Raw genomic sequence first — 57671 nt, forward strand, 5'->3', positions numbered from 1 at the left:
CTTTGTCCGTCTAATATTGCTGCTTCTTGTGTGCTTAAATCAAAAGTTGCTTGACCATCGTTACTCACATCATCACAGACCTCCATGTTTTCTGGCGCTGTAGCAATCGCTCTAGTATTTACTACTAAATTAAATAATGGTGTAGCACTCGCATTATAACAGCCACTATCTACTGAGCTTTCTACTCTTACATATATTGGTTGTGGGTTTTCTGTATTGGTATACGTTAATGGTAATACATTGTCCCCTGAATCTGCGTCATTGAAATTTAAATGGTACGTTACCATAAAATCTGTTGCGGATTGAGTACCCAAAATAATCGCTGTTTGTAAGCTTAAATCAAATTCTGAAAAACCATCATTACTATCATCATCACATAACTCTAAATCTGATACTGGATTAATTGTGGGTTGACCTGAAACATTTAAAGTAAAAGAAAGTACCTCGTAACAACCAGTTTCTAAATATTCAACTCTAACATATATAATTTCACCATCGGTTCCTGAATAATTAGAAGTATCCACTATTGCAGCCGTATCTGCATCTGCATCTGCTAATGAATTATGATATGTCACTACTAAATCAGCTGCATTTGTAGCACTTGCTGAAACCACAGGAGTATTCGACTCTAAATCAAATATATAAGGTGGAATTCCCGTATCACATAGATATAGATTATTTGGAGCTTCCGTAACTAATTCTGGATAAACTTCTACACAAACTACCTCTGTGTATTCACAACCAAAATCATCTGTGACTCTATAAGTATAACAATGCTGACCTGCAGTATCTGGAAGTACAGTTATATCATTACCAGTAGTACTTGTAATAGTTGGATCTGCATCCCAAGCCTCAGAAGTAATTACAGGTGTAAACGATAATTCTGGTGGCTGTAAATTTGGGTCAAAATTAATAACCCAAGAAAAAATTGTACCATCATCAACCGATAAATTATCAATAACTCTAATCGTCCAATCACCATTTAAAGGACTCCCTAATAAACTTGTAAAATCATCAACAGGAAGATATGTCCCTGGAGTCCATGATGGACCAGGAGGATTAGAACCTGCTGTTATTGTAGGTCCTTGATTAAGTAAAACTGAACCTGATAAAGAGAAACAATAATCAGCACCAATTCCAGGTACTTGATTATCTAAATTGTTTGCACCACCAAAGTAAGTACCTCCACCACCTCGATCATATAGACTAGCTATTTGACCATTAGGACTAATAATATCAATATCTAAATCATTAGACCAAGAATGCTCCATGTTAATACAAATTTCAACAATTTGATTTACATCAGTTAAAGTTTGACTAGCCTCATAACAATCTACTGTAATTGAAGTTTCGTAAGTTGCTCCTGATTGATCAGGAAGTACAGTCGTTCCACTAGTAGGAGGTGTACAATCATTAATAAATTCTACTGCATTAACTACTCCTGAAATTGTAGTACTTTCACCAAAACACAAACTTGTATCTGCTGCCGTTGTACCTGTAAAATCAGGTTCTGTAGCCACTTGAACAACCTGATTGATTAAATTGGTATTTGAACAACCCTCTGGAATAACAGTCGTATTTGTATCATTAATATTTAAATTAACGATATATACACCTGGTGTATCATAAGAAAATGTGGCTGTTTGACCTGCTACTGTATTTCCATCACCAAGATCCCATTCATAGTTAGCACCTGTTCCATCTAAAGAAAAGTTACCACTACCTGTTAATGTAATCTCTTCATTAGGACATACTCTAATATAACCATCACCATTCGGTGTTGGAGAAAACGTATCAATTTGCGAAGTAATTGTTTGACAAGGTGTTAGACACGATAAATTAGCTGCCCAACCTGTAGTATTTCCACTATCATCAGACACAAACTGAATGGTAATACATCCACTTGTATTGTCTGGTGTAGCAGTAATTAAACCTGGACTATCAACACCAGAAAACGTACCAAATGCAGTAGTATCATCTACAACATCACCATTATAGATGGTCATTACATCTAAATTTAATTGTGTATTAAATTCCGTAAAATCTATCTGAACTTTTTGTTCCGCATTTTCAGGGCAAATAGTTAAAACAAAACTTTCGTCATTACCATAAGGTCCAAATTCTCCTCCAGAGTCATAAAATATACCACCACATTGACTTACAGTTGCTGTTTGCATTACTACATCTTGCCCAATCAATAAAGAAGAGAACAACAATGCTAAAATTGTAATTAAATTTTTCATATTAAATTGCTTTCTTATTGATATTGTGACTTAACTAAAATGTAATAATTTGTATTATCCACACGATACATTGCTGCAGAACGCGAATGAAATCGAAAATTATATTTTAATGGGTTAAAATTTTCAGGATTAAAAACTTCATCTCTTTCTAAATCCTTTACATAACTATTAAAAAGAGTCACCTCAGAAAGTTTAGTACAATCTTTAGTTTTAGTGTCTTCTGAAACCAATTCTATAACAACTCTATTTCTAAGAATGTTCTTAACACTCTTTAAACGAAATGGATTGCTGTAAATATATTTTTCCGCGTATTCACCATAAACTTCTTCAATTTGAGCGCGTTCATTTGCTGTTAATGGCAGTTTTACATTGTCTTTAAATTCTATAACAGGAAGAGGCTGTTGACCTTGAGACTTTTGACTAAACACTAATAAGGGAAGTAGTGAAAAGGCCATAATAGCTAATAGTTTTTTCATTATTCTAATGGATTTTTTAAAGTTTCGAAAATTAAGAAAATTTTAATAAAACACTTGTTAATTTATCAAGGATATTGACACTTTAACGGTTTTATCTATATAACAGTTATATAAATATTTTCCCTACCCAATGGTTAATATTTTTATTGTTTATCTTTGCTACTTGCTTTTAAAAACTGAAAAACAATTATTTTAAAAATGAAAATCGATAGTGATTTTAACGATATAGACGCTCTAGGAGATGACCACATTGGTACATCTAGCGATACACCTTTAAGAACTGATGCCTTCAAACTTTCAAATAATGAAAAAATTGAACTCATTAAAAGTGATGTAAAACACATTTTAGAGACCTTAGGCTTAGATCTTAATGACGATAGTTTAAAAGGAACACCAAACCGAGTTGCAAAAATGTTTGTAAACGAAATATTTGGTGGTTTAGACCCTAATAAAAAACCAAGCGCTTCAACATTTGACAATAAGTACAAATATGGCGAAATGCTCGTTGAAAAAAACATAACTGTTTATTCTACTTGCGAACACCACTTACTACCTATAGTTGGCAGAGCGCATATTGCTTACATATCTAATGGTACTGTAGTTGGGTTATCTAAAATGAATAGAATTGTAGATTATTATTCTAAAAGACCTCAAGTACAAGAGCGCCTAACCATTCAAATTGTAAAAGAACTTCAACGTGTTTTAAATACTGATGATGTGGCGTGTGTAATAGATGCTAAACACTTGTGCGTAAACTCAAGAGGAATTAGAGATATTGAAAGTAGTACTGTGACTTCAGAATTTGGAGGAAAGTTTAAAGAGAGCGAAACTAGAAGAGAACTACTAGATTACATAAAATTGGAGACACAATTTTAATTCAATTTATCGATTCATTTTTCAAAATAGCATCATGTCATTATACGATACTCAAAAATTAAAAATATATAATACGCTTTCTGGCGAAAAAGATGTTTTTCAACCTATAACAGAAGGTTATGTTGGCATGTACGTTTGTGGACCAACGGTTTATAGCAATGTACATTTAGGCAATGTGAGAACTTTTATGTCTTTCGATATGATTTTTCGCTATCTTAAACATTTAGGCTATAAAGTGCGTTATGTACGCAACATTACTGATGCTGGCCATTTAGAAAACGATGCTGATGTAGGTGAGGATAAAATCACAAAAAAAGCACGTTTAGAAGCTATTGAACCTATGGAAATTGTACAGCGTTATACTGTAGATTTTCATAATGTATTAAACACCTTCAACTTTCTACCACCAAGTATAGAACCAACAGCTACGGGACATATTATTGAACAAATAGATTTAATTCAATCTATTATAGATAATGGTTTTGCATATATCGTTAATGGCTCTGTATATTTTGACGTCCATAAATACAACGAAACTAATGAGTATGGTATTTTAAGCAAGCGAAAGCTAGAAGACTTAATTCATAACACGCGTGCACTAGATGGACAAAGTGATAAGAAAAATCCACAAGATTTTGCACTATGGAAAAAAGCAGAACCTACACATATTATGCGTTGGCCTTCACCGTGGAGTGATGGTTTTCCTGGTTGGCATTTAGAGTGTACAGCAATGAGCACTAAATATCTTGGTGAGTTTTTTGATATTCATGGTGGAGGAATGGATTTAAAATTTCCGCATCACGAATGTGAAATTGCACAAAACCAAGCCGCAAAAGGACAAGCACCTGTAAAATATTGGATGCATGCCAATATGCTAGAACTTAATGGTGCGCGCATGAGTAAATCTACTGGGAATTATATTAATCCAGCTGAATTACTTTCTGGTGATAATGACATTATGTCTAAAGCATACAACCCAAGTGTCATCAGGTTTTTTATGATGCAAGCATCTTATAGAAGCGTTTTAGATTTAACAGATGCTGGCTTAGCTGCTGCTGAAAAAGGATTCCATAGACTTATGGATGCTATTGGTTTAATTGATAATTTAAAAACCGATACAACATCTTCATTTAATGTAACAGACTGGAAACAGAAATGTTACAATGCCATGAATGATGACTTTAATACACCTATTTTAATTGCTACACTTTTTGAAGCAGTAAAATTCATCAATTTAGTAAAGGACGGAAGCGCAACTGTAACACCAGAAGATTTAGCGAGCTTAAAAGAAACTATAGACACCTTTATTTTTGATGTACTAGGTTTAATTAATATCTCTAAAGAAAATTCTGGTAGCGATAAATTAGCTAGTGCTGTTGAAATCTTAATTAATCTTAGAAAAGAAGCTCGTATAAACAAGGACTTCGCTTTATCTGACAAAATTAGAGATGAATTAGCTGAAGCAGGCATTCAATTAAATGACAGCAGAGAAGGCACAACATTTACGACTAACTAAATATAAGATGCACTTAAATGTTTACTGAGAAAGAGAAAATACCGTTATTATGAAAAAGATTCTAATTGCACCTTTCTTGTTTCTCATTAAAATCTATCAAACATTTATTTCACCTTTAACACCTGCCACGTGCAGATATCAACCAACGTGTTCTCATTACGCCAAAGAAGCACTAGAAGTACATGGTTTTTTTAAAGGTGGATGGTTAGCCATAAAAAGAATTTTTAGCTGTCATCCATTTGGAGGAAAAGGATACGACCCAGTTCCTCCAAAAGAAGATTAATATTACGTTAATCTCATTTTCTATCACCATCAAAATATTATCTTTACCACATAAATAGAATATCTATGTTTTTATTACAGATTGATTGGGATCCTATAAAGTATATTGATTTAGGATTTTTTAAACTTCATTTCTACAGCTTAATGTGGATTACTGCCTTTATTATAGGTTTTACTATTATGAAGCGTATTTATAAAAATGAAGGTGAATCCGAAGAATCTTTAGACTCATTATTTATTTATTCTGTATTAGGAATTATGCTTGGTGCGAGATTAGGACATGTTATTTTCTACCAACCGGAATTAATTACTGAAGATTTTTTCAGCATCTTCTTACCTTTTAAATTTAAAGGTGGATTTGAGTTTACCGGATTTCAGGGTTTAGCGAGTCATGGTGCAGCAATAGCAATGATTATCTCAATGTATCTTTATAACAAGAAAGTATTACACAAATCTGTACTTTGGATATTGGATCGTGTTGTAATACCTGTTGCTTCAGGTGCTGTATTTGTTAGAATCGGAAACTTTATTAATTCTGAAATTATCGGAAAATATACAGGAAGTGATTTTGGAGTTGTTTTTAAGCAATTAGGAGAAACCGAACCAAGACATCCAGCTCAATTATACGAAGCATTTTGTTACATTTTTGTGTTCTTAATTTTATTTTATTTCTATTGGAAAACAAAAAAATCTGAACAACAAGGCTTTTTATTTGGTCTGTTTTTAGTACTACTTTGGACTGTAAGATTCTTTGTAGAGTTTGTAAAAGAAGCACAAAATATAGAACGTGCTGATTGGGCTTTAAATACTGGTCAATGGTTAAGTATTCCTTTTATAATTATAGGACTTTACTTTATGTTTATCTATAAACCCAAAACAAAATTGAATTAATGCGATTTCCATCTTTTTTTAGAGTTTCATTTGTTGTCTTAACGTTAATCTTTTTTTCATCTTGTAAAAAAGAGAAAACTACAAAAACGGAAGACAAAGTTGTTGTTAGTTTTAAAAAAGAAGGGACACTTACATTAAAAAAAGCAGACACCGATTCCATAATAAGAACTATAGATATTGAAATCGCAGATAACGACTACGAAACTCAAACGGGTTTAATGTATAGAAACAAGCTTGAAGAAAATCATGGTATGCTTTTTATACTCGAGGAAGAAAAACTTCAGAACTTCTACATGAAAAACACTAGAATCCCATTAGATATCATTTACATAAATGAAACCAGAACAATAGTTAGCTTTCAGAAAAATGCTAAGCCAATGGATGAAACATCACTTCCGTCTGAAGCTCCTGCAAAATATGTATTAGAAATTAATGGTGGACTTTCTGATCAATGGCAACTTAAGGTTGGAGATAAGATAAGTTTCACTTCAATAACAAATGATTAAGGCGTTAGATTTATATATCAAGACACCATTAGGACATCAATTAGGTCTTACCATATTTAAACCTAAAATTTCAAATCATAAAAGCATTATTATTTCTTCTGCTACAGGAGTTCTTCAACATTACTACTTTAAATTTTCAACATACTTTTCAGAATTAGGCTATACGGTTTATACTTTTGACTATTCTGGTATTGGAAAATCTAACCTAAGCACAGCACACTTAAAACAAAACAAAATTGATTTAAAAGCTTGGGGAGAAAATGACCAAGCATCGGTTATTGCTTATGTAAAATCTGAAAACCCTAAACATAAAACAATTTTAATTACGCATAGTATTGGTGGCCAATTATTAGCTTTTAATAAAAGTAATGCTCAAATAGACGCCATAATTACCGTTGCTTCTCAAAGTGGTTATTGGAAACACTGGAAAGGTTTTGATCGCTTTAAAATGTACATCTTTTGGCATGTTTTAATTCCTACATTAACACCAATATTTGGATACTTTCCTGCTAAAAAAATAGGTCTTTTTGAAAATCTACCTAAAGAAATGGCTCATCAATGGCAACGTTGGGGAAAACAAAAGGATTACATGTTAAGCGAATTCGATTTTGAAAATCTTCAGTTTAAAAATTATAAAAACAGCTTGTTAGCATTGAGTTTCCCAAATGATGAATTTGCTTCGAAATCTTCAGTAGATTGGTTAGCTAGCCAGTTTGTAACTGCACGTGTTGACCGAAGACATATTATTCCTGAAAAACTAGGCTTACCTCATATTGGTCATTTCGGATTCTTTAGAAGTCAATTTAAAGATTCACTATGGCAAATGATGCATGAATGGATTGAGAGCAATTCTTAAAAAATCTAATTCCCCATTTAAAGATTTAAACATAAAAAAAGCCTTTCAATTAAGAAAGGCTTTTTAAATTCTAAAAATAGAATTATAATTATTTATAAAACTTAAGCTTCTTCTTCAACTTCTTTCACTTTATTTTTAAGTGCTTCAGTTGCATTACCTTTCTTAGCTGTATCATACATAATTGGTGTTGCAATAAATACTGAAGAGTACGTACCTACAATTACACCTAAGATTAATGCAAATAATAAATCTTTAAGTGAATCTGCACCAAATAAGAACATTGCTAATAACACCACTAAAGTCGTTAACGATGTATTTAATGTTCTTGAGATTGTACTGTTGATAGACTTATTAATAGTTGTATCAAAATTCCAACCTAAATTTTCATTAAAATACTCTCTAATTCTATCAAATACAACAACAGTATCATTCAGTGAGTAACCAATTACGGTTAATATTGCTGCGATGAACGTTTGATCAATTTCCATACTAAATGGCATAAATCTCCAAGTCAATGAATAAATACCCATTACAATTAATACATCATGGAAAACTGCAGCTACAGCACCAAGAGAGAATTGCCATTTCTTAAATCTTAATAAGATATATAAGAATACAACCACTAATGATCCTAATATAGCCCAAACTGATGATTTTTGAATATCATCTGCAATCGTTGGACTCACTTTACTTGATAACATTTTACCTATTTTCTTATCTCCTGATCCATCTAAGAATTCAGAATAAGTCATTCCTGCTGGAAGATACTTTTGCAATGCTTTAAATAGCATTGACTGTACTTCTTCATCAGCTTCAATAGAACTATCTTCTACTTTATATTTTGTGGAAATTTTTAATTGATTTGGTCCACCAATAGTTTTAACCTCTGCACTTTCAAAAACAGCATGAAGATCAGTTTTAACTTCTTCAACACTCATATCTTGATCAAAACGCACTTGGTAAGTTCTTCCTCCAACAAAGTCAATACCTTGATCCAATCCTGTTGTAAATAATGAACCTAAACTCGCTAAAATTAAAATTCCAGAAAAGATATAAGCAATCTTACGTTTTCTTAAGAAATCGATATTTACATTCTTAAACAAGTTCTTAGTTAAGCCTGTAGAAAATTCTAAATTACCACCTCTATTTACATACCAATCTACTAATAAACGTGTAATAAAAATCGCAGTAAATAATGATGTTAAAATACCAATGATTAATGTTGTTGCGAAACCTTTAATTGGTCCTGTACCAAATACAAATAAGATTAAAGCAGTTAAACCTGTAGTAATGTTTGCATCTAAAATAGAAGATAATGCATTAGAAAAACCATCTTTTATAGACTCTTTTTGAGTTTTGCCTTTTGCCAGTTCCTCCCTAATACGTTCAAATATAAGTACGTTTGCATCGACCGAAATACCAATCGTTAATACAATACCTGCTATACCAGGTAATGTTAATACAGCTCCTAAACTTGCTAATACACCAAAGATTAATAAGATGTTTAAGAGTAATGCGATATCTGCAAATCCACCTGCTTTACCATAGTAGAAAATCATCCATAATAATACAAATGCTAATGCAATAATAAATGATAACATACCACTATCAATTGCTTCTTGACCTAAAGATGGCCCAACCTCATCTGCTTGCACAATTTGAGCAGAAGCAGGTAATTTACCAGCTCTTAATACGTTTGCTAAATCCACAGCTTCAGCCAATGTAAATGACCCAGAAATCTGAGATCTACCACCTGAAATTCCACCAGGCTGTGTAACACCTGGAGCAGAATAAACTATATTATCTAAAACAATAGCAATATTTCCGTCAGTTTGATTTGCTTCTTTGGTCATTTCTTCCCAAATTTTAGCACCTCTTGCATCCATTTGCATACTCACAGCTGGTCTACTTATTTGATCGTAATCTTGATCAGCACCAGTAATAACCGAACCACTTAATCTAGGCTCATCATCTCTGTTACCTTTAATAGCATATAACTCAGAATATTCTGAATCCTCAGATTGAATGCCCCAAGCAAACTTTATGTAACGCATTTCTGCTGGTAAAGATGCTCTGTTTTTAGATGCATTTAAGTGCTCTAAAACTTTTTCTCTATCCTTCTTTAAGAAAATTCCAATAACAGAACCACCTCTTCCGAATTCCTGAATACCAATTGGATAAATATCAGCTAAACTAGTAGTAGCTGTAGAATCAGTTTCTATCTGACCTGTTAAATCATCAATGGCATCTGAAGCAGCATTTTCATCATCTTGTACTTCTGTAACTTCTTCTTTAACCTCGTTCTTTTTGTTTTCTTCGACCAACTTTTGGTTAACTTCCATTATATAAGGTAAAACCTCTTGCGCCTTGTAAGTTTCCCAAAACTGTAATTGTGCTGTTTTAGTCACTAAATCTTTAACACGCTCAATATCTTTGGCTCCCGGTAATTCTAAAAGAATACGACCAGTATTTCCTAAACGTTGAATATTTGGAGACGTTACACCAAACTTATCAATACGCTTACGTAATACTTCAAAAGCAGAAACGATAGATTCATCAATTTTAGTTTCTATAATACCTTTAACTTCGTTATCTGACATATCGAATTTAATCTCATCACTTAACGTTCTGTTAGCAAAAATATCTGGAGACGCTAATTTAGTATCACCTTTTATAGCATCAAACGCTTTAAAGAAAGACTCTAAATAAGAATCTTGAGAATCCTTTTGTAATTCTTCTGCATCATCTAAAGCTTTATTAAATAATGGGTCTTTACTGTTATCAGACAATCCTTTTAAGATATCTCTAACTGAAATCTGAAGTATAACGTTAATACCACCTTTAAGGTCTAAACCTAAATTCATAGCATTATTTTCAACTTCGTTGTAGTCGTATTGAGCTATACCTAAGTTATAAGCTTCAATAGATTCAAACTTATCACCTACTTTAATTTTAGAGGTTTTTAAAGAATCTAAATAACGTGCTTCTTCTATGTTTCTCTTAGATTGGTAATCATCTTCAGTATCTGCATACTTTGCTATTGCTGCTTCTTTAGCATTATCTTCAATTTGATTGGCTCTAAACGTAAATGATAATTGATAGATACTTACCAAACCAAATAAAAGCGCAAATAGCTTAATTATTCCTTTGTTTTGCATTTTTGTTGTTTTTAATGTCGAATTGTTAGTTAATTACGATAGTTGTGAAAACTAGCGCGCAAATATAGCTTTTACACTATAATTCGACAATGTTTTTATTGAATTAGATGTTTAGCTTTTTGATTGACAAAAGCTCTTTGATTTGAAGTGGAATTGTTTCGGATTAAAAATTCCTTATACCATTGGTCCTGCTCTTACTTCCGGAATTTTGTAAGATGAATTATTACTTACTATTGCTGCAACTTTATAAGCTTCTACAATAGTATTTATGACATGATTATTTAATTCTGAAGAAACCTGATTACCAGAGTTATGTACTTTTAAAGTATTAGAATGATCTGATTTAGGATTAAACGTAGCAACTTCAGTTCCTTCAAAATCCCAAGTATTAGAAGTGCTAGTCTTAATTTCTGAAACATTAAGCTCGTAATCCTTTACTTTTGGAACATTAGGAAAATCTTTTGAAGACTGAACCGAAGGGCTATATGCAACCTGAAAATCTTCTGCATTAAAAAGTGCTTTCTGAATATCTGCTACATCTTCCTCGCTGAAATACGTAATTCTTAATTGACCCGTTTTACTTTGACCTATCTGAATTTGAGTAACACCAATGCTTTGTAATTTATTTTGAATAGCTTCAATCGTATCCTCAGTGTCTGCTATAGTAATAGTATCATTTGAAAACTGGATAACAATTTGCTGATTTGGTACTGTGTTTGGCTCAAGAAACGTTACTAAAAACGCCAAGAGTACAGTTATTAATCCAAAATGCAATTTGGTTTTCATGCGTCAAATATAGACAAAAAAATAAAGACTGTATTTCTACAGTCTTTATTAATTATAAACAATAATGTATTGAATATTACAATTCTAAAAGTCCATTTGTTTTCTTAACACCTTCAGCACTTTCTGCCATATGTGCTTTTTCTGCATCACTTAAAGGTACATCTACAATCTTTTCGATTCCATTTCTACCTAAAATTACTGGTACACCAATACAAAGATCACTTAATCCGTATTCACCATCTAATAAAGTAGAACATGGGAATATTTTCTTTTGGTCACAAGCAATTGCCTGTACCAACCCACTAACTGCCGCTCCTGGAGCATACCATGCTGATGTTCCTAATAAACCTGTTAGTGTTGCTCCACCTACTTTAGTATCTGCCGCAACTTGCTCTAATCTTTCTGCTGAAATAAACTCAGAAACTTTAATACTGTTTCTTGTTGCATGAGATGTTAATGGCACCATACCTTTATCGCTATGTCCACCAATTACCATACCGTCAACATCACTAATTGGAGCCTCTAACGCTTCAGCTAATCTGTATTTAAAACGAGCAGAATCTAAAGCTCCACCCATTCCTATAATTCTATGTTTTGGTAAACCTGTTACTTTATGAGCCAAATACGTCATAGTATCCATAGGATTACTCACAACGATAAGAATAGTGTTTGGAGAATGCTCAACTAAACTTGTTGATACTGTTTTAACAATACCTGCATTAATTCCTATTAACTCTTCACGAGTCATACCTGGTTTACGAGGAATACCAGATGTTATTACACAAATATCACTATTTGCTGTTTTAGAATAATCGTTTGTACTTCCTGTGATTTTAGTGTCAAATCCATTTAAGGATGCACACTGCATTAAATCCATTGCTTTTCCTTCTGCATAGCCTTCTTTAATATCAAGAATTACTACTTCTGAAGCAAAGTTTTTTATTGCTATATACTCTGCACAACTTGCGCCTACTGCACCAGCGCCAACTACGGTTACTTTCATATCTATTATAATTTTTATCCGTTAAATAATTTAGTACACAAATTTAAGGTTTTACGTTTTAATTTCCATGACATTAATCATAGTATTCAAATAAAAAAAAAGAGCAATCATTTGATTGCTCTTTTATATATAAAATAATTGATATTTACCTTACACTGAAAGCAATACCAACTGTTGCTGTATTATAATTTTGAAATGTATAATCTGCAAATATTTTAAAAACACTAAGATTTAAACGTATCCCTAAAGTTGCTCTCATTCCATTAGCCTCGAAGTCTAAATTTATTGGATTAGTCACATTGACATCTTCTGGTAGTCCTGCAGAATTACCATTTTCATCCTCAATATCGTAGGTTAATATATAATCACCTTTTATTTTTGCAGTTGTCTTACCACTATTATAGCCTGCACTTCCATATAAAGTAATTAACTTAAAATCTAATGAAGCCAAAGCTTGAACCGTCCAAGTATTCATTTTAAATTCAGCCTCACCATTAAGAACCTCTACATTATCCGTAGCGTCTTCATCTGCCATTGCATAAGTAACACTCATATTCGTAAACGCACCTAAAACAGAAACACTTAAAGGTGATTTATCTATAATGCCCAAATATTGAGTTAAATCGTGTTGTAAACCAAATCCAAGTAATTTTGCCTCTACATCGTCATAACGTTGTGTTGGTACAAAACGTGCTTTAATATCTGTTTTAAAAGGTAAACCAAAACCTACCTGAACCGTTGGAGCTGGTACAGCATTTACGGGTAAATCTTCTGTGATACCTCCTGGCATTGTAAAACTAACAACTTTGTATGTACCATCACCATTCGGAATTTCAACATCAACCATCACCTCAGCATCATCTTCGCTCATTATAGTTTGTAACTCTGTTTCGCTATTCGCTAAAGATAAATACGAATAATCACTTGGTACAAAAGCAAAAGTCTTAGCTTCTTCCGGAACTAATGAAGCATTTACTCCTATAGTTAAATCGAAACCAAACTTTTTATGAACCTTAGCCGTTGTTGCCCATCCACCATTCATACTATACATTAAGCCTTCCATTGCCGGATTTAAATAGTTCTGAGATAACAAACTTGCATCGTCTGCCGCTAAAAGAATAGTCTCTAAATCCTGAGCCTTAGCTAGTTGAAAACTAACAATTAAAACAACTGAAGCGATTAAATTTTTCATATATCGTGGTTTTATTTTGCCGTAAACATATAAAAATAAATCTAAAACAAACACTTAATCGTGTATTTTTACACTTAATCGACAAATATGTTTTAATAAATTAACCGCTAAGCATAAAAAAAACACCCAATTATGGGTGCTTTAATTACTGAAACAATATTTCAGATATAATATATTATCTATGCATCAATATTTGCATAAATAGCATTCTTTTCAATAAACTCTCTACGAGGTGGCACTTCATCTCCCATTAACATTGAGAATACACGATCTGCCTCTACTCCATTATCGATTTGAATTTGACGTAATGTTCTAAACTCAGGGTTCATTGTTGTATCCCAAAGTTGCTCTGCATTCATCTCACCAAGACCTTTATAACGTTGAATTTTTGCTCCATCACCATATTGCTCCATTAAAGCTAAACGCTCTTCATCATTCCAAGCATATTCTTTTTTAGCTCCTTTTTTCACTAAGAATAAAGGTGGTGTTGCAATATAAATATGTCCATTTTCAATTAACTCCTTCATATAACGGAAGAAGAAAGTTAAAATTAAAGTTTCAATGTGCGAACCATCTATATCGGCATCACACATAATCACTATTTTATGGTATCTTAATTTTGAAAGGTTAAGCGCTTTACTATCTTCTTCTGTTCCGATAGTTACACCTAAAGCTGTAAAGATATTTTTGATTTCTTCGTTTTCAAAAACCTTATGAGTCATTGCTTTTTCAACATTAAGAATCTTACCTCTTAATGGTAGAATAGCTTGAAACATTCTATCACGACCTTGTTTTGCCGTTCCACCTGCCGAATCTCCCTCGACTAAGTAAACTTCACATTTTGCAGGATCTTGTTCAGAACAATCTGATAATTTACCAGGTAAACCACCAATACTCATTACTGTTTTACGCTGAACCATTTCACGTGCCTTTTGAGCCGCATGACGTGCTTGAGCTGCAAGAATTACTTTTTGAACAATAGTCTTAGCATCATCTGGGTTTTCTTCTAAATAATCAGTTAACATTTCTGAAACCGACTGACTTACTGCTGCAGAAACCTCACGGTTACCTAACTTTGTTTTTGTTTGTCCTTCAAATTGTGGTTCTTGAACTTTTACAGAAATAATAGCTGTTAAACCTTCACGAAAATCATCACCAGCAATATCAAACTTTAATTTGTCTAACATACCAGATTCATCCGCATACTTTTTAAGGGTATGAGTTAATCCACGACGGAAACCTGATAAGTGTGTTCCACCTTCATGTGTATTAATATTGTTTACATAAGAGTGTAAATTTTCTGCGTAAGATGTATTATAAATCATAGCAACCTCAACAGGTACACCATTCTTTTCTCCTTCAAACGAAATAACATCTTTCATTAAAGGCTCTCTGTTTCCATCTAAAAATTTGATAAATTCTTTAAGACCTTCTTCAGAATGGAATGTTTCACCTTCAAATTCACCATCTTCTTTTTTATGACGCTTATCAATTAAATGAATAGTAATTCCTTTATTAAGGTAAGCCAATTCACGTAAACGACTTGCTAGTGTATCGTAATTGTATTCTAAAGTTTGCGTAAAGATTGTTGAGTCTGGCTTAAAAGTTACAATTGTACCTCTCTTATCTGTTGTACCCACTTTTTTCACAGGATACATCGCTTTTCCTCGCTCGTACTCTTGCTCCCAAACATCACCTTTTCTATAAACCGTTGCTTTTAGATGCTCGGATAATGCATTTACACAACTTACACCAACACCGTGTAAACCACCAGATACTTTATAAGAATCTTTATCAAATTTACCACCAGCACCAATTTTAGTCATTACAACCTCTAATGCAGAAACACCTTCTTTTTTATGTAAATCTACAGGAATACCACGACCATCATCTTCAGTAGTAATAGAGTTATCTTCATTAATAGTTACGGTAATATTATCACAGTGACCAGCTAAGGCTTCATCAATAGAGTTATCTACAACCTCATAAACTAAATGGTGTAATCCTCTTACACCAACATCTCCAATATACATCGATGGACGCATACGCACATGCTCCATTCCCTCTAGGGCCTGAATACTATCCGCGGAATAATTATCCTTATTAAATTCTTCTTTCTTTTCGCTCATTATAATGAAATAATTTTAGTTCGATTTAACGCATAAAAAAATGACACTATTGTATCATTTTTGAATACTAACAAATATAAGAAATTAAAACACCTTTTAAAAGCTTTTTATGCGTTGAGACTGATAATTATTAACATTTGTTAATTTCTAAAAAAGCCTCTTAAAACACCTATAAAGTACCTTAAATTAAATATTAACAAATTCAAAAGCTAAAAAAATCTTCTGCAAACAACAAAATCCCGCAGACGCGAGATTTTGTTGTTTAAAATTATCCTATTAAGTCAATTAAAAGCTTGTTTTATACATTTTAATAAGCCTTATCATGCACATTAGCAATCGCTCTACCAGAAGGGTCATTCATGTTTTTAAAAGCTTCATCCCATTCTAAAGCTGTTGCTGTGCTACAAGCTACACTTGCTTCTTGTGGCACACTCAATGCTGCTGCATCACTTGGGAAATGACCTTCAAAAATACTTCTGTAATAATATTCTTCTTTGTTTAGAGGTGTATTAATTGGAAAACGGAATGCGGCGTTTTCAATTTGCTCGTCTGTGACTTCTTTATCTACCACTTCTTTTAAGGTATCAATCCAGCTGTAACCTACTCCATCAGAAAATTGTTCTTTCTGTCTCCACGCCACACTTTCAGGTATCATATCTTCAAATGCTTTACGAACCACCCATTTTTCCATGCGCTCTCCGTTAATCATTTTATCTTTTGGGTTGATACGCATGGCTACATCCATAAATTCTTTATCTAAAAATGGTACACGACCTTCAATTCCCCAAGCTGCTAAACTTTTGTTAGCTCTTAAGCAGTCGTACATATGTAATTTATCTAATTTACGAACTGTTTCTTCATGAAATTCTCTTGCATTTGGCGCTTTATGAAAATACAAATAACCACCAAAAATCTCATCTGCTCCTTCACCAGATAATACCATCTTAATACCCATTGATTTAATTACTCTTGCCATTAAATACATTGGCGTTGATGACCGAATCGTCGTAATATCGTAAGTTTCTATATTATAAATAACATCTTTTATTGCATCTAACCCTTCTTGAATTGTGAATTTAATTTCATGATGAACTGTACCAATATGATCGGCTACTTTTTTTGCCGCAGCTAAATCTGGAGACCCTTCTAAACCAACTGAAAACGAATGTAACTGCGGATACCAAGCATCCGTTGTATCATCTGACTCTACACGTTTTTGTGCATATTTCTTAGCAATCGCAGAGGTTACTGAAGAATCTAATCCACCAGATAATAAAACGCCGTAAGGAACATCACTCATTAATTGTCTGTGCACTGCTGCCTCTAAAGCTTCTTTTACTTCTGCTATACTTGTTTCATTGTCTTTTACAGCATCATAGTCCGTCCAATCTCGCTTATACCATTTTACAAACTCACCATCACTACTAGACATGTAATGTCCTGGAGGAAATAATTCAATTTTAGTACAAATTCCTTCTAATGCTTTTAGCTCTGAAGCCACATAAAAAGTCCCATTTTTATCCCAACCTATATATAAAGGAATAATTCCCATATGATCGCGAGCAATAAAATATTCGTCTTTTTCAGTATCATAAATAGCGAATCCGAAAATACCATTCATATCATCTACAAAATCAACTCCTTTTTCTTGATACAAGGCTAAAATAACCTCACAATCACTTTGTGTTTGAAAATCGTATTTACCTTCAAATTGTTTACGTATTTCTCTATGGTTATAAATTTCTCCGTTTGCAGCTAGTATTAATTTCTCATCAGGACTTAACAATGGTTGCTTACCAGAAGCAGGATCTACAATGGCCAAACGCTCATGAGCCATAATCACTTTATCATCACTGTAAATTCCACTCCAGTCTGGTCCGCGATGACGAATTGTTTTTGCCATTTCTAAAACCTGAGGTCTTAAATCGTCAACTTTTTGTTTTATATCAAACGCACATACTATTCCGCACATAACTTTTATTTTTTTGAATTTGGGTTTTAATCCGAACTTTAATTATTAATTCTGAAGCAAATATGAGATAAAACTTTCATATTATAAACATAATTTAAGTTAATGATTTCAAATTGAAACAAATTAAACTCAATTAACTATTATATTAAAGCATCATCATGAAAAAAGAGCTATTTAACTTTTAATCTGTAAATTTTAATATTTAATTTCGACTATTCCTTTTTATATCATCTAATTTTATCAAAAAATCACACTTTAATTATGAAACATTTTAAATTTATTACAGCAGTTACTTTTGCTTTCGCTATGCTATTCTCTTTTCAGATGAATGCACAAGATTTTAAAGACCTAGACAAAAGCCCAATGGATGCTGCAGCTTACCCAAGTTCTTATAAGGAATCTGAAAAATTAGTTAAAATCACTTATAGTCGTCCACAACTAAAAGGTCGCTCTGTAGATGATTTAGCACCAGAAAATAAAGTATGGCGCGTAGGTGCAAATGAAGCTGCTGAAATCACTTTTTACAAAGATGTAAAACTTGGTGACACTGTAATAAAAGCTGGCACATATTCTTTTTTCGTAATTCCTGAAGCTTCAGAGTGGACTGCAATTATTAGTACAGACCTTAATGTTTGGGGAAGTTATTCTTATAAAAAAGAAAACGATGTTGCACGTTTAGTAATACCTGTTACTAAAGGCAAAAAATCGTTAGAAGCTTTTTCAATTGCTTTTGACAAAAATGATAATGGTGTAAACATGCATTTAGGTTGGGGAACTGTTAGAGTCGCTGTACCTTTTACGATATAATTCAGTATTCTAAAAAACAAAAAGTTCCGATTATATTAATATAGTCGGAATTTTTTTGTTTAATATTTTTATCTAAGCTTAAACTGACCTACGGAATATTCAAATACTTATGTGTCTGCAGAGACACCTTCCATTTTGGATTTGCCATCACATAATCTACAATCATTGGCACCACTTTATCACGCTTACTCCATTCTGGTTGCAGATACAAAATGCAATCTTTATTCACTTTAGCAGCTTGCTCTTCTGCAAATTTAAAATCATCTTTATTATAGATGATACACTTTAACTCGTGTGCTTTCTCATAGACTTTTTCGGTCGGTAATTTCATCTTCTTTGGTGAGAGACAAATCCAATCCCAAGTACCAGATAACTCATAAGCACCAGACGTTTCAATATGTGTTTGTACGCCTTTTGCCTTTAGTTGTTCTGTTAACGGATTCATATCCCACATTAATGGCTCACCACCTGTAACAACAATAGTCTTACTGTACTTTACAGCATTGTCTACAATTTTTTCGGTTTCTGTAGGCGGATGTAATTCTGCTAACCAGCTTTCTTTAACATCACACCAATGGCAACCTACATCACAACCACCAATTCTTACAAAATAAGCAGCAGTACCTTTGTGAAATCCTTCACCTTGAATCGTATAAAACTCTTCCATTAAAGGCAATAACAAACCTTTATCGATTAACTCTTGTCGTTCTCTTCTTGTCATAGTTTGCAAAGATAGTTATTTACTTAACAGTATTCAATCGCAAATTGCAGTAAACTACAAGCTATAATTCAATATTTATATGTTTGGTTAAGAGACTTGGTATTAAATGACTACTGAGACCTAAAACTATTTCATACTTGATTAAAATTACAGTATTTTTATCCAAATTTTCTCACCAATGAAGAATACTGAAGCATTCATTAAAGACATTAACGACGGAAACACCTTTAAAGGAGATTACATCACCTTAGGTTCAGCTATGTTAGATGGCGAAACTATAACAGATACCTTTGTAAATGTCCCTTTAAAAACCATGAATAGACATGGCCTTATTGCAGGCGCAACTGGTACTGGAAAAACAAAAACGTTACAGGTATTAGCCGAAAATCTTTCCGAAAAAGGTGTTCCTGTTTTATTAATGGACATTAAAGGTGATTTAAGTGGTTTGGCAAAACCGAGTCCTGGACATGCTAAGATTGATGAACGAATGGAAAAAATTGGCTTGCCTTTTGAAGCCAAAGGATTTCCGGTAGAATTATTGACTTTATCTGAACAAGATGGTGTAAGACTTAGAGCAACTATAAGTGAATTTGGACCTGTTTTAATTTCTAGAATATTAGATGTAACGGAAACACAAGCAGGAATAATTTCGGTAATTTTTAAATATTGCGACGATAATCATCTGCCACTATTAGACCTTAAAGATTTTAAGAAAATATTGCAATATGCTACAAGTGAAGGCAAAAAAGAATTTGAAGAATCTTATGGTCGTATTTCAACAGCATCTACAGGAGCCATCCTTAGAAAACTAATTGAAATTGAACAACAAGGCGGCGATTTATTCTTTGGTGAAACATCTTTTGACACTCAAGATTTATTGCGTATCGATGAGAATGGTCGAGGTTATATCAATATTATTAGATTAACAGATATACAAGATAAGCCTAAGTTATTTTCAACTTTCATGTTGAGTTTATTAGCTGAAATCTACTCTACGTTCCCAGAACAAGGTGATAGTGGACGACCAGAATTAATTTTGTTTATTGACGAAGCACATTTAATCTTCAATGAAGCATCTGATGCTTTATTAAATCAAATTGAAAGTATTGTAAAACTGATACGAAGTAAAGGTGTTGGTATATATTTTGTTACGCAAAGCCCAACCGATGTACCAGAATCCGTTTTAGGACAATTAGGTTTAAAAGTACAACACGCTTTAAGAGCATTTACAGCCAAAGATAGAAAGGCAATTAAATTAACAGCTCAAAACTATCCAGATACAGAATATTACGATACAGCAGAAGTATTAACCTCTCTCGGAATTGGAGAAGCATTAGTGTCTGCATTAGACGAAAAAGGAAAACCAACGCCTTTGGCCGCAACTATGATGCGTGCGCCAATGAGCAGAATGGACGTTTTAACCGAATCGGAGCTTAGCAGTTTATTAGCACAATCTCAATTAGCTAAAAAATACAATAAAGAGATTGATAGAGAAAGTGCTTACGAAATGCTAAATGAAAAAATTAAGCAAGCCGAAGCTGAAGAAGTTAAACAAAAAGCTAAAGAAGAAAAAGAAGCATTAAAACGTGCTGAAAGCAAAAGAAAAACAAGTACCTCTAGAAGAAAAAGCACAAGAATGAATCCAATTGTTAAGGTTCTAACAAGCGCAACTGTAATACGAGGCGTTTTGGGTATCTTAAGCAAGATGATTAAATAATTACAAACCAAATCTATTTAAACTAAAACATGAAAAACACATTATACACTCTGTTAATTTGCGTACTTCTATTAACTAGTTGTTCTACAAAAGAAGTCAATCCTTTTTTAATTAAAAAAGATCATATCGGTTTACTAACCGACTCAACACAAGTAAAAGATTTAGAAGCTATATTTAGTAAAGATTCTATTGTACGCTACATTGCAGGTGATGAGTTTGTTGGTTCTGTCAATACTATTGAAGTATTTGAAAAAGGCGGAAAAAAATTATTAGATTTATCTCCAAGGGAAGCTTTAGATTCTACTTCTGTAATTGCAAGTGTTCGTGTTTTAGATGAACGCTACAAAACAGAAAAAAATATTTCTGCCCTAAGCACATTTAAAGACATTAAGGATACTTATAAAATCTCTAAAGTTGATAATCTTATAAACGTTATTGTAGTTTCTGTAAATGAAATTAATGCTTCGTTTACTATCGACAAAAAAGAATTACCTGCTAGTATGCGTTTTGATATGGATATGACGATTGACACAATTCAAATCCCAGAAAAAGCTAAGGTTAAATATTTTATGATTCATTGGTAGACTAGACCTCAGCTGACAGTCTCTAGAAAGTAGTCACAGTTCTTATATAAAAAACTATGCAAAAGAAATATAAAATTCAAAATTCACCATTTGTAGTTCATACAGAAGATGGAAAAATTATAAAAGAACATTTTGGTAATGCGACAGACGGTAACTCTGAGTTAAGCATTGCTCACATGGTTGCTCCTGCTGGTTGGTCAGAACCTTTTCAGACTCCAGAATTTGATGAATACACCTTTATCATTAAAGGAAAAAAGCAATTTATAATTGATGGTGAAATTATTGTTTTAGAAGCAGGCCAATCTATTAAAGTAGAGAAAAACACAAGGCTTCAATATTCTAACCCATTTACAGAACCTTGTGAATATTTAGCTATTTGCTTACCTGCTTTTTCAATAGAATCCGTAAACAGAGAAGACGAATAATATGAGTAGTTATGTAATGAAATCTATAGGAAAAGCCCTTAATGCGACGAGCTTAGTTTCACCTAAAATGGCAACTAAAAAAGCATTATCATTATTTGCTTCACCAAGAAAAGGACGTTACAACGACGCTCAAAAACATGTTATTGAATCCGCTTTTTTTGAAGAAATCTTATATAAGAAAATGGAAATTGCTACCTACCGTTGGGTTGGAAAAGGCAAAACTGTCCTATTAGCACATGGTTGGGAAAGTAATGCAGCACGTTGGGACTATATTTTAGAAGACTTAAAAGCCCAGGATTATAATATCATAGCTTTAGACGCACCTGCACACGGTAGGTCTGATGGAAAACAATTTAATGCCATTCTGTATTCTGAATTTATAGGTGAAGTCGTTAAAAAATTTCAACCAGATGTTTTAATGGGACATTCTGTTGGTGGTATGGCAAGTGTATTTAGTATGCACCTTAACGAATTAAATTCAATAGAAAAAATGGTTCTCCTTGGAGCTCCTGCACATTTTACAGGTGTCTTTAGCAGATACAAATCTATGATGGGTTTTAATACTAAAATTTCAAAAGGGCTAGACAATATTGTTTTAGAACGTTTTGGACATCCCGTCTCTTATTTTTCTACAGCAAATTTCACAGAATCTATTGCTGCCAAAGGCTTAATAATTCATGATAAAAAGGATAGAATTATTCCTTATGAAGACGGCCAATTACTAGCCAATCGCTATAAAAATTCAGAATTTATAACAACAACGGGATTTGGGCATGGCCTTAAAGATGCTTCCTTGACACCACAGATTATTAGCTTTATTAATGACTAATCTTTATTGTACTTTTACAGCATGTCACAAGAACTAAAACGCCTTAACAAATACCTCAGCGAAGCAGGTTATTGCTCGCGTAGAGCAGCAGACCGATTAATAGAAGCTGGTAGAGTAACCATTAATGATGTTATCCCAGAAATGGGAACTAAAGTTGCATCGGAAGATGTGGTGAAAGTAGATGGTGAAATTATTGGCGAGCGCAAACAAGACTTTGTATACTTAGCCTTTAATAAACCTGTTGGCATTGTATGCACTACAGATACGCGTGTTGAAAAGGATAACATTATTGATTACCTCAATTACCCTAAACGTATTTTCCCAATCGGAAGATTAGATAAACCAAGTGAAGGCTTAATTCTATTAACTGACGATGGTGATATTGTCAACAAGATTTTAAGAGCTAGTAATAATCACGAAAAAGAATATATTGTAACTGTAGATATTCCTATTTCTCAAACTTTCATCGAGCGTATGTCTGGCGGCATATATCTTGAAGACTTGGGTAAACGCACCAAAGAATGTGTTGTAAAAAAGATAGATAAATTTACGTTTAGCATCATCTTAACGCAAGGTTTAAACAGGCAAATCCGTAGAATGTGTGAGTACTTAAATTACGAAGTACAGACCTTGAAACGTGTTAGAATAATGAACATAAAACTAGACCTATCTTTAGGGCAATACAGAGAACTCACTAAAGAAGAATTTAAAGAATTAAATACCCTTATAAGTGATTCTATTAAAACCTACGAGCCTAAAACGATAGATCGGTCAAATAAATTTTAATTATGGCATTATCTCCTTTTCATTTGGCAATTCCGGTTTCAAATTTAGCAGAAGGCAGAAACTTCTATTCAAACATTTTAAACTTTGAAGAAGGCAGAAGCAGCGACCATTGGGTAGATTATAATTTCTTTGGCCATCAATTAGTCATTCATTACAAACCGAAAAGTGAAGATAATTCACATACCAATTCTGTAGATGGCAAAGATGTTCCTATACCGCATTTTGGTGTTGTTTTACCATGGGAAACATTTCAACAATTTGCAGAACTACTAAAATCAAAAGGCATTACATTTATTATTGAACCTTATATAAGATTTGAAGGACAAGTTGGCGAACAAGCTACTATGTTTTTTAAAGACCCTTCTGGTAATGCTTTGGAGTTTAAAGCTTTTAAAGATATGAGCCAGTTATTTGCTAAGTAAGCTTAATTTTTTCTTGTTAAGTAAAAAGACAAATAAATCAATAAAAACAGTGGGACAACGATTAACTGAACCACTATAATATACATAGGCCATTCTCCAAAATAATCTAAGACAGAAGCGGATTTAGGCTTATGGTTGAGGTAGAAATAATTAGCATCTAACAGATAATTTAACCCTATCATTATTACCACATAAATTTGAAGCGCCAAAAATGATTTAAAAACGCTTTTTAACTTTGGCTTCATGTTAAAGACAAACACATAGAAGAATATTACAGATAGTAATCCTAAGTGCACAACCCAATATCTAAAATAATCAAAGCTAGGAAATCCATCTGTTATATCTGGCGTTATTACGGCTTGTAAAGTCCCTCCAATAATCCAAAATAGTAAAATTTCGAACATCCAATATTTACGATAGCGTGTAAAAAATGGAATCAATAAAGCCATTAAGCTACAGAGGTAAAGTGGTAAATCGGTTTTAAAATTGTAATTATCGAAAAGCATTCGATATAAATGAAAACCAATCAGCGTTAAAGACACAAACCATCCTAAATAATGAATGGCTTTTTGTTGCTGGAGTTTGGTAAAATTCTTTCTTGAATAATTTATGAGAAAAGCAGTAAATACAATTGTAAAAAGAATAGGGAGAATATGCTGAAAACTACCTATCGTAACTTTTGATGATACGATAAGTAGTTCTAATAAAATCATATAAAATTATCTATTAAGGTTTCTATGTCTCTCTCTTGCAATTAATGTATTTTTTAAAAGCATTGCAATAGTCATTGGTCCTACACCTCCAGGAACTGGAGTAATATAACTTGCTTTTTTACTTACTGCATCAAAATCTACATCACCTGTAATGTAATAACCTTTTTCGGAATCGTCTGGTACTCTTGTAATACCAACATCAATAATTACTACATCATCCTTAACCATTTCTGCCTTTAAAAATTTAGGAATACCTAATGCCGAAATTATAATATCTGCTTGTGATGTAATCTGAGTAATGTTCTTAGTATGGCTATGTGTTAAAGTTACAGTTGAGTTCCCTGGAAAACCTTTTCTTCCCATTAAAATACTCATAGGACGACCCACAATATGCGAACGACCGATAACAACCGTGTGCTTTCCTTTGGTTTCAACCTCGTATCTATCTAATAGCTCTAAAATACCAAATGGTGTTGCAGGAATAAATGTAGACATGTCTAATGCCATTTTCCCAAAGTTCATTGGGTGAAACCCATCAACATCTTTGTTTGGATCTACAGCCATTAATACTTTTTGCGTATTAATTTGAGGAGGTAATGGTAATTGAATTATAAAACCATCAATAGCATCATTATTGTTTAGCTCCTCTATTTTATCTAAAAGTTCAACTTCGCTTGTAGTATTAGATAAACGTACCATTGTAGATTCAAACCCAACACGCTCACATGCTCTAACTTTACTACCAACGTAAGTTAAACTTGCACCATCATTACCAACAATTACAGCTGCCAAATGCGGTACTTTTTCACCATTAGCTTTCATCTTATCGACTTCGGCTTTGATTTCGTTTTTAATGTCGTTGCTTACTTTTTTTCCGTCTAAAATTGTCATGCTGTTGGTTATTGTTTTCTAGCAAAAGCGCAATTGCGCAAATTTTTACTTGGTTATAAATTATATCTACTAAAAGTCTACTTAAAAATAGGTGCTACGATTAGCAACTGAACATTAAGATTGCAAAATTATTTAGGCATATTCTGCATCATCTGCATCATACGTTTTCCACCACCACCTTGCATCATCTTCATCATCTTACTCATTTGAGTAAATTGCTTTAAGAGTTGATTTACTTCTTGTACAGACGTACCAGAACCTTTACCTATTCTCTTTTTACGACTCGCATTGATAACAGAAGGGTTAGAACGTTCTTCTGGTGTCATAGAATGAATAATGGCTTCAATACCTTTAAAAGCATCGTCATCAATATCAATATCTTTCATCATTTTTCCTGCTCCAGGAATCATGCCTACTAAATCTTTCATATTACCCATTTTCTTGATTTGCTGAATCTGTTTTAAGAAATCATCAAACCCAAACTGGTTTTTAGCAATCTTCTTTTGAAGTTTTCTTGCCTCTTCTTCATCAAACTGCTCTTGAGCACGTTCAACTAAAGACACAACATCACCCATTCCTAAAATACGATCTGCCATACGTGATGGATAGAAGACATCAATTGCTTCCATCTTTTCACCAGTACCAATAAATTTAATTGGCTTGTTTACTACAGATTTAATAGAAATTGCCGCTCCACCTCGTGTATCACCATCTAATTTGGTAAGGATTACACCATCAAAATTTAAAATATCATTAAAGGCTTTTGCTGTATTTACAGCATCTTGACCTGTCATTGAATCCACAACAAACAAAGTTTCTTGTGGCTGAATAGCTTTGTGAATATTAGAGATTTCAGTCATCATCGCTTCATCTACAGCTAAACGACCTGCTGTATCAATAATAACAACATTATGACCATTAGCTTTTGCGTGAGCAATACCTGCTTGCGAAATAGCTACAGGATCATTATTACCTCTATCACTAAAAACCTCAACACCTATTTGATCACCTACAACATGTAATTGATCAATTGCAGCCGGACGATAAACATCACAAGCAACTAATAAAGGCTTTTTAGTTTTTTTATTTTTTAAATAATTGGCAAGCTTACCAGAGAAAGTGGTTTTACCAGACCCTTGAAGACCTGACATTAAAATCACACTAGGATTACCAGAAAGATTAATACCTTCTGCATCGCCTCCCATTAATTCGGTTAATTCGTCTTTAACGAGCTTCACCATTAATTGACCAGGTTGCAATGTTGTTAATACATCTTGACCAAGTGCTTTTTCTTTTACACGTACGGTAAATTCCTTTGCAATTTTAAAGTTAACATCGGCATCTAAAAGCGCACGTCTTACTTCTTTAAGCGTCTCAGCAACATTTACTTCTGTAATGCTACCATGACCTTTTAATACGTGTAACGCTTTATCTAACTTATCACTTAAATTATTGAACATGTTTCTAGTATTCTATTTGCAGTCTGCAAGAAAGCAGTCTGTAATTATTTAATAAGCTGCAAATTTAAGAATTTATGAGGGAATTACTAATGTGTTTAAGAATTAGTTTTTAGATATATATAAAGGTTTAAGAAGATAAAAATATAAATTAATTGACTAAATACCATAAAATAAAAAGAGCCACTAAAACTAGCGACTCTTTTTCATCAACTTAACTAACTTACTAAAATTACTAACTTTTAGTACTTTCTTTATTCACAGGTTCTATCTAGAACTATTTCATTACTACTATCATTAACGTTAAGCAACACTAACTGTTCTGCAGTACATTCTACAACTAACCAACTTCCGTTGATGGCTTGAATATTTGGACCAGCTACATTAGAAAACTCTATAATCACACCATCATTAGGTTGAGATGTAGACCATGCGGCATCTATTGTTGTTGTATCATTATATATCACTACAATGCCTGAATTTTGTTCGAAACTAAAATTATAACCAATTAGATTGTCACTTCCGTTGTAACTCGTAATATTCCATAGACATTGGGTTAAAACCCCATCAATATCTGCTTCTGTACAGCTTCCTGAACTACAATCATTAACGATTAATTGAATAGGAAATATTTCAAATTCATCATTAATTACTACTCTAGCATAAATAGTAGAATTTAATTCTACTGTACTATAAGATGAAGGATTTGAAATAGGGTTTACACTTGAATAAGCATCAGCTTGCGACTCATGATAGGTTACAACATCTGCACTTGGCGTACAATTAGCGAAGGCTATTGGAAGATTAAATTCATAGAGCACAGTTGCATCAGTATAACAAGTTTCTAGAACAGCATCAAAACTTTGGAAACAATCAAAAGCACCAACACAATCTGTAGTATTTAGATACACTGTGAATACCTCAAAATTCCCGCTCTCAGATTCAATTCTTAAATAGACTTCTGCTACTAAAGTTGCGTATGCTTCTGTATTTGCGATAGCATTTGTATCATTCTGTGCATCTATTAAAGTTTCATGGAATGATGGATAATAAACTTCAGTACAATCTATCAATCCTATTGTTCCAGCATTTAAATTATAAACAGGCACATTATTAGGCTGGTTACATTCTACAATTTCAAAATCACTAAAACAATTAAAAACAGCATCATTACAAGATTCAACTATAAGCTCTAATTCTTGCACAGCATACTCGTGAGTATCTTGATTAAACACTCTAAAGTATACGGTTTGAGATTCTAACTCTAAAGGTGTTGTTAATGTAATATTTAGATGATTAGTGGTATTTACGGCATCTTGATATGTTGGATGATAACTTCCGGCTATTGGATATAGACCAATGCATTCTGATGTTTGCGGACTATTAGTTTCTATAACAAATGTGGCTAAACCATCATTATCATTATCGCATTCTTGAGACAATAAATAGATAGAGTAACAATCTAAAAGCGCTTGATTATTTACTTCACAAGCTTGATCTAAAGTAATTTGATTACTACCATTAACTAGAAATAAACTTCCAGGGTTACATTCTATAATTTGCCATTGTCCATTTAAAACTTCAAATCCTTGTTGAAACTCTAAATTGACAAAAACACCTGTTCCGATTGTTTCGAGATTCCAAGTGCCGATTTGAGATTCTAAATTATCTACCCCTTCAACAAAAATTTCGCTATTACTTCCAAAATGAACATAAACAGGTATAAATGAATCCAATAAATTAGTTTGTAATAACCATGCGCATTCTAACATTGTTGCATTAATATCTTCAACTGAACAACCTAAATCTCCTAAACAATCTTGTTCTAGTTCGAGTACAGTATTGTCTTGTATAATTATTAATTCATTTGAGGAATCATCATCGTCATTACAAGAGATAATTAACCATTCGCCTTCTAAATTATCTTGAAATGCTGTTAAGTTTGAAAATGTTAGTGCAACACCATTCTCTGTTGAAGACAAACTCCAATACCCACCAATTGCAGATGCCGCCATACCTTCTGAGATTTGCAGCTCACCATTGTCATTAAAAATTAATTGATAATTAGCATAAGTATCTGTACCATCTGTAAAATCCCAAGGACATTGTTGCAAAATGCTACTGATATCTGTAATTGAGCAGTCTAAATCATCGTCACAATCTTGTTCAAAATACATACCTGTTCCGCCAACTGTGAGATGTTCAAATCTTAACTCGTCATCATCACATTCTACCAATAGCCAATTTCCAAATTGCGCTTCGTAATAATAAAATGATTCAATATGAAGTTCTAAACCAGCATCTGTTTCATTAATTTCCCAAGAAGTAGTATGTGTTTCTGTAGTAATTCCTTCAATAGTTAAAACACCGTCTTCATTAAAGTTAAAAATATATGGTCCATCTAAATTATCTACATCATCATTAGTATATAAATACACTTCCCAAGGACACTCTATTAAATTTAATACAATCGCTTCCTCTAAGCAATCATCATTCTCATCTTCACAAAATTGCTCAGCAGCTTCAATTGCCTCTGCTAATTCCTCGTTACTCGTTACTTCTAGTATTGCGCCATTAGCATACGCAATAGTTACAGGAAAATTTAAACTCACTATTAAGGCATTATCCTCTTCTTCTAATTCATTTAAAAAATCATATAAAGCTTCATCACTTTCAATAAGTACAGTCTCTACTAGGTTAAAGCCAGAATTAAAAACAGAAAACGAAATAGGATAAACAAAATCAGCACATTCAATAACATCGTTATCCGTTTCAATACATTCATCAATAAATGTTTGAAGCTGATCTGCATTGTCAATAATAATTTCACTGTAATCACTATATATTATGGTAATAGGAAATATAAAATCTAAGGCATCATCAACAGAAACGTCATCTAATAAATCTTCAAGTTCCGCTAAATCGGCTTCAGTTTCTATAATTATTGTGATATCGCTTACTACAATAGTTACTGGTAATTCTACTGAAAAGCAACTTGCATTATCTAAAAAATCATCTGCAGCACCATCATTAGTAGCTGTTCTACTAATTAGGTTTGCCAAAGTAGAATTTGGCACTATAGTTTCTTGCTCATTTGGATTCTCAATTTCAGTAACCTCATCTTGACAAGATGTAAAGGCGAAAAGCGCAAAAAGGATACAGGTAAATAAGTAATTGATTTTGAATTTCATAGCGTTGCTAATTTTCCTATTTATTATAAAACAGTTAAAAAGACAAAAGCCCTACTCTCAATTATTAAAATATTATTTATAATTTGTGGCACCTATTAAAAGCTATGAGTAAACCTTTACAAGACAATATCTGCGAATCGCAATTATTTGAACGCTTATATAAAAAACATGCTAAAAACTTGCACGATTTTTTATACTACAAATTTGGTGACCACTTAAATCCGCAAGACCAAGTACAAGAAGCATTTATAAAGCTGTGGCAGAATTGTAGTAAAATTAAACCAGACAAAGCAAAAAGTTATTTATTTACCACAGCCAGTAATTTAACCCTTAATGTACTGGCTCATAAGAAAGTCGTTTTAAAACATACCCAACAACCACAAAAACACACTACCAACGTAACACCCGAATTTGTACTGCAAGAAAAAGAATATCACATAAAACTACAGAAAGCCATTAGTAATCTCACCGAAGCCCAACGCGTGGCTTTCTTAATGAATAGAATTGAAGGTAAACGATTTAAAGAAATTGCAGAATTATTAGACATCTCAGTTAAAGGTGTAGAAAAAAGAATTTACGGAGCTTTAAAAAAGCTACGAGAAGAGATAGATGAACTTTAAAACTTTGAAGGGTAGGGATTTTTAAAGGATAGCTGTTATATAATTGAAATAAGAACATGAAACGAGAAGAACTCATAAAAAAGTGGTTAGACAATAACCTAAATACTGAAGAGCAAAATGCTTTTGAGCAGTTAGAGGATTATAACGATTTAATCAAAATGGATGCGACCTTAAAAGGTTTTAAAGCGCCCGAATTCTCTATAAACCAATCTTACGAAGCCTTAAAGCCTAAGCTTAAACCTGAGCAACCAGCTTCAAAACAATGGCTAAAACCATTATTAAGAATTGCAGCCGTTTTAGCAATAGCACTTAGTGTTTATATGTACACTTCAAATTTAGACACTGAGGTTAATACCATAATTGCAGAACAAACAACGATTGCATTACCAGATAATTCTACTGTAGAATTAAATGCGAATTCTTCATTGTCTTTTAATGAGAAAAGTTGGTCAGATAATAGAGAAGTAAAATTAAATGGTGAAGCCTTTTTTAAAGTTGCTAAAGGTCAAAAATTCGATGTAATTACCGAAGAAGGTATTGTTAGCGTTTTAGGAACACAATTTAATGTAAAACAACGCGAGTCTTACTTTGAAGTTACCTGCTATGAAGGATTAGTTGGCGTTACACACAACAATAAAACAATAAAATTAAAACCAGGACATACATTCACATTTATTGATGGGAAACTACTTGCAAATGAAAAAGAAAACGCTGTGCAACCTATATGGTTGCATGGTGAAAGTAGCTTTAAAAGTGTCGCCCTAAAACATGTGATTGCTGAGTTCGAAAATCAATACAGTATTAAAATCCATACAGACCAAATAGACACGTCGCGTTTATTCACAGGAAGTTTTACACATAATAATTTAGATTTAGCCTTGAAATCTGTTACAATACCATTAAATTTAAGCTATAGTATATCAGGAAAATCTATCTTATTAAAGCGTGAATAAAAAATTACTTAGTTTAATTTTCTTCATAATTACCATTGCCTTTTGTAACCTAACATACAGTCAGGAACAACAGGAAAAACAACCACTTGCTCAAATTCTTACACAGCTTGAAGAGAAATACAATGTAAAGTTTTCATACGAAACCAAAACGATTGAAGGCATCTCAATCTCACCCTTATATCCTGAGTTATCCTTACAGCAAGTTGTTACTCAACTAAAACTTGTTACCAAACTTAATTTTGAGGTTTTAAGCGAACGTTTTATTGTTATAACAGCTCTTAAAACTCCAGATTTACAAAATGCCATTCAGCATTTAGAAGAAGTTGTAGTTACCAATTATCTTACTAAAGGTATTTCTAAAACTAATAATGGAACGATTGAAGCTGATAAAAAGGCTTTTGAAATTTTACCCGGATTAATTGAACCAGATGTTTTACAAATTGTTCAGAATTTACCTGGAATCATAAGTGTAGATGAACGGATTTCTAACATTAATGTGAGAGGTGGCACAAATGACCAAAATCTTATTTTATATGAAGGTATTAGAATGTTCCAATCTGGACATTTTTTTGGATTAATATCTGCTTTTAATCCTTATCTATCAGAAAGTATTACTATCTCTAAAAACGGAACTAGTGCTAAATTTGGTAATGCAGTATCTAGTACAATTGCAATACAAAACTCAGAGGAATTAGACAATAAAAGCAGCGGAGGAATTGGAGGAAATATGCTTAGCATAGATGGCTTTACTAAACTAAAATTAACAAAGAAAACAGAACTACAATTAGCCATTAGACGTTCTTATACAGACCTATTAGTTTCTAAAACGTACGATGTTTACTTTGACAGAATATTTAGAGACTCTGAATTAAATGCTGCAAGTAATACGCAACTAGCATTAGATGAACGATTTTTATTCTACGATTTTAATGCTAAATTTTTATATGATATTGATAACACTTCTAAGTTACGTGTTAATATTCTCAATATGTACAATGACCTAGACTACAACCAAGTTTATATTAACTCTGATAATGACTTGCAAGAAACTAAAAGCGAACTCAACCAAGTAAGTTTTGGTGCAAGTACCAACTATTCTAAGCTATTAAAAAAAGGTCTTAATTTATCTACTGAAATTTATTATTCTAATTACGATTTAGATGCAAAAAACAGAAACATCACCAATAACCAAAGTTTAGAGCAAGAGAATAAAGTTGAAGATTATGGGCTAAGGATTGATATTTCTAATGCAGTTAATCCAAGTTTAAATGTAAATCTAGGTTATCAATTCAATGAAATTGGTGTTACAAATTTTGAAAATGTTACTAACCCAAATTTCATGAGCTTTAAAAAGGAAATTATAAGAACACATGCCGTATTTGGGGAAGTAGAACGCTACTCTAAATCTAAAAACACACATTTACGTTTAGGTGCCAGAATTAGTTATTTCGGAAAATTACAAGAACTCATTATTGAACCTCGTTTTGCATTTAACCAAAAGTTATCCGATTACTTTAGACTCGAAATTTTAGGCGAATTAAAAAGTCAGGCAATTACACAGATTATAGATTTACAACAAGATTTTTTAGGGATTGAAAAACGAAGATGGCAATTAGCTAATGATACTAACAACCCATTAATTAAAAGTCAACAAATTTCCGCCGGATTAAGTTACAATCAAAACAATCTATTAATTTCATTTGAAGGTTACTATAAAAACGTGAGTAATATAACTGCCCAAAGCCAAGGATTTCAAAACCAATATCAATTTATCAATGATATTGGCTCTTATACCATTAAGGGTATTGACTTTCTTATCAATAAACGTGTCAATGATTTCAGCACTTGGCTAAGTTACTCATTTAGTAAAAATGATTATCATTTTGAGAATTTATACGACGGTAACGCATTTCCAAACACCATAGATTTACAACATGTTGCCAATGCCTCTCTTACCTATAGCTTGGACAATTTTAAAATTGGCTTTGGTATGAATTGGCATTCAGGAAGACCTTACACAACGCCTTCTGTAACTCAAGATAATAGTAATTCTGTTATAGAATATGACGCTCCTAACAACTCTAATTTACCGAGTTATTTTAGAACTGACATATCTGCTATTTATAATTTTAATCTATCAAAAGGAATCAAAGCAAATATTGGTGCTTCTATTTGGAACATCTTCAACCAAACCAATATTATCAATCGTTATTATAGTTTAGATTCTGATGATTCAATTATTAAAATCAACAATCGCTCTTTAAAATTTACACCAAATCTTAGTTTTAGAGTTAGTTTTTAGAGGTTAAAATGGTATTATTGTATTACCAACCAACACTTATCAATGCATTTTAAAAACTATACTAGTTTCATTATAGCACTAACTTTTGTGGTTTTGTATCAAAGTTGTTTCGCTCAAACGACTTCCAATTCTAAAAATTCATCTTTATTTTTTATTCCAGAAATTCTAATTGGCAAAACACTAGAAGCTAACACAGATTTCCCAGAAACTAAACTCCAAAAAAATCTATTTTTTAGTTTAGGACAACATAATCTTAACACAAATAAAGAATGGGCAGCAAGATTAAATTATCCTAAAACAGGGATTTCTTTTGGTTACACTGATTTTGGCAACTCAGAAAATGTTGGTCATGCTTATAGTATTTTACCATTCATTGAATTTTCAATTTTAAAAAAACGTATAGATGGTTTAAACTTGCAAATTGGTTTTGGTAGTTCTTATATGGATACGCAATATGATGAAACAACCAATGAATTCAATAGAGCAATAACTACAAAAATAAATTGGTCCTTTAGGTCATTTTTCTATTACGATGTTTTTAAAAGCAACACCACAGATTGGCGATTTGGCTTAGGTTACTTACACCATTCTAATGGACACACAAACTTGCCCAATCAAGGTTTAAATTCTATAGCAGCAAGTGTCTCAGCTAAAATAGATGGTAAAAAAGAAGATATTTCAAATTTCGAAAAACCAACTTTTAAAACTAAATCTCAAATCTATTTTGCGTTAAGGTTTGGTTTAGGACAAAACGTGTTATCCCAAAAGTTTAATTCTAAAAAAGAGGTATTTACGATTACTGCTTCTGCAGAAAAAATAATAAATAACACCTTTAAATTTGGAGGTGGATTTTACTACCGATTTTACGAGCATTATTACGATTACATAAATAATAACGAAGTATTGGTACAAGAACAATTTCCGCATTACACAAAAAACCCTTTTGGTTATGCTACAGCGTTTGGCTTGTTTGCAACTTCCGAGTTATTACTTAATCATGTTGGTTTTGAATTTGATTTAGGATTAAACATCTACAAACCTTTTTATAAAATAGATTGGAAACTTAACAAAGGGTATTCTTATGAAACCAGCAATAACGAAACTGTTGAAGTTTTAGGAGAATTAGATTGGTATTACGAAATAAAACGAACCGTTTCTGCTAGAATGGGATTAAAATATTATTTATGGTCAACAGACAAGGCTCCAAAGAATAACATCTATTTTGGAGCACATATTAATGCTAATCTCGGTCAAGCAGATTTTACAGAATTAAGTTTAGGCTATGTTTATCGTTTTGATTTAAAAGAGAAGAATTAATGATTATGACAGAAGAAGAATTATACAAATTAAAATTCCCGATAGGTGAATTTAATAAACCTACGACTATTAATGAAGATCTCATTAAAAGTTGGATAGTATCGATTGAAGCTTTACCACAAACAGTTATTGAGTTAACTAAAGACCTCAACAAAAAAGAACTAAATTACAAATACAGACCAAATGGCTGGACCATTAAGCAAGTTGTTCATCATTGTGCGGATAGCCATATAAATAGTCTTTTGAGATTTAAATTAGCACTCACTGAAAACTCACCAACCATAAAACCTTATTTTGAAGACCGTTTTGCAGACTTAGTTGATTATTCAGAACCTATTGAATCTTCAATTTCAATACTAAAAGGCGTTCATAAAAAACTAGGAGTTCTACTTAAAAATCTTACCAAAGAGGAATTAAAACTAGAATTCATACATCCAGAACACGGTAAACGCTTTACACTAGAAGAAACTATAGGAACTTATGCTTGGCACAGCAATCATCATCTTGCACATATTACACAGGCTTTAAAGGCTAAAGGGCTGTTTTAATAAAAAGTCGTTCTCTTAAAATATCTCAATAGAAAAACGCAGTCGACAAACAATAGAACTCTCTAGTCTAAAGTTTTCGACTGCGCTCAAACAGACAAATCATTAAATAATAATTTATGGTCTGCCGTTTACTGTTTTTCCTTTTTCACGTTGCTCTTGCTTTTCAATCCCTTTTTTAATTTTATTTATTGCAGACTCAATTGATTTATCTGGTTCTATAAGATTAAATTCTCCCCAAAAATTAGGGTCTGAAAATCCTGAAATAGCATCTGTTATTATAACTGAAGGTCTAAGTTTATCCTTATTTCTCATTTTCTTTTCTGCAGTATTCACTTCCCAATCAGTAACAGCCATTTCACTAGACAGGGTGTATACCTTATTAAACAATTCGCGTTTTTTATTTACTTTAAATTTTAAACTCAAATTAGAATAACTATAATACCATTTATTACCCTTAGCCTTATAATCTACTTTATAAATTGCTTCCAAAGGATAAACCTCAATGTCACTAGGCTTTTTTCTCACTAATAAATTTTTAGTTCTTCTAACATCACTAACATCTAGTGCGTAATTGGCACTAACAAGAGCTAAAGATTCTACATCAATAAAAAGTTTACCCGTATAATTTACTTTAGAATCGTTATTCTTTGGCACAAAATTTACCACATAAACGTTTCTGTTGTTTATAGTTGATGGTTCATCAAAATTAAATTGATAAGAACTAATACTTTCTTCAGTAAAAATATATTCAGGATATTTCATAATATCTAAATAAATAGTAGAGAAAGGTCCACCTTGCAATTTTACTGATACTGTATCTAAACGTTTATAATCTGTACTTTTTCTTGCTTTCCCTAACTGAATAGCGTCCTCAGTCTTAGAATCATTTGGCTGTTTTAAAATATTTACAACAGCCTCTGTTAGTGATACATTTCTACTTCTTCGTTTTATAGTTTCTCTGTAAAAAGCAGTCATATAAATAGATTCATTCTGAAAGTTTCTATTCTTATCATCAAACACTTTTTTAATTAAGCTTTTAGCATCCTTAAATGCAGAAATACTAACAGCAGATAATTTAGTTACCGCTACAAATAGTTCTATAGTTGATTTTTCTTTAGACAATTCCGACAAAGGAATCACATAAGTATTATAACCTAAGAGTGAAATCATCACTTTAGCATCTGCATAATTTTTTGGTACTTTTAGGGTGAATTCCCCTTCTGAATTTGAAATAGTACCAATGTTAGTTCCGTTAATATTTAAACTAGCAGCTTCTAAAGCTTTATTGGTACGACCATCAATGACTTTTCCGTTGTATTCCTTAAAATCAGTTTGAGCATTGAGAGAAAATGCCAAAAAGAATATTGAAATAACTGTACTTACATAAATTTTTAATGTGTGTTTTTTTTCCATAACAGTTCTATATATTTAGCTTTTTAAGTCTTACTAAATTACAAAAAACAAATTTGAGGCTTAAAAAACCAGCTTGTAAAACCGTAAACAATTATTATTCTTCACTTTTTAATTTCCTAAAAGCGGATGGTGTTTGGTCTGCAAACTTAGTAAACGCCTTATAAAACGTCACTTTATTATTAAAACCACTTTCTAAAGCTATAGCTTCAATTTTATATTGTTTGTAATTAGAATCGTGTAGGTATTGTTTAGCCACCTCAATTCTATGCTTATTAACGTAGTCATTAAAATTCTCAGATATTAGCTCTGAAAACGTCTGAGAAACATGATGCTGCTTTTCATTTAACAACTCACTTAATCCTGAAATATTAAAACTACCATCTAAAAAAACTTGATCCATTTTAAAAGCTTTTTCAATTTTAGAACGAATTCTTTTCATGTCTTTTTCACTGAGATTAGAGCTGAAATATTTCTTTTTAATCTGAATTAATAAATCCGGATTTTTGACTAAAAAGTAACCCACACCAAAAATCAAAAAAGTGAGAATTACATAATATGATGCAAAATCTCGCCATCCATTTGCAAAATGGGTTAAATATGAAATAAGAACAGAAGAACAGACATAAGCTAAAACTAAAAACAAGGCATACTGAAAGCGTTTATGTGTTAATTTAGTTCTATGTAAATAAAGAAAAATTGAAGACCCAATTGCATACACCATCATTTGAAACGCTAATAGATAATTCCAAATCATGGTGCGAGAGTAGAAATGCTCATTAATATACTGAGCACGAGCAGTACCTTCCATTAAGAGAACATCGCCATAACCCATCCAAAAAATGAGGATAGGAAAAAGGTGTAAATAATCTAATGCTTTTAATTTGCTCTTATTAAAAATAAGACATTGTAAATGAATAAAAACTAATGGTCCAAAAAGTAGGGCCACTTCAAAATAAAACCAACTTTTAAATTCTGGATACAAAGTCACTAATGCTCCAGAACCAAATAAAAATAAAACAATATGGAAACCTACAAGCGCAATAAGCAAGGATAGGGTTACATTTCTAAGCTGTCTTGTTTTAAAAAAAACACCTCCAGCCACAAAAAATGCAACAAATACTTGAGCAAACAATATGTAACGAACAATTGCCAATTTACCTTAATTGAATTGCTACAATTTAAGGTTTATTTTTGGGTTACTAAAAAGTGGGTGTACAATTGCAAATTAGCAATACGACTACATACGCTCAGGAACTTCAATTCCCAATACCTGAAATGCATTTTTGATTGTTTGACTTACTAATCTTGATAAATCAATTCTAAAGCTCTTTTCTAATTCTGTATCAGCTCCAAAAATTGAAATATTCTGATAAAAAGAATTGAACTCTTTTACCAAATCATAAGTGTAATTAGCAATTAATGCAGGGCTATGTTGCTCTGCTGCATTTTGTATTACTTCTGGAAACAATTCTAATTGTTTAATTAACTGTTTTTCCTTTTCGTGCATAACAATAGCATCGTCAACAGACGTTGTAGCAATGTTATCGGAATCTGCCTTTCTTAAAATTGACTGAATTCTTGCATAAGTATATTGAATAAAAGGACCTGTATTACCTTGAAAATCGATAGACTCTTTAGGGTCAAACAAAATTCGTTTTTTAGGGTCTACTTTTAAAATGTAGTATTTAAGAGCACCTAAACCTATCGTTTTATAAAGCGACTTCTTTTCGTCTTCATTGTAATCTTCAAGTTTACCTAAGTCGTTAGAAATCTCTTCTGCCGTATCAGCCATTTCTTGAATTAAATCATCAGCATCTACAACAGTTCCTTCTCTACTCTTCATTTTTCCGCTTGGTAAATCTACCATTCCGTAACTTAGGTGAAATAGATTTTTTGCCCAATCGAATCCTAATTTCTTTAAGATTAAGAATAAAACTTTAAAATGGTAATCTTGCTCATTACCAACCGTATAAACCATACCACCAACATCTGGATAATCTTTTATACGCTGAATAGCTGTACCGATATCTTGTGTCATGTAAACCGCAGTTCCGTCACTACGTAATACTATCTTTTCATCTAAACCATCTTCGGTTAAATCGCACCAAACAGAACCATCTTCTTTCTTAAAAAAGACACCCGTTTTTAAACCTTCTGCAACAAATTCCTTTCCTAATAAATAGGTGTTACTTTCATAATAATAAGTATCAAAATCAACACCAATATTTTTGTAAGTCACTTCAAAGCCATCATAAACCCATTGGTTCATTTTTTCCCAAAGGCCAACAACTTCTTTATCTCCTGCTTCCCATTTAATAAGCATTTCTTGGGCTTCTAATAATAAAGGTGCATTCTTCTTTGCGTCTTCTTCAGATTGGCCTTGTGCAACTAATTCTGCCATTTCAGCTTTATATTCTTGGTCAAACTTCACATAATAATTCCCAACTAGCTTATCTCCTTTTAGGTCTTCAGTGGGTGTTTCATCTTGTCCAAATTTCTGATAAGCTAACATACTCTTACAAATATGAATTCCTCTATCATTAATAATTTGAGTTTTGTAAACTTTCTTACCTGAGGCTTTTAAAATTTCAGCAACACTATAACCTAAAAGAACATTTCTAACATGTCCTAAATGCAAAGGTTTATTGGTGTTTGGCGAAGAATATTCTACCATAACCGCTTTATCATCCTTCTGCTCAACAAAACCATAATCCGCTTTATTTTTTACAGACTGAAAAAAATTGAGGTAATAAGAATCATTAATTTCAATGTTTAAAAAGCCCTTTACAACGTTAAATCCTTTTACCAACTCAACATTATCTAGCAAATACTGACCTACTTGTTCTCCTATCACAACAGGATTTCCTTTTACCACACGCAACATTGGGAACACAACAACTGTAATATCTCCCGCAAACTCTTTTCTAGTCGCTTGAAATTCTACGGATGTTAATTCCGATTGAAACAACGCTTTAATCGCTGCTTTCACATGTAATTCTAAAGTCTCTTGAAGCGTCATAATTCTATTATATTTTGGCGTTTTAAACGCTTGCAAAGATAGAAGTTTTATTGTTTTATTAGAATTCTGTAAAGACATAATTACTTAACTTTGATATAGGCAAAAAAAAGCTCTATATCTCAGATAAAAATGAAATTAATAAAACATCTATTTCCTATTTTATTGATTGTTATAATATCTTGTTCTAACAGTGATAATTCTGACAATGAAGACGATTTACCAGTAGAAGAAACTTTTTACAGAGGTATGGATTTATCGTTTCAAAGTGAGCTAGAAAATTATAATATTGACTATAAAGATACAGCAGGCAATTCTGTTGAACTCCTCGACTATGTAAAGTCTAAGGGGACAAATCTTGTTCGACTAAAACTTTGGCATACGCCTCAAAATGGACAAAATAGCTTAGCAGATGTAATGGCTTATACTCTTAAAATTAAGGCCAAGGATATGAATTTCCTTCTAGATATTCATTACAGCGATTTCTGGGCAGACCCAAGTACACAAACTCCTCCTTCAGCCTGGCAAAATTTATCTTTAGCTGAATTAAAAATTGCTATTTATAATTATACCAAAAATGTAGTACAGCAATTAAAAACACAGAATACTTTGCCTGAAATAATTCAGATTGGTAACGAAACCGATAGTGGTTTTCTATGGAATCATGGTAAAGTATGGAATGAATTTAACGACAATTGGATTAATTATGCAGATTTAGTTTCAGAAGCTATAAGAGCCGTAAGAGAGATAGATACGGAAGACCATGTTAAAATAATGCTACATCATAGTAGTGTTGAAAATTCCATATACTTTTTTAATGAGCTTCAAGTATATAATATTGATTTTGATATGATTGGATTATCATATTATCCACAATTTCAAACTAAAGATTTAGTAATAGTTGCTTCAAAATTAAACACCTTAGCAACAACATTCAATAAAGATATCTTAATGGTAGAAGTTGCTTATCCGTTTACACTAGATTGGAATGATGATGAAAATAATTACATAGGAAGTTTAGATCAAATAATCCCTGAATTTTCACCAACACCACAAGGACAAAAAGCATACATGGAATGGTTAATTACAACCATAAAAAATATACCAAACAATAGAGGTATTGGTTTTTGTTATTGGGCACCAGATTGGGTTGCTTTTAGTGGTAATGAAAACACCTCTACAAACGGCAGTTCTTGGGAGAATCAGTGTGTATTTGACTTCAACCTAAAAGCACTTCCTATGATGGATGTATTTAACTCTAACTAATTAAAATACAATACCATAAACAGAAGATGCATTTCATCGATGAAACTGTAATACTACCTATTTATATGCCGTTTATCGAAATCAAGATTTGAAATAATAATTTATTCAACCGTTCGTCTAATATATTCGTATTAAACCCTAAATATTAGCATATTTGTATACATAGTGGCACTTTTGATTTGCTATTAATTTAATGTCCCAAACATTAATGAAACTTAATGATGAAACTTTAACCAAGTTGTTATTGTTTTGTGTCAACTTACTTTTTATTTCCCTCAATAAAAGTTTTTCGCACCAAAACAGCGCAATACGTTTTAATGCTATATTAAGATGAAGCAGATACTAACATTTGCTGCTTGTCTTATGACGTTTGTTATTTTTTCTCAAAACGAAAAAATAGACGAACTAACTGTTCAGTTAGCATATCAAAACGCAGACTCTACGAAAGTAGACAGGTCTCTTGCGCTCATCAATGAACTCTACCAAATTAAAGAATACGACAAAGCATTACTATTTGTTAATAAAACATCCACACTAGCTAAAGAATTAAATTACACTAAAGGGCTAGCGGAAACCAACTATTTTAGAGCTGTAATTTACACGGAACGAAACGACTATTTTAATGCCATAGATAATTACAATAAATCTAGAGAATTATACTTACAAATTAAAGATACTATAAGTGTTGCTAAGGTGAGTAACAACATAGGGCTTCTTGAAATAAAACGTGGAAATTACACTGTAGGTTTACAAAACTCATTATCTGCAATTTCTATATTCGAAAAACAAAATCTTAAAATTGAACTTTGTGCTGCTTATCATAATCTAGCAGAAGCTTATTACAAAACCAATCAAATAGATAAAGCAATTGAATTTAATTTTAAGGCTTTAGAAGTCAGTAAGCAGATTAAAGATAAAGACGGCATTAAAATGTCTACTAAAAATATTGCTGAACTTTACTCTTTATTAAAAGAACATAGAAAAGCAATTGAGTATTACGAAAAAGCATTAGATATTCTAAACCCTAAAACAGACCAGGATTTGAGAGGTGAAATCCTACCAAAATTAGGAAGTGAATACTTGCGTTTTAAAGAATACGATAAGGCTTCAGAATATCTAGTTGAAGGATTAAAATATAACCGAAAGCAAAACAATAAAGAAGGTCTTCTTAGAGCATTAAATGCTGTTGGAAACTTAAACCTACAGAATAAAAAGGTGAAATTAGCAGAAAAGCAACTTAACGAAGCCTATGCTATTGCTCAAAAAATTGATAATAAAACAGAGCTTCTCGAAAATTACAAACTGCACATTGCTCTAGATTCTACTCGTGGATATTTTGAAAATGCTTTCTTTTGGCAGAACAAATTTTACAGTTTAAAAGATTCCTTATCTAAAATTAACCAACCTGTTTTTCCAACTGATGTTGACCCTTTAGATTTAACAACTGAAGAAAAACCAGCTAAAGAAAACCCTGAATTAAATACTAAGAACGAAATTAATCAACCTGAAATCAATACATCTTGGAGCGATAATTCAGTACTTATATATGGACTCATAGCTGCTTTAGCATTATCACTAGCCTTTTTAGTTTACACATTATCAAAAACAAAATCGCACAAGGAAGAACTAGAAAAGCAAAAAAACAAGTTAGAACAAGAGCAAATAAGAACAGAAGCTATTTTAGAGCAAACTCACCATTTGGAAGAAGTTAACCAGGTAAAGGACAAACTTTTTTCTATTGTTTCTCATGATCTCAAAGATTCTATTTCATCAATAAAAGCATTTTTAGATTTATTGAAAGAAGATAGTATTTCTAAAGAAGAATTTTACGAATTAATACCTGAGCTAAGTGAAAACGCTAACAATGCCAACTCACTTTTATATAACTTATTAAATTGGTCTAAATCACAACTTCAAAATTTAGAACCAAAACCAGAATTATTTAATATTCAGGATGTATTTCATACTAAAATTGCTCTAGTAGAACAAAAAGTTGAGGATAAACGTATTGTACTTATTGATGAATCTCAATCTGGTTTTGTTTATGCTGATCGCAGTATGGTTGAGATTGTTGTACAGAATTTAATTACAAATGCAGTTAAATTTAGTAGAACAGGTGATGTTATCACAATTTCTAACCAAGAGGTTAATGGCAAAACATTAATCTGCATTGAAGATACTGGTGTTGGTATTGCTAAAGAGAATATTGACAAGCTATTTGCTTCTCACAAAAACTTCACAACTGCTGGTACTAAAAATGAAAAAGGCACTGGTCTAGGTTTAACCATCGCTAAAGATTTAGTTGAACTTAACAATGGTAAAATTTGGGTAGAAAGCACCCAAAATGTTGGTAGTAAATTCTTTGTAGAGCTACCTAAAACAAATAATTAAGTCTAATCTTTTTTTAGTTATATTTAGCTTCTAAAATTTTAGATAAATGAAACGCCTACTTCCCTTATTAATCATACTACTTTCTGTTTTAAGTTGTAAAAACGATGCAAAACAAAAAGTTAAAGAAGATGCAGACCTTAAAGAATTATTTAGTTTAATGCAAGGGTCTTTTGATTCTTCTATACAAGCAGAAGTAGATTCGACATACTACAATATTTCGTTGCATATGTATCCTATTTGGGAAGATAAAGGGAACTTCCTTTATGTAGAACAAGCGCTAACAAGTACTCCTAACAAACCATACCGTCAAAGAATTTATGAGGTTACTAGAGCTACTGACAGCTCATTTAGTTCTGCTATCTATAAATTAGATGCAGACTCGCTTTGGATTGGCAAGTGGAATAACCCAAAAGCATTTGATTCTATTTCACTCAAAGATATTGCCCTTAAAGAGGGCTGTGATGTTATTCTTAAACGTATAGCTCCTAAACAATTTATAGGTAAAACTGGCGATGACACATGTATAAGCACTATGCGTGGTGCTTCTTATGCGCGTAGCGAAGTAGAAATTTTAGAAGATAAAGTTATCTCTTGGGACCGTGGATTTGATGCTGATGGAAACTATGTTTGGGGAGCAGAAAAAAGTGGTTATATCTTTAATAAATTAGATTAAGATTTTGGTAAAAAGACTTCTGCCATCATGCAGCGAGCACTACCTCCACCACAAGTTTCAATCGTTTCTAAAGAACTAGATAGAATAGGACAATATTTTTCAATAGCCTTAATTTGATTAGATGTTAAGCTTTTATATGCAGCATCACTCATTATCAAATGAAGTTCGTCGTTTTTGCCTTTTAACTGCAACATGTTTCCTGCAAATTGATGCATCTGAGCTTCTGTAATAGAAATAATTTCTTTTCCATCTTGCTTGAAGTGCTTAACAACATTTTTTCGCTCCTTCTTATCATCAATTGAATCTAAACAAATTACTGCAAAATTTTCAGCAATACACATCATCACATTAGTGTGATATATGGCTAAACGCTTTCCATTAACAGTTTGGTTAGCCGTAAAAATAACTGGAGTAAACTCAAAATCTTCACAGAATTCAATAAACAATTCTTCATCTGCTCTTGGAGACAAGGCACAATACGCTTTTCTGTTTACTCTGTCTAATGCTATACTTCCTGTTCCTTCTAGAAATATTCCGTCGTGTTCAGCAGAAGTATAATCAATGATGTTTTCAATTTTAAAACCTTCTTCCTCTAATCTAATGAATACCTCATCTCTTCGTTCGCGACGTCTGTTTTCTGCAAACATAGGATACTTAGCAATATCTCCATTGCTATGAAAACTCACCCAATTATTAGGAAAAATAGAATCTGGAGTATCATCCTTTTTGTCATCATTCTCTACAATCACATTAATACCAACAGCACGTAATTTTTCTACAAAAGCATCAAATTCTTGTTGAGCTTTTGCATTGATTTCAATATTTTTTAATTCTAAATCTTCCTGAAAATAATTATTGACAGCTGTTTGTTCATTCATCCTAAAATTAACAGGACGAATCATTACAATAGTATTTGTAGTTTGTTGCATTATATAATAATTAGTTGTGCAAAGTTATTGTTTTTTAGAACTAAAACAATCATAAATTTAAACTTGATTTTCTATCCAAGCTAATGCTTTTTCTCTAGACGCAAATGTCTGTATATTCCAATCACTTGGTTGATTAATCGCAATTAAAAATTCAGTAGATTTTTTAGCATTAAAACCTTCTACCACAACTGCCATAAGATTAATTTCAACTAAATCACCTATCTTCTTTTGTGCATCAAAAGTATATGCATACGGATATCTTTTATTTATAAGTAAAGAAAAAGGAGCTTTTAAATGCGTTAATAAAAATTGATGATAATCTTCCACTATTTTTATATCCATTAAAACGCCTTCATTAATAATAACTTCAGCGAGATTGTCCTTCAGAATAATTATTTCGCCAAAGCTTAATCGATGTGATTTCATTTCAATAAATATAATTAAATTTAAAGCAAATATGCAACAATGAAAAAACACTTACTCCTTTTTTTAATTATTTATTCTTGTAACAACACTATAGACAAGCCAATTACAGAAAATAAAACCACTAAAACAGACTTCACAACTGTATTCGAAAAAAGTAACGGCTTAGAAACTGCCACTTATAAGGAGGTAATTAATTACTATGAAGATTTAGCAAATCAGTATTCTGAAATTTCAATTAAATCTATTGGAGAAACTGACTCTGGAAAACCACTCCATATGGTAACTTTAAATATGCATAGTTCTGGAGATAGTTTTGAAGAGCTAAGGGCAAACAACAGAATTTTATTAATAAATAATGGTATTCATCCTGGAGAATCTGATGGAATTGATGCCACAATGATGTTGTTTAGAGATATAGCTCAAGGAAAAACTGAAGCTCCAAAACAAACCGTCATTGTTACAATACCTGTATATAATATTGGAGGAAGCTTAAACAGAAACTCAACCACAAGAACTAACCAAAATGGACCAAAGGAATATGGGTTTAGAGGTAATGCCAGAAACTTTGATTTAAACAGAGACTTCATAAAATCTGACACCAAAAACGCCAGAACCTTTGCTAAAATTTTTCATTTGGTGCAACCAGATGTTTTCATTGACAACCATGTAAGTAATGGCGCAGACTACCAATATACATTAACTCATTTATTTACACAACATAATAAATTAGGTGGACAGCTTGGCGATTTTATGCATTCTGAAATAATGCCCCAACTAGAGCAAAAACTAGCAGCAAAGTCTTGGGATATTACGCCATATGTTAATGTTTTTAATCGCACACCAGATTCTGGTTTTAGTCAATTTTTAGATTCACCAAGATATTCTACAGGTTATACTACATTGTTTAACACTTTAGGACTAATGATAGAAACACACATGTTAAAACCATACAAACAACGTGTAGAAGGCACTTATGAATTAATGAAAAGCATGATTGAAATCACCGAAGAACGAGGTGATAACATCACACAACTAAGAAAAGAACAAAGCAATATGTGGTCAGTTGGTCAGAGTTACCCTCTAGCATGGGAAATCGATACTACAAAAACATCTACACTTAAATTTAAAGGTTACGAAGGTGAAATGATTGCAAGTGAATTAACAGGTGCAAAACGATTAAAATATGACACATCTAAACCTTTTACTAAAGACGTTACCTACCAAAATTATTATAAACCAAATGAAGACGTCACCATACCAAAAGCCTATATTATTCCTCAAGGTTGGTATAACGTTATAAATTTATTAAAATTGAACAACGTAGCGTTTACAAAATTTAAAAATGATACTATTATAAATGTAGAATCGTACAAAATTGGTGCTTTTGAGACTAAAAAATCACCTTACGAAGGTCATTATTCTCATTACAATACCAATGTAAGCACAACCCATAAAGCCGTAACTTTTAGAAAAGGAGACTATCTTATTTCTACCAACCAAAAAGCAATGCGATATTTAATTGAAACTCTAGAACCATCAGCACCAGATTCATTTTTTAATTGGAATTTCTTTGACACCATTCTACAACAAAAAGAAGGTTTCTCTCCATATGTTTGGGAAGACAAGGCAGAAGAATTATTAAAAAACAATTCTAAAATTCAGATGGAGTACAATGTAAAAATTAGCTACGACGAAGATTTTGCAAACAATTGGTATGCGCAATTAGATTGGTTACACAAACAGAGTGAAAATTATGAATCTGCTCATTTACAGTATCCTATTTATCGTCTTAATTAAAACTATAATTAACTACCCTATTTTTATTTCTGATAAGGGTAATAAAATCGTATTCAATCCTGTTTAATGAGATAGAACAATAAAAATGATAATCTCAAAAAAAGTAATTTTCGGAATTTTAATCGCTCTTATACTAATACCTATTGGCTGGTTTATTTTATATTTTTTGGCAGTAGAACATGAAGAAACTAAGTTTTACAATATTGAAATTCCAAAAAGATTAAATTTTCCAAAACCAATTGAATTCCTCACTAATCAGCAAATTGATTCTTTAAAAAAATTGATTATAAGTGAAGAAAAAATTGTAGTTGTTGGTGATGGGTATAATGGTTATAGTTTTTATATGTGGCATAAACCAATTGAAAAAGGAGAAATTTATATCAAAGCATTCGAATTAACTCAAGAAGTACGATTATCAGAATGGAATTTAAGTAATAAAACTAAAAACAAAATATTAAAATTAAATGATAATTATAAATTATATGAAGGACATACTGTAATTTCCGAAGGAACTTTTGAGCATTACTATCCTACTAGATTTGAATTATGGTTTAAACCTTTCAATTCTGGTAACGAAAAAAAATTAACTGAACAAAATTATATAATTGATGGTTGGGACAGATAATCAAATCAGATACTAAACCAAAATCCTAATATTTGCATAACTATTCTCCAAAGCTTGATGAGATGCTTTATCGTCTAACCATTCTACTTTTGTAATCCCTTCTTTTATTTGTGGAAAAAGCTCGCCTTCAAACTCAGTTTTCATTTCAAACCAATAAGTCACTTTAATTCTATGTTTACCATTACGTTTAAATATATGATAAGTAGTTGGTAATGGTTTGGTGATTTTTAAACCTTCAACACCAGTCTCCTCCTCTACTTCGCGTATGGCAGTTTCTTCAATAGTCTCTTTTCGTTCTGCTTTTCCTTTTGGTAAATCCCATTTATCATTTCTGTAGATAAAAAGGATTTCATTTTTAGCATTATATACTTTTCCTCCTCCTGCAACTACATTTGGTAATAGCTTTAAAAACTTTTTAAGGAGTTTATCTTCATTTTTATGAATTAAATGTACAGCCTTTAAATCTGTTTTATTCAAGGTTTTAATAACCTTACCAATATTTACAGAATTTAAAAGATAGGATTTAAAATCCGTTTCTTTCTTTACTTCAGTAGTTAAAATAATAGGTTTATCACCTACATAAATAGTGTACATCGTTAGGTTGTTTATCCTTAGGTCTTGTAAATTTATTATTTTTTATGAGAATCTATTTGAAATGAAATTTATTTTCAATTAAAATTTTCTAACCTCTAAATTTCATTATTTTTGTATCATGATTTTCAACAAAGATACAGCCAAAAAAACAGCAGAAGTTTTACTTCAAATTAATGCTATTAAGCTTCAGCCTAACGACCCTTTCACATGGGCTTCTGGCTGGAAATCGCCAATTTATTGCGACAATAGAATTGTACTTTCTTATCCATTAATTAGAAACTACATTAGAGAAACCATTGCTAAAAACATTGAAGACCTTTATGGCAAACCAGATGTTATTGCTGGTGTAGCAACAGGAGCAATTGGTATTGGTGCTTTAGTCGCAGAATATCTTAACCTACCTTTTGTTTATGTAAGACCAGAAGCTAAGAAACACGGTCGCCAAAACCAAATTGAAGGCTATATAGAAAAAGGACAAACGGTAGTTGTTGTAGAGGATTTAATTAGCACTGGTATGAGCAGTCTTAATGCTGTAAAAGCACTAAACGAAGCAGAAGTACATGTAAAAGGTATGGTTGCTATTTTCTCTTATGGCTTTGAAATTGCTACAAAGAATTTTAAAGATGCCAATGTAGAATTACACACACTTGGTAATTACGAAAACCTATTAGAACAAGCTGTTGATACTTTTTATATTACAAAAGAACAACAAGACGTTTTAACACAATGGAATGCAAATCCAAGTAAATGGAACGCTAATTGATATACAAATACTAAATCGTTAGATTGAAGAATTTGTCAGGTGAGTTTTAAATATGTGCTTACTATAAAACTTCAACCTAATCTCAAATTTATATAAACTGAATCTATTTCAGTAAAACAACTTAACACAACTACAAATGAAATTAGAATCGCCAAAAATAACCTTAGACAAATCAACAGAAGAAACGTTTAATTTTCTTTCTGATGTTAAAAATTTTGAAAGCTTAATGCCTGAAAACATCAGTAAATTTGAAGTTTTAGATACCGATAAATTTCTTTTTGCTTTAAAAGGAATGCCAGAAATAGTATTGAAGAAAAAGGAAGCTGTGCCGAATAGTAAAATTGTTTTAGGAGCTGCAGGCGGAAAATTAGATTTTTCATTAATTGCAGATATTACGGAAATCGAAGCTAACAAAACTGACGTTAAGTTACATTTTGAAGGTGAATTTAATTCTATGATGGCTATGATGATTAAAGGCCCAATTGGTAAGTTTATTGAGACTTTAGTAACTAATATGAAAACTGCTATTTAGTACAATAGCTTTATTTCTTTTAGGTCAAAGGTTTTTATAGTTTCATCCTCTGTCCAGACTTTTAAGAGTCCGGTTTCAGTTATGCCCTTTATAATTCCAGAGAAATTTTCATCATTTAAAGTTTGAAATGTAGAAGGTTTATCTAATCTAAAAAGTAAGCTTTCATATTCAGCTTTTATAACACCATAGTCTTTCGACTCTAATAAATTAAAATATATTTTGAGTTGTTTTAAGATTTCGGAAAGTACTACATCTTTGTTAAAAAAAATTCCTGTGACCAAATTCATTGAAGATGCTTGAGGTAAATTACTAAAAATCTTCTGATTGACATTGAGACCAAATCCAATAATTGAACCTTGAAGATTATTACTTTTTATGACATTTTCAATTAAAACACCACATAATTTAGTGTTTGCTGACAAAATGTCGTTAGGCCATTTTATACTTAATTTTGGGATTTTAAATGCGCTTAACGCTTTGTAAATTGAAAGAGAAACAACCATACTAATATAAAATTGGTCGTTTATATCACAAAACGAAAGTCGCTTAAACACACTAGCAGTTAGATTTTTACCATTTTTTGTTTGCCATTCTGAACCCATTTGCCCTCTACCTTTTGTTTGCATTTCTGCAACAACGACGGTATAATCCTTTTGTATTGCAACAGATACCAAGCCCTTTAAATAAGAGTTTGTAGAGTCAATGGCATTAAGTTTGATTATATACATTTTATAAGGCAATTTTATTTTATGGTTTTCTTATGACAATTTGAGCTCACAAGAACTAAAAAAATAATAACTTTGCACAAAATTAACACAATTTAATGACGAAAGATAAAATCCCTGTAGACCAACTCATAACAACGATTATTGGTGGCATAGAAGAGGTTAAAGGAAAAGAAATCACAATTTTAGATTTACGAGAAATTGAAAATACGGTTTGTGATTATTTTATAATCTGCGAAGGAACTTCAAATACGCAAGTAAACGCAATCGTTAATTCCATACAAAAACAAGTTAGCAAAACATTAAAAGACAAACCTTGGCATGTTGAAGGTACAGAGAATTCTGAGTGGATTTTAATGGACTATGTTAATGTTGTAGTGCATGTATTTCAAAAACATATTAGGGAATATTACGATATTGAAAGTCTTTGGGGAGACGCTAAAATAACCCAAATAGAAACGAGTTACTAAAACGAGAAACGCTACTAATGGCTAAAGACACTAAAACTACAAGCAAAAAACCAAAATTTAGTCCGTATTGGATTTACGGAATAGTAATAGCTATATTTATTGCTATTCAACTTTTTGGAGGTAATGCTTTTCAAAGTTCAAAAGAAATAAAAACCTCAGATTTTATTACTTACCTAAAAGATGGTGACGTAAAAGAAGTAATGGTTATTAGTAATACTAAAACTGCTAAAGTTTTTTTAACCAAAGCAGCATTACAAAAAGAGGTTCATAAAAATGCCCAACCAAAAGGTTTTTTACCAGCTGGTAATGAGGCAAATTATACCTTAAAATTTGGTGATCTTCAGAATTTTGAGAACAGAATTGACACTATAATTAAGGATAACGATTTATCTACTACAAGAGATGCTGATATTGAAAACAATGCCTTTGGAGACATTTTAATTTCTCTTTTACCATTTGTTTTAATTGTTGGTGTATGGATTTTTATAATGCGACGTATGTCTTCTGGAGGAGGAGGTGGTGCTGGTGGACAGATATTTAATATCGGAAAGTCTAAAGCAAAGCTTTTTGACGAGAAAACAGATACTAAAACATCATTTAAAGATGTTGCAGGTTTAGAAGGCGCAAAAGAAGAAGTGCAAGAGATTGTAGATTTCTTAAAATTTCCAGAAAAATATACAGCCTTAGGTGGTAAAATACCAAAAGGCGCATTATTAGTAGGACCTCCAGGAACAGGTAAAACTTTACTAGCTAAAGCTGTGGCTGGTGAAGCACAAGTACCTTTCTTCTCTTTATCTGGTTCAGATTTTGTTGAGATGTTTGTTGGTGTTGGTGCCTCTAGAGTAAGAGATTTATTTAAACAAGCTAAAGAGAAATCACCTTCTATTATCTTTATAGATGAAATAGATGCTATTGGTAGAGCAAGAGGGAAAAACAACATGTCTGGTTCTAACGACGAACGTGAGAACACGCTTAATCAACTATTAACTGAAATGGATGGTTTTGGTACTAATACTAATGTTATTGTATTAGCTGCAACTAACAGAGCTGACGTTTTAGATAGCGCTTTAATGAGAGCTGGTCGTTTTGACCGTCAGATTTATGTGGATCTTCCAGATGTAAGAGAACGTAAAGAAATTTTTGAAGTACACTTACGTCCACTAAAAAAAGCAGAAACTTTAGATATCGATTTCTTAGCAAAACAGACTCCAGGGTTTTCTGGTGCTGATATTGCTAATGTTTGTAACGAAGCAGCATTAATTGCAGCTAGAAAAGGTAAAAAATCAGTTAACAAACAAGATTTCCTAGATGCTGTTGATAGAATCATTGGCGGATTAGAAAAGAAAAATAAAATTATCACGCCTGCAGAAAAAAGAGCTGTTGCTTTCCATGAAGCTGGTCATGCAACTGTAAGTTGGATGTTAGAACATGCTGCTCCTTTAGTTAAAGTAACTATAGTGCCAAGAGGAAGGTCATTAGGTGCTGCTTGGTACTTACCAGAAGAGCGTTTAATTGTACATCCAGAGCAAATGCTAGATGAAATGTGTGCTGCCTTAGGTGGTAGAGCTGCAGAGAAAGTAATATTCGATAAGATTTCTACTGGTGCCTTAAGTGATTTAGAAAAGGTAACAAAGCAAGCTAGAGCAATGGTTACTGTATATGGCTTAAGTGATAAGATTGGTAACTTAACTTATTATGATTCTTCAGGACAATCTGAATATGGTTTTTCTAAACCTTATAGTGAGAAAACAGCTGAGCTTATTGACAATGAAATTTCAGATATCATTGAAAAGCAATATCAACGTGCTATTCAATTATTAGAAAATAATAAAGATAAATTAACTGAGTTAGCAGAAGTTCTTTTAGATAAAGAAGTTATTTTTAAAGATAACCTTGAAAAGATTTTCGGTAAACGTGCTTTTGAAAAACCAATCATCTCAGAGGAAGAAGAATAGTATCCTTTTTCCATAATCATATAAAAAACTTAAATTGACCTAATGTTAATTTAAGTTTTTTTATATTTGAAATTATCATAAACGTTAGGATTAATCGCAACTATTGAATGAGCTTATTTCGTAAAATCTTCGGAAAAAAGTCTGAACAGACTGAAGAAGACATACCAAATCAAGAGCGAGGCAAATACATGCCTGAAGTGAAGCTACCTGTAGATGAACGTTTTACAATAAACTTTAAAGCCAATGGCGGAAAATTTTTATATTGTGAAAATCTTGAAGAAGTGAAAGAAAGCTTTAACGCTATCTTAGATGAAAACAATTGGCATAATGACAACGTGTTTTTAATAGACCAACGTTTAACTGAATTATTTAAGGATTTTAACCTAAATAGCACTACAAAGCTTTCTGAAAGTGCTTATTTCTTATCTACTTGTGAGTATTTAATTTCAGATGATGGGTCTTTATTAATCTCATCGAACCAAATTGCTGAAAAAAAATTGATTGAATTACCTGATAACTTCATAATATATGCTACTACAAGTCAATTTGTAGAAACAATTGGAGAAGGTCTTAAAGGTATTAAAGCAAAAAGCAAAGCAACAATCCCAACTAACATTACAACAATAAAGCATTTTAAAACTGCTGATGATAAAGATTTCCTAACCTATGGAAGTAGTTCTAAAAATTTATACCTACTCCTACTAGAAGATCTATAATGAAAGAGTTAGCAACAAGGGCAATTTCTGGAGCTATCTACGTTTTGCTGTTAATAGGTTCACTATTTATGCAAGAGACTTCAGTTATTTTAATTGGAGTATTAGGTATTATTAGCTTAGCTGAATTTAGCAAGCTCATAAAGCTCAAATCTTTTATCCAATATATTGTTTTCTTTATTCTTTATGCCGGAATCTGGTACCTCTGCGTTAAGACCAATCACTCAACAGGTAGTAATGAAGCTGTTCAGATAATTTTGGTTATTACAATCTTTGTAAACCTCATATTAATTAAAGATTTATTTACATCTAAGAAAATTCCACTTTTCGAATCTAAACGTTATATCGTAACTACATTTTATTTAACTAGTGGTTTCTTGTTTATGTTTCTTACTGCGAATTTTAATAATGAGTTTACGCCATTATTATTACTTGGTGGATTTATTCTTGTCTGGGTAAACGATAGTGCAGCATATGTTGTTGGAAAGAACTTTGGGAAACAAAAACTGTTTCCGAGTATATCACCAAAGAAAACAGTCGAAGGTTTTTTAGGTGGTTTATTTTTTGCCTGTATTTCTAGTTATTTTATTGCTCTATATACCGAAACACTTAATTTTAATTATTGGTTAATTTTAGCTATAATAGTTAGTGTTCTAGGTACTCTTGGAGACTTAATTGAATCTAAATTTAAGCGTCAAGCTGGCGTAAAAGATAGTGGCGTTATAATGCCAGGTCATGGTGGACTGCTTGATAGACTAGATAGTATTATATTTGCATCTCCATTTATATATTTATTTTTAAGAATTACAACTCATGTTTCATAAAGAAGGTCATAAAATTATATTCATAACCCTAGTAATTGTAGTAGGTTCATTTTTTTTAATCGATGGATTTATAACCAACGAATGGTTACGTAAAGGATTAATGCTAGTTGTTTTGGCATTCTTTATTCTAATATTACAGTTTTTCAGAAACCCTAAGCGCAATACACATCCTAATGATAAACAAGTATTGTCTCCTGTGGACGGAAAGGTTGTAGTGATTGAAGAGGTTGAAGAGAATGAAGTTTTTAAAGATAGACGTATACAAGTGTCTGTTTTTATGTCTCCTATTAACGTTCATGTTACACGTTATCCAATTGCTGGTAATGTAACTTTTAGCAAGTATCATCCAGGTAAGTTCTTAGTAGCTTGGCACCCAAAAGCTAGTGAAGAAAATGAACGTACAACGGTCGTAGTTGAAAACAAAAGCTTTGGCAAGGTTCTTTACCGTCAAATTGCAGGTGCATTAGCAAAACGTATTGTTAACTATGCTAAAGTAGGTACCAACGTAAAACAAGGTGCTGATTCAGGTTTTATAAAATTTGGCTCTCGAGTAGATTTATTCTTACCTTTAGATGCAGACATCAAAGTAGAGCTTAACCAAAAAGTTCGTGGAGGAGAATGTGTGATTGCGGAAATGAAGTAATTTCTAAAGATGGTTATTAAAGAATTAGACATAGAATTTAACACTGCCGTAGATCGTGTAAACGATCATACAGAACCTTTTCCTGCCGACTTTTTATTGCGTCTTTATGCTTACTACAAGAAAGCGACCAACAATTACACACGTCCAAGCAGTCGTAAACCAATTATTAATGCTTTTAAAACTAATGCTTTATTTCAGATAAAAGACATTAGTGAAGATGAAGCTAAACAAGAATATATTGATCTTGTGAATAATTATTTTTTATATAGAAAATAAGTAGTACTATTCCCTTGTTAAAGGCATAGTAGAACAGCGTAACAAACCTTCTTGCTTAGCAATCTCAGCATAAGGTACTTCTTCAACTATAAAGCCATTTTCTCGTAACCAAGTATTTAATCTTGTAAAGTTCTTTTCTGAGATAATAACATCTTCAGAAATAGAAAACACATTACTATTCATATTATACATTTCTTCTTTTGTAATTTCAAATACATTGTCTTTCCCAAAGAAGTCTAGCAACCATTGATATTCCTTTTCAACTAAAAAACCATTTTTATGAAGTATCGCTTTGTCTTTTCCTATAGGTTGAAAACAACAATCTAAATGCAATGCATTCTCTTTAGGGTCTGTATTCGACTTTTTAAGTTCAAATGATTTTACGGTTTTGTGAGGAAACAATTCTTGGATCGCGATTACTGCATCCATGTTAGTTCTGGCTGTAATATAATCTGAATAATCAGCTCCAGAATAGGTGCCAATAAAAATATAATCGTTCCAAGGCATTACGTCTCCACCTTCTACGTGGCATTCTTCTGGCAGTACAATGATATTCTCCTCTCCTATTTCATCTAATACGTGTTGAATGGCCTCATACTCACGCTCGCGATCTGGTAGAATATTCGCTTCTATTAATTTATCTTCAATCACAAAGGCAATATCTCTAGAAAATATCTGATTATAATCCTTAATTACTTTTGGTCTATAGACTTTTACACCATACTTCTTAAACACAGCAGCAACAGCTTCCATTTCCTTTACCATATCACTTTCTTTAGGATATGTACCAGCTTTTATATGCTGGACTGATTTAGGGTCGTAAGCGTCTTCAATGGATGGTACTGGACCAATACTTTCTGCTATACCTAAAATAACAGCTTTAAGACGAGACGTTTCGTTTTGTATGTTTAGTTTCATATGTGTAAAAATATAAAAGCTTCATAAATATATGAAGCTTTTAAAAAATATATGATTATAATTTATCTTTTATCAATAGATTTAAATGGTCTGTACGTTTCACCAATATAAAGTTGTCTAGGACGTCCAATTGGTTCCTTACGCATACGCATTTCTTTCCATTGTGCAATCCAACCTGGTAAACGACCTAATGCAAACATTACCGTAAACATCTCAACAGGTATTCCCATAGCTCTGTAAATAATACCAGAATAGAAATCTACATTTGGATATAATTTTCTCTCTACAAAATATGGATCTTCTAAAGCTTCTTTTGCCAAACCTTTAGCGATATCTAAAATAGGATCTTCAATACCTAAATCTGCTAAAACTTCATCAGCTGCCTTTTTAATAATAAGTGCTCTAGGATCGAAGTTTTTATATACTCTATGACCAAAGCCCATTAATCGGAAAGGGTCATTTTTATCTTTAGCTTTAGCCATGTACTTTTTAGTATCACCACCATCTGCCTTTATTGCTTCTAACATTTCTAATACAGCCTGATTAGCTCCAC

General features: G+C 32.1%; 53 protein-coding genes (1 of these 53 running past the window's edge). 31 read left to right on the top strand and 22 right to left on the bottom strand.

The window, feature by feature from the left end:
- Both Q0807_RS15895 and Q0807_RS15900 read right to left on the bottom strand, forming a co-directional pair.
- Window positions 1–2243 (bottom strand): PKD domain-containing protein (locus tag Q0807_RS15895; RefSeq protein ID WP_299111580.1); only part of this gene is annotated, 2243 nt, incomplete at its 3' end.
- Window positions 2244–2257: 14 nt separating this feature from the next.
- On the bottom strand, window positions 2258–2719 hold the full coding sequence (locus Q0807_RS15900) for a hypothetical protein (protein ID WP_299111585.1): 462 nt from the start codon (window positions 2717–2719) through the stop codon (window positions 2258–2260).
- A 198-nt stretch (window positions 2720–2917) separates the two neighbouring features.
- Between Q0807_RS15900 and folE the strand changes: the two genes are divergently transcribed.
- The 6 genes from folE (at window position 2918) to Q0807_RS15930 (ending at window position 7646) form a co-directional block, all read left to right on the top strand.
- Window positions 2918–3595, top strand: coding sequence for a GTP cyclohydrolase I FolE (gene folE / locus Q0807_RS15905; RefSeq protein ID WP_299111588.1), 678 nt, complete (start codon window positions 2918–2920; stop codon window positions 3593–3595).
- A 34-nt stretch (window positions 3596–3629) separates the two neighbouring features.
- Window positions 3630–5111, top strand: coding sequence for a cysteine--tRNA ligase (cysS, locus tag Q0807_RS15910; RefSeq protein ID WP_299111591.1), 1482 nt, complete (start codon window positions 3630–3632; stop codon window positions 5109–5111).
- 49 nt (window positions 5112–5160) lie between these two features.
- Complete coding sequence (yidD, locus tag Q0807_RS15915) at window positions 5161–5394, top strand: membrane protein insertion efficiency factor YidD (RefSeq protein ID WP_299111593.1); 234 nt, start codon at window positions 5161–5163, stop codon at window positions 5392–5394.
- A 65-nt stretch (window positions 5395–5459) separates the two neighbouring features.
- Window positions 5460–6284, top strand: a complete 825-nt coding sequence (gene lgt, locus Q0807_RS15920) for a prolipoprotein diacylglyceryl transferase (RefSeq protein WP_299111595.1) — start codon at window positions 5460–5462, stop codon at window positions 6282–6284.
- Complete coding sequence (locus Q0807_RS15925; RefSeq protein ID WP_299111597.1) at window positions 6284–6790, top strand: DUF192 domain-containing protein; 507 nt, start codon at window positions 6284–6286, stop codon at window positions 6788–6790. Before lgt ends, Q0807_RS15925 begins: the two co-directional genes overlap by 1 nt.
- Window positions 6783–7646, top strand: coding sequence for an alpha/beta hydrolase (locus Q0807_RS15930; protein WP_299111599.1), 864 nt, complete (start codon window positions 6783–6785; stop codon window positions 7644–7646). Before Q0807_RS15925 ends, Q0807_RS15930 begins: the two co-directional genes overlap by 8 nt.
- Window positions 7647–7747: 101 nt before the next feature.
- Here the strand turns inward: Q0807_RS15930 and secDF are convergent, their stop codons facing one another.
- From secDF to asnB, 6 genes are all read right to left on the bottom strand, one after another.
- On the bottom strand, window positions 7748–10804 hold the full coding sequence (secDF, locus tag Q0807_RS15935) for a protein translocase subunit SecDF (RefSeq protein ID WP_299111601.1): 3057 nt from the start codon (window positions 10802–10804) through the stop codon (window positions 7748–7750).
- A 174-nt stretch (window positions 10805–10978) separates the two neighbouring features.
- On the bottom strand, window positions 10979–11590 hold the full coding sequence (locus Q0807_RS15940) for a hypothetical protein (RefSeq protein WP_299111603.1): 612 nt from the start codon (window positions 11588–11590) through the stop codon (window positions 10979–10981).
- Between the two features lie 76 nt (window positions 11591–11666).
- On the bottom strand, window positions 11667–12593 hold the full coding sequence (gene mdh / locus Q0807_RS15945; protein ID WP_299111605.1) for a malate dehydrogenase: 927 nt from the start codon (window positions 12591–12593) through the stop codon (window positions 11667–11669).
- A gap of 145 nt (window positions 12594–12738) precedes the next feature.
- Window positions 12739–13785: a DUF6588 family protein gene (locus tag Q0807_RS15950; protein WP_299111607.1), complete on the bottom strand. Its 1047-nt coding sequence runs from the start codon at window positions 13783–13785 to the stop codon at window positions 12739–12741.
- 179 nt (window positions 13786–13964) lie between these two features.
- On the bottom strand, window positions 13965–15914 hold the full coding sequence (gene gyrB / locus Q0807_RS15955) for a DNA topoisomerase (ATP-hydrolyzing) subunit B (protein WP_299111609.1): 1950 nt from the start codon (window positions 15912–15914) through the stop codon (window positions 13965–13967).
- 307 nt (window positions 15915–16221) lie between these two features.
- Window positions 16222–17886 (bottom strand): asparagine synthase B, encoded by a 1665-nt coding sequence (asnB, locus tag Q0807_RS15960; RefSeq protein WP_299111611.1) that lies wholly within the window; start codon window positions 17884–17886, stop codon window positions 16222–16224.
- Between the two features lie 261 nt (window positions 17887–18147).
- Between asnB and Q0807_RS15965 the strand changes: the two genes are divergently transcribed.
- Window positions 18148–18693, top strand: a complete 546-nt coding sequence (locus tag Q0807_RS15965) for a DUF2911 domain-containing protein (RefSeq protein WP_299111612.1) — start codon at window positions 18148–18150, stop codon at window positions 18691–18693.
- A gap of 88 nt (window positions 18694–18781) precedes the next feature.
- On the opposite strand, the gene Q0807_RS15970 is transcribed toward Q0807_RS15965, so the two are convergent.
- Entirely contained in the window at window positions 18782–19414 is a 633-nt protein-coding gene (locus Q0807_RS15970) for a 7-carboxy-7-deazaguanine synthase QueE (protein WP_299111614.1), read from the bottom strand.
- Window positions 19415–19592: 178 nt separating this feature from the next.
- Here Q0807_RS15970 and Q0807_RS15975 point away from each other — a divergent pair, with 178 nt between their 5' ends.
- The 6 genes from Q0807_RS15975 to Q0807_RS16000 are packed head-to-tail and all read left to right on the top strand — an operon-like array spanning window position 19593 to window position 24177.
- A complete protein-coding gene (locus Q0807_RS15975; protein WP_299111616.1) occupies window positions 19593–21131 on the top strand; it encodes a helicase HerA-like domain-containing protein in 1539 nt (512 codons plus the stop codon).
- Window positions 21132–21160: 29 nt separating this feature from the next.
- Entirely contained in the window at window positions 21161–21715 is a 555-nt protein-coding gene (locus Q0807_RS15980) for a hypothetical protein (protein ID WP_299111618.1), read from the top strand.
- A 56-nt stretch (window positions 21716–21771) separates the two neighbouring features.
- A complete protein-coding gene (locus Q0807_RS15985) occupies window positions 21772–22140 on the top strand; it encodes a cupin domain-containing protein (protein ID WP_299111620.1) in 369 nt (122 codons plus the stop codon).
- 1 nt (window position 22141) lies between these two features.
- Window positions 22142–22969, top strand: a complete 828-nt coding sequence (locus Q0807_RS15990) for an alpha/beta hydrolase (protein ID WP_299111622.1) — start codon at window positions 22142–22144, stop codon at window positions 22967–22969.
- A 21-nt stretch (window positions 22970–22990) separates the two neighbouring features.
- A complete protein-coding gene (locus Q0807_RS15995) occupies window positions 22991–23755 on the top strand; it encodes a pseudouridine synthase (RefSeq protein ID WP_299111624.1) in 765 nt (254 codons plus the stop codon).
- Window positions 23755–24177, top strand: a complete 423-nt coding sequence (locus Q0807_RS16000) for a VOC family protein (protein WP_299111915.1) — start codon at window positions 23755–23757, stop codon at window positions 24175–24177. Before Q0807_RS15995 ends, Q0807_RS16000 begins: the two co-directional genes overlap by 1 nt.
- 2 nt (window positions 24178–24179) lie before the next feature.
- Here Q0807_RS16000 and Q0807_RS16005 read toward each other — a convergent pair whose 3' ends face one another.
- The 4 genes from Q0807_RS16005 to Q0807_RS16020 form a co-directional block, all read right to left on the bottom strand.
- Complete coding sequence (locus Q0807_RS16005) at window positions 24180–24890, bottom strand: TIGR02206 family membrane protein (protein ID WP_299111626.1); 711 nt, start codon at window positions 24888–24890, stop codon at window positions 24180–24182.
- A 6-nt stretch (window positions 24891–24896) separates the two neighbouring features.
- Window positions 24897–25781 (bottom strand): bifunctional 5,10-methylenetetrahydrofolate dehydrogenase/5,10-methenyltetrahydrofolate cyclohydrolase, encoded by an 885-nt coding sequence (locus tag Q0807_RS16010; protein WP_299111628.1) that lies wholly within the window; start codon window positions 25779–25781, stop codon window positions 24897–24899.
- A 128-nt stretch (window positions 25782–25909) separates the two neighbouring features.
- Complete coding sequence (gene ffh / locus Q0807_RS16015) at window positions 25910–27241, bottom strand: signal recognition particle protein (protein ID WP_299111630.1); 1332 nt, start codon at window positions 27239–27241, stop codon at window positions 25910–25912.
- Window positions 27242–27492: 251 nt separating this feature from the next.
- Complete coding sequence (locus Q0807_RS16020; RefSeq protein WP_299111632.1) at window positions 27493–30429, bottom strand: hypothetical protein; 2937 nt, start codon at window positions 30427–30429, stop codon at window positions 27493–27495.
- Between the two features lie 104 nt (window positions 30430–30533).
- Here Q0807_RS16020 and Q0807_RS16025 point away from each other — a divergent pair, with 104 nt between their 5' ends.
- From Q0807_RS16025 to Q0807_RS16045, 5 genes are read left to right on the top strand one after another with little or no spacing between them, the layout of a single operon-like run.
- Complete coding sequence (locus Q0807_RS16025; protein ID WP_299111634.1) at window positions 30534–31049, top strand: sigma-70 family RNA polymerase sigma factor; 516 nt, start codon at window positions 30534–30536, stop codon at window positions 31047–31049.
- Between the two features lie 56 nt (window positions 31050–31105).
- Window positions 31106–32002 carry a FecR family protein gene (locus Q0807_RS16030; protein ID WP_299111636.1) on the top strand — a complete coding sequence of 299 codons (897 nt, stop codon included), beginning with the start codon at window positions 31106–31108 and terminating at the stop codon, window positions 32000–32002.
- Window positions 31995–34304 (top strand): TonB-dependent receptor, encoded by a 2310-nt coding sequence (locus Q0807_RS16035; RefSeq protein ID WP_299111638.1) that lies wholly within the window; start codon window positions 31995–31997, stop codon window positions 34302–34304. Before Q0807_RS16030 ends, Q0807_RS16035 begins: the two co-directional genes overlap by 8 nt.
- A gap of 42 nt (window positions 34305–34346) precedes the next feature.
- Complete coding sequence (locus tag Q0807_RS16040; protein ID WP_299111640.1) at window positions 34347–35621, top strand: acyloxyacyl hydrolase; 1275 nt, start codon at window positions 34347–34349, stop codon at window positions 35619–35621.
- The gene (locus Q0807_RS16045; protein WP_367180269.1) at window positions 35621–36169 is read left to right on the top strand and encodes a YfiT family bacillithiol transferase; all 549 of its coding nucleotides are present in this window, start codon (window positions 35621–35623) and stop codon (window positions 36167–36169) included. The genes Q0807_RS16040 and Q0807_RS16045 overlap by 1 nt, the downstream gene beginning before the upstream one ends.
- Before the next feature lie 114 nt (window positions 36170–36283).
- Here the strand turns inward: Q0807_RS16045 and Q0807_RS16050 are convergent, their stop codons facing one another.
- From Q0807_RS16050 to argS, 3 genes are all read right to left on the bottom strand, one after another.
- Window positions 36284–37582, bottom strand: coding sequence for a carboxypeptidase-like regulatory domain-containing protein (locus tag Q0807_RS16050; RefSeq protein WP_299111642.1), 1299 nt, complete (start codon window positions 37580–37582; stop codon window positions 36284–36286).
- 94 nt (window positions 37583–37676) lie between these two features.
- Window positions 37677–38735 carry an AraC family transcriptional regulator gene (locus tag Q0807_RS16055; protein WP_299111644.1) on the bottom strand — a complete coding sequence of 353 codons (1059 nt, stop codon included), beginning with the start codon at window positions 38733–38735 and terminating at the stop codon, window positions 37677–37679.
- A gap of 84 nt (window positions 38736–38819) precedes the next feature.
- Window positions 38820–40601, bottom strand: coding sequence for an arginine--tRNA ligase (gene argS / locus Q0807_RS16060; RefSeq protein ID WP_299111920.1), 1782 nt, complete (start codon window positions 40599–40601; stop codon window positions 38820–38822).
- Between the two features lie 129 nt (window positions 40602–40730).
- Between argS and Q0807_RS16065 the strand changes: the two genes are divergently transcribed.
- The 3 genes from Q0807_RS16065 (at window position 40731) to Q0807_RS16075 (ending at window position 44928) form a co-directional block, all read left to right on the top strand.
- Window positions 40731–41864 carry a glycosyl hydrolase 53 family protein gene (locus Q0807_RS16065; protein ID WP_299111646.1) on the top strand — a complete coding sequence of 378 codons (1134 nt, stop codon included), beginning with the start codon at window positions 40731–40733 and terminating at the stop codon, window positions 41862–41864.
- A 330-nt stretch (window positions 41865–42194) separates the two neighbouring features.
- Window positions 42195–44255: a tetratricopeptide repeat-containing sensor histidine kinase gene (locus Q0807_RS16070; RefSeq protein WP_299111648.1), complete on the top strand. Its 2061-nt coding sequence runs from the start codon at window positions 42195–42197 to the stop codon at window positions 44253–44255.
- Window positions 44256–44301: 46 nt separating this feature from the next.
- Entirely contained in the window at window positions 44302–44928 is a 627-nt protein-coding gene (locus tag Q0807_RS16075) for a chromophore lyase CpcT/CpeT (RefSeq protein ID WP_299111650.1), read from the top strand.
- Here the strand turns inward: Q0807_RS16075 and ctlX are convergent.
- Both ctlX and Q0807_RS16085 read right to left on the bottom strand, forming a co-directional pair.
- Window positions 44925–45857, bottom strand: coding sequence for a citrulline utilization hydrolase CtlX (gene ctlX, locus Q0807_RS16080; RefSeq protein WP_299111651.1), 933 nt, complete (start codon window positions 45855–45857; stop codon window positions 44925–44927). The genes Q0807_RS16075 and ctlX overlap by 4 nt on opposite strands.
- A gap of 57 nt (window positions 45858–45914) precedes the next feature.
- Window positions 45915–46283: a hypothetical protein gene (locus tag Q0807_RS16085; RefSeq protein ID WP_299111653.1), complete on the bottom strand. Its 369-nt coding sequence runs from the start codon at window positions 46281–46283 to the stop codon at window positions 45915–45917.
- A 39-nt stretch (window positions 46284–46322) separates the two neighbouring features.
- On the opposite strand from Q0807_RS16085, the gene Q0807_RS16090 reads away from it, so the two are divergent.
- Together Q0807_RS16090 and Q0807_RS16095 are read left to right on the top strand one after the other, a co-directional pair.
- Window positions 46323–48080: a M14 family metallopeptidase gene (locus tag Q0807_RS16090; protein WP_299111656.1), complete on the top strand. Its 1758-nt coding sequence runs from the start codon at window positions 46323–46325 to the stop codon at window positions 48078–48080.
- Window positions 48081–48165: 85 nt separating this feature from the next.
- Window positions 48166–48705: a hypothetical protein gene (locus tag Q0807_RS16095; RefSeq protein ID WP_299111658.1), complete on the top strand. Its 540-nt coding sequence runs from the start codon at window positions 48166–48168 to the stop codon at window positions 48703–48705.
- 12 nt (window positions 48706–48717) lie between these two features.
- On the opposite strand, the gene Q0807_RS16100 is transcribed toward Q0807_RS16095, so the two are convergent.
- Window positions 48718–49299, bottom strand: coding sequence for an NUDIX domain-containing protein (locus Q0807_RS16100; protein ID WP_299111660.1), 582 nt, complete (start codon window positions 49297–49299; stop codon window positions 48718–48720).
- A gap of 118 nt (window positions 49300–49417) precedes the next feature.
- Between Q0807_RS16100 and pyrE the strand changes: the two genes are divergently transcribed.
- Both pyrE and Q0807_RS16110 read left to right on the top strand, forming a co-directional pair.
- Window positions 49418–50062 carry an orotate phosphoribosyltransferase gene (pyrE, locus tag Q0807_RS16105; protein WP_299111662.1) on the top strand — a complete coding sequence of 215 codons (645 nt, stop codon included), beginning with the start codon at window positions 49418–49420 and terminating at the stop codon, window positions 50060–50062.
- Between the two features lie 136 nt (window positions 50063–50198).
- Entirely contained in the window at window positions 50199–50594 is a 396-nt protein-coding gene (locus Q0807_RS16110; protein WP_299111663.1) for an SRPBCC family protein, read from the top strand.
- Here Q0807_RS16110 and Q0807_RS16115 read toward each other — a convergent pair.
- The gene (locus Q0807_RS16115) at window positions 50591–51322 is read right to left on the bottom strand and encodes a biotin--[acetyl-CoA-carboxylase] ligase (protein ID WP_299111665.1); all 732 of its coding nucleotides are present in this window, start codon (window positions 51320–51322) and stop codon (window positions 50591–50593) included. The two genes, Q0807_RS16110 and Q0807_RS16115, sit on opposite strands and share 4 nt — an antisense overlap.
- Window positions 51323–51417: 95 nt before the next feature.
- On the opposite strand from Q0807_RS16115, the gene rsfS reads away from it, so the two are divergent.
- From rsfS to Q0807_RS16145, 6 genes are all read left to right on the top strand, one after another.
- A complete protein-coding gene (gene rsfS, locus Q0807_RS16120) occupies window positions 51418–51789 on the top strand; it encodes a ribosome silencing factor (RefSeq protein WP_299111667.1) in 372 nt (123 codons plus the stop codon).
- 17 nt (window positions 51790–51806) lie between these two features.
- Window positions 51807–53744, top strand: coding sequence for an ATP-dependent zinc metalloprotease FtsH (ftsH, locus tag Q0807_RS16125; protein ID WP_299111669.1), 1938 nt, complete (start codon window positions 51807–51809; stop codon window positions 53742–53744).
- A 107-nt stretch (window positions 53745–53851) separates the two neighbouring features.
- A complete protein-coding gene (locus Q0807_RS16130; RefSeq protein ID WP_299111671.1) occupies window positions 53852–54460 on the top strand; it encodes an LUD domain-containing protein in 609 nt (202 codons plus the stop codon).
- Window positions 54460–55281 (top strand): phosphatidate cytidylyltransferase, encoded by an 822-nt coding sequence (locus tag Q0807_RS16135; protein WP_299111673.1) that lies wholly within the window; start codon window positions 54460–54462, stop codon window positions 55279–55281. The genes Q0807_RS16130 and Q0807_RS16135 overlap by 1 nt, the downstream gene beginning before the upstream one ends.
- Window positions 55271–55924, top strand: coding sequence for a phosphatidylserine decarboxylase family protein (locus tag Q0807_RS16140; protein ID WP_299111675.1), 654 nt, complete (start codon window positions 55271–55273; stop codon window positions 55922–55924). Before Q0807_RS16135 ends, Q0807_RS16140 begins: the two co-directional genes overlap by 11 nt.
- Before the next feature lie 9 nt (window positions 55925–55933).
- Complete coding sequence (locus Q0807_RS16145) at window positions 55934–56200, top strand: acyl-CoA-binding protein (RefSeq protein WP_299111677.1); 267 nt, start codon at window positions 55934–55936, stop codon at window positions 56198–56200.
- Window positions 56201–56206: 6 nt separating this feature from the next.
- On the opposite strand, the gene Q0807_RS16150 is transcribed toward Q0807_RS16145, so the two are convergent.
- Window positions 56207–57118 carry a dimethylarginine dimethylaminohydrolase family protein gene (locus Q0807_RS16150; protein WP_299111679.1) on the bottom strand — a complete coding sequence of 304 codons (912 nt, stop codon included), beginning with the start codon at window positions 57116–57118 and terminating at the stop codon, window positions 56207–56209.
- Between the two features lie 62 nt (window positions 57119–57180).
- Window positions 57181–57671: the end of a citrate synthase gene (locus tag Q0807_RS16155; protein WP_299111681.1), read on the bottom strand. Its footprint extends 796 nt past the window's final position; 491 of the gene's 1287 nt are visible here — the last part of the coding sequence; the start codon falls outside the window, past its right edge; it ends in the stop codon at window positions 57181–57183.

Origin of the sequence: uncultured Winogradskyella sp. (assembly GCF_947495255.1) — a bacterium.
GTDB lineage: Bacteria > Bacteroidota > Bacteroidia > Flavobacteriales > Flavobacteriaceae > Winogradskyella.

What these genes read in the sequence shown, in the direction of transcription:
- Q0807_RS15900 (WP_299111585.1), bottom strand. Translation starts at nt 2,719, where the DNA reads ATGAAAAAACTATTAGCTATTATGGCCTTTTCACTACTTCCCTTATTA.
- folE (WP_299111588.1), top strand. Translation starts at nt 2,918, where the DNA reads ATGAAAATCGATAGTGATTTTAACGATATAGACGCTCTAGGAGATGAC.
- cysS (WP_299111591.1), top strand. Translation starts at nt 3,630, where the DNA reads ATGTCATTATACGATACTCAAAAATTAAAAATATATAATACGCTTTCT.
- yidD (WP_299111593.1), top strand. Translation starts at nt 5,161, where the DNA reads ATGAAAAAGATTCTAATTGCACCTTTCTTGTTTCTCATTAAAATCTAT.
- lgt (WP_299111595.1), top strand. Translation starts at nt 5,460, where the DNA reads ATGTTTTTATTACAGATTGATTGGGATCCTATAAAGTATATTGATTTA.
- Q0807_RS15925 (WP_299111597.1), top strand. Translation starts at nt 6,284, where the DNA reads ATGCGATTTCCATCTTTTTTTAGAGTTTCATTTGTTGTCTTAACGTTA.
- Q0807_RS15930 (WP_299111599.1), top strand. Translation starts at nt 6,783, where the DNA reads ATGATTAAGGCGTTAGATTTATATATCAAGACACCATTAGGACATCAA.
- secDF (WP_299111601.1), bottom strand. Translation starts at nt 10,804, where the DNA reads ATGCAAAACAAAGGAATAATTAAGCTATTTGCGCTTTTATTTGGTTTG.
- Q0807_RS15940 (WP_299111603.1), bottom strand. Translation starts at nt 11,590, where the DNA reads ATGAAAACCAAATTGCATTTTGGATTAATAACTGTACTCTTGGCGTTT.
- mdh (WP_299111605.1), bottom strand. Translation starts at nt 12,593, where the DNA reads ATGAAAGTAACCGTAGTTGGCGCTGGTGCAGTAGGCGCAAGTTGTGCA.
- Q0807_RS15950 (WP_299111607.1), bottom strand. Translation starts at nt 13,785, where the DNA reads ATGAAAAATTTAATCGCTTCAGTTGTTTTAATTGTTAGTTTTCAACTA.
- gyrB (WP_299111609.1), bottom strand. Translation starts at nt 15,914, where the DNA reads ATGAGCGAAAAGAAAGAAGAATTTAATAAGGATAATTATTCCGCGGAT.
- asnB (WP_299111611.1), bottom strand. Translation starts at nt 17,886, where the DNA reads ATGTGCGGAATAGTATGTGCGTTTGATATAAAACAAAAAGTTGACGAT.
- Q0807_RS15965 (WP_299111612.1), top strand. Translation starts at nt 18,148, where the DNA reads ATGAAACATTTTAAATTTATTACAGCAGTTACTTTTGCTTTCGCTATG.
- Q0807_RS15970 (WP_299111614.1), bottom strand. Translation starts at nt 19,414, where the DNA reads ATGACAAGAAGAGAACGACAAGAGTTAATCGATAAAGGTTTGTTATTG.
- Q0807_RS15975 (WP_299111616.1), top strand. Translation starts at nt 19,593, where the DNA reads ATGAAGAATACTGAAGCATTCATTAAAGACATTAACGACGGAAACACC.
- Q0807_RS15980 (WP_299111618.1), top strand. Translation starts at nt 21,161, where the DNA reads ATGAAAAACACATTATACACTCTGTTAATTTGCGTACTTCTATTAACT.
- Q0807_RS15985 (WP_299111620.1), top strand. Translation starts at nt 21,772, where the DNA reads ATGCAAAAGAAATATAAAATTCAAAATTCACCATTTGTAGTTCATACA.
- Q0807_RS15990 (WP_299111622.1), top strand. Translation starts at nt 22,142, where the DNA reads ATGAGTAGTTATGTAATGAAATCTATAGGAAAAGCCCTTAATGCGACG.
- Q0807_RS15995 (WP_299111624.1), top strand. Translation starts at nt 22,991, where the DNA reads ATGTCACAAGAACTAAAACGCCTTAACAAATACCTCAGCGAAGCAGGT.
- Q0807_RS16005 (WP_299111626.1), bottom strand. Translation starts at nt 24,890, where the DNA reads ATGATTTTATTAGAACTACTTATCGTATCATCAAAAGTTACGATAGGT.
- Q0807_RS16010 (WP_299111628.1), bottom strand. Translation starts at nt 25,781, where the DNA reads ATGACAATTTTAGACGGAAAAAAAGTAAGCAACGACATTAAAAACGAA.
- ffh (WP_299111630.1), bottom strand. Translation starts at nt 27,241, where the DNA reads ATGTTCAATAATTTAAGTGATAAGTTAGATAAAGCGTTACACGTATTA.
- Q0807_RS16020 (WP_299111632.1), bottom strand. Translation starts at nt 30,429, where the DNA reads ATGAAATTCAAAATCAATTACTTATTTACCTGTATCCTTTTTGCGCTT.
- Q0807_RS16025 (WP_299111634.1), top strand. Translation starts at nt 30,534, where the DNA reads ATGAGTAAACCTTTACAAGACAATATCTGCGAATCGCAATTATTTGAA.
- Q0807_RS16030 (WP_299111636.1), top strand. Translation starts at nt 31,106, where the DNA reads ATGAAACGAGAAGAACTCATAAAAAAGTGGTTAGACAATAACCTAAAT.
- Q0807_RS16040 (WP_299111640.1), top strand. Translation starts at nt 34,347, where the DNA reads ATGCATTTTAAAAACTATACTAGTTTCATTATAGCACTAACTTTTGTG.
- Q0807_RS16045 (WP_367180269.1), top strand. Translation starts at nt 35,621, where the DNA reads ATGATTATGACAGAAGAAGAATTATACAAATTAAAATTCCCGATAGGT.
- Q0807_RS16050 (WP_299111642.1), bottom strand. Translation starts at nt 37,582, where the DNA reads ATGGAAAAAAAACACACATTAAAAATTTATGTAAGTACAGTTATTTCA.
- argS (WP_299111920.1), bottom strand. Translation starts at nt 40,601, where the DNA reads ATGACGCTTCAAGAGACTTTAGAATTACATGTGAAAGCAGCGATTAAA.
- Q0807_RS16065 (WP_299111646.1), top strand. Translation starts at nt 40,731, where the DNA reads ATGAAATTAATAAAACATCTATTTCCTATTTTATTGATTGTTATAATA.
- Q0807_RS16070 (WP_299111648.1), top strand. Translation starts at nt 42,195, where the DNA reads ATGAAGCAGATACTAACATTTGCTGCTTGTCTTATGACGTTTGTTATT.
- Q0807_RS16075 (WP_299111650.1), top strand. Translation starts at nt 44,302, where the DNA reads ATGAAACGCCTACTTCCCTTATTAATCATACTACTTTCTGTTTTAAGT.
- ctlX (WP_299111651.1), bottom strand. Translation starts at nt 45,857, where the DNA reads ATGCAACAAACTACAAATACTATTGTAATGATTCGTCCTGTTAATTTT.
- Q0807_RS16085 (WP_299111653.1), bottom strand. Translation starts at nt 46,283, where the DNA reads ATGAAATCACATCGATTAAGCTTTGGCGAAATAATTATTCTGAAGGAC.
- Q0807_RS16090 (WP_299111656.1), top strand. Translation starts at nt 46,323, where the DNA reads ATGAAAAAACACTTACTCCTTTTTTTAATTATTTATTCTTGTAACAAC.
- Q0807_RS16095 (WP_299111658.1), top strand. Translation starts at nt 48,166, where the DNA reads ATGATAATCTCAAAAAAAGTAATTTTCGGAATTTTAATCGCTCTTATA.
- Q0807_RS16100 (WP_299111660.1), bottom strand. Translation starts at nt 49,299, where the DNA reads ATGTACACTATTTATGTAGGTGATAAACCTATTATTTTAACTACTGAA.
- pyrE (WP_299111662.1), top strand. Translation starts at nt 49,418, where the DNA reads ATGATTTTCAACAAAGATACAGCCAAAAAAACAGCAGAAGTTTTACTT.
- Q0807_RS16110 (WP_299111663.1), top strand. Translation starts at nt 50,199, where the DNA reads ATGAAATTAGAATCGCCAAAAATAACCTTAGACAAATCAACAGAAGAA.
- Q0807_RS16115 (WP_299111665.1), bottom strand. Translation starts at nt 51,322, where the DNA reads ATGTATATAATCAAACTTAATGCCATTGACTCTACAAACTCTTATTTA.
- rsfS (WP_299111667.1), top strand. Translation starts at nt 51,418, where the DNA reads ATGACGAAAGATAAAATCCCTGTAGACCAACTCATAACAACGATTATT.
- ftsH (WP_299111669.1), top strand. Translation starts at nt 51,807, where the DNA reads ATGGCTAAAGACACTAAAACTACAAGCAAAAAACCAAAATTTAGTCCG.
- Q0807_RS16130 (WP_299111671.1), top strand. Translation starts at nt 53,852, where the DNA reads ATGAGCTTATTTCGTAAAATCTTCGGAAAAAAGTCTGAACAGACTGAA.
- Q0807_RS16135 (WP_299111673.1), top strand. Translation starts at nt 54,460, where the DNA reads ATGAAAGAGTTAGCAACAAGGGCAATTTCTGGAGCTATCTACGTTTTG.
- Q0807_RS16140 (WP_299111675.1), top strand. Translation starts at nt 55,271, where the DNA reads ATGTTTCATAAAGAAGGTCATAAAATTATATTCATAACCCTAGTAATT.
- Q0807_RS16145 (WP_299111677.1), top strand. Translation starts at nt 55,934, where the DNA reads ATGGTTATTAAAGAATTAGACATAGAATTTAACACTGCCGTAGATCGT.
- Q0807_RS16150 (WP_299111679.1), bottom strand. Translation starts at nt 57,118, where the DNA reads ATGAAACTAAACATACAAAACGAAACGTCTCGTCTTAAAGCTGTTATT.